The organism is Actinomyces sp. HMSC065F12 (assembly GCF_001814535.1).
Taxonomy (GTDB): Bacteria; Actinomycetota; Actinomycetes; order Actinomycetales; family Actinomycetaceae; genus Pauljensenia; species Pauljensenia radingae_A.
In genome coordinates this window covers 1-56,371 of sequence record NZ_KV816953.1, presented here as the reverse complement: position 1 = coordinate 56,371, position 56,371 = coordinate 1, and the positions used below count along the sequence as shown (strand labels likewise).

53 protein-coding genes, 1 tRNA gene and 1 other RNA gene (1 of these 55 cut by a window edge) are annotated in these 56,371 nt (G+C 60.4%); 38 read left to right on the top strand and 17 right to left on the bottom strand.

Annotated features, from left to right (window positions below):
- From HMPREF2975_RS02670 to HMPREF2975_RS02650, 5 genes are all read right to left on the bottom strand, one after another.
- Positions 1-880, bottom strand: the start of a protein-coding gene (locus HMPREF2975_RS02670) for an ABC-F family ATP-binding cassette domain-containing protein (protein WP_070725585.1). It extends 890 nt beyond the left edge of the window; only the first 880 of its 1,770 coding nucleotides appear in the window; its start codon is at positions 878-880; its stop codon lies off the left edge, out of view.
- Between the two features lie 147 nt (positions 881-1,027).
- Positions 1,028-2,731 (bottom strand): hypothetical protein, encoded by a 1,704-nt coding sequence (locus HMPREF2975_RS02665; RefSeq protein WP_141757259.1) that lies wholly within the window; start codon positions 2,729-2,731, stop codon positions 1,028-1,030.
- A complete protein-coding gene (locus HMPREF2975_RS02660; RefSeq protein WP_058236179.1) occupies positions 2,716-3,477 on the bottom strand; it encodes an ABC transporter ATP-binding protein in 762 nt (253 codons plus the stop codon). Before HMPREF2975_RS02660 ends, HMPREF2975_RS02665 begins: the two co-directional genes overlap by 16 nt.
- A 38-nt stretch (positions 3,478-3,515) precedes the next feature.
- Positions 3,516-4,022: a MarR family winged helix-turn-helix transcriptional regulator gene (locus HMPREF2975_RS02655; protein WP_070725580.1), complete on the bottom strand. Its 507-nt coding sequence runs from the start codon at positions 4,020-4,022 to the stop codon at positions 3,516-3,518.
- Positions 4,023-4,064: 42 nt separating this feature from the next.
- Positions 4,065-4,688: a TetR/AcrR family transcriptional regulator gene (locus tag HMPREF2975_RS02650; RefSeq protein WP_070725578.1), complete on the bottom strand. Its 624-nt coding sequence runs from the start codon at positions 4,686-4,688 to the stop codon at positions 4,065-4,067.
- Between the two features lie 80 nt (positions 4,689-4,768).
- On the opposite strand from HMPREF2975_RS02650, the gene HMPREF2975_RS02645 reads away from it, so the two are divergent.
- From HMPREF2975_RS02645 to deoC, 12 genes are all read left to right on the top strand, one after another.
- Positions 4,769-4,839, top strand: a tRNA-Gln gene (locus HMPREF2975_RS02645).
- A gap of 254 nt (positions 4,840-5,093) precedes the next feature.
- A complete protein-coding gene (locus HMPREF2975_RS02640; RefSeq protein WP_058236176.1) occupies positions 5,094-6,074 on the top strand; it encodes a ribose-phosphate diphosphokinase in 981 nt (326 codons plus the stop codon).
- Positions 6,075-6,235: 161 nt separating this feature from the next.
- Positions 6,236-6,868 carry a 50S ribosomal protein L25/general stress protein Ctc gene (locus HMPREF2975_RS02635; protein ID WP_058236175.1) on the top strand — a complete coding sequence of 211 codons (633 nt, stop codon included), beginning with the start codon at positions 6,236-6,238 and terminating at the stop codon, positions 6,866-6,868.
- A 70-nt stretch (positions 6,869-6,938) separates the two neighbouring features.
- Complete coding sequence (locus HMPREF2975_RS02630; RefSeq protein ID WP_058236174.1) at positions 6,939-8,000, top strand: mannose-1-phosphate guanylyltransferase; 1,062 nt, start codon at positions 6,939-6,941, stop codon at positions 7,998-8,000.
- A 113-nt stretch (positions 8,001-8,113) separates the two neighbouring features.
- Positions 8,114-9,244, top strand: a complete 1,131-nt coding sequence (locus tag HMPREF2975_RS02625) for a BMP family lipoprotein (protein WP_058236173.1) — start codon at positions 8,114-8,116, stop codon at positions 9,242-9,244.
- 105 nt (positions 9,245-9,349) lie between these two features.
- Complete coding sequence (locus tag HMPREF2975_RS02620) at positions 9,350-10,927, top strand: ABC transporter ATP-binding protein (protein WP_070725575.1); 1,578 nt, start codon at positions 9,350-9,352, stop codon at positions 10,925-10,927.
- A complete protein-coding gene (locus tag HMPREF2975_RS12210; protein ID WP_070725574.1) occupies positions 10,924-12,150 on the top strand; it encodes an ABC transporter permease in 1,227 nt (408 codons plus the stop codon). The genes HMPREF2975_RS02620 and HMPREF2975_RS12210 overlap by 4 nt, the downstream gene beginning before the upstream one ends.
- Complete coding sequence (locus HMPREF2975_RS12205) at positions 12,147-13,412, top strand: ABC transporter permease (protein WP_070725573.1); 1,266 nt, start codon at positions 12,147-12,149, stop codon at positions 13,410-13,412. The genes HMPREF2975_RS12210 and HMPREF2975_RS12205 overlap by 4 nt, the downstream gene beginning before the upstream one ends.
- Before the next feature lie 28 nt (positions 13,413-13,440).
- Positions 13,441-13,881, top strand: coding sequence for a cytidine deaminase (locus tag HMPREF2975_RS02605; RefSeq protein ID WP_227469148.1), 441 nt, complete (start codon positions 13,441-13,443; stop codon positions 13,879-13,881).
- On the top strand, positions 13,871-15,166 hold the full coding sequence (locus tag HMPREF2975_RS02600) for a thymidine phosphorylase (protein ID WP_058236168.1): 1,296 nt from the start codon (positions 13,871-13,873) through the stop codon (positions 15,164-15,166). The genes HMPREF2975_RS02605 and HMPREF2975_RS02600 overlap by 11 nt, the downstream gene beginning before the upstream one ends.
- Positions 15,163-15,711, top strand: a complete 549-nt coding sequence (locus tag HMPREF2975_RS02595; RefSeq protein WP_058236167.1) for a hypothetical protein — start codon at positions 15,163-15,165, stop codon at positions 15,709-15,711. Before HMPREF2975_RS02600 ends, HMPREF2975_RS02595 begins: the two co-directional genes overlap by 4 nt.
- Before the next feature lie 20 nt (positions 15,712-15,731).
- On the top strand, positions 15,732-16,385 hold the full coding sequence (gene deoC, locus HMPREF2975_RS02590) for a deoxyribose-phosphate aldolase (RefSeq protein ID WP_058236166.1): 654 nt from the start codon (positions 15,732-15,734) through the stop codon (positions 16,383-16,385).
- Positions 16,386-16,391: 6 nt separating this feature from the next.
- Here deoC and HMPREF2975_RS02585 read toward each other — a convergent pair whose 3' ends face one another.
- Complete coding sequence (locus HMPREF2975_RS02585; protein WP_070725567.1) at positions 16,392-18,089, bottom strand: phospho-sugar mutase; 1,698 nt, start codon at positions 18,087-18,089, stop codon at positions 16,392-16,394.
- Between the two features lie 26 nt (positions 18,090-18,115).
- Positions 18,116-18,979, bottom strand: coding sequence for a purine-nucleoside phosphorylase (locus HMPREF2975_RS02580; protein ID WP_058236164.1), 864 nt, complete (start codon positions 18,977-18,979; stop codon positions 18,116-18,118).
- A gap of 88 nt (positions 18,980-19,067) precedes the next feature.
- Between HMPREF2975_RS02580 and HMPREF2975_RS02575 the strand changes: the two genes are divergently transcribed.
- Together HMPREF2975_RS02575 and HMPREF2975_RS02570 are read left to right on the top strand one after the other, a co-directional pair.
- On the top strand, positions 19,068-19,817 hold the full coding sequence (locus HMPREF2975_RS02575; protein WP_058236163.1) for an LOG family protein: 750 nt from the start codon (positions 19,068-19,070) through the stop codon (positions 19,815-19,817).
- A gap of 125 nt (positions 19,818-19,942) precedes the next feature.
- Positions 19,943-20,107: a DUF3117 domain-containing protein gene (locus tag HMPREF2975_RS02570; protein WP_070725565.1), complete on the top strand. Its 165-nt coding sequence runs from the start codon at positions 19,943-19,945 to the stop codon at positions 20,105-20,107.
- Between the two features lie 67 nt (positions 20,108-20,174).
- Here HMPREF2975_RS02570 and HMPREF2975_RS02565 read toward each other — a convergent pair whose 3' ends face one another.
- The 4 genes from HMPREF2975_RS02565 to HMPREF2975_RS02550 form a co-directional block, all read right to left on the bottom strand.
- A complete protein-coding gene (locus tag HMPREF2975_RS02565; protein ID WP_070725563.1) occupies positions 20,175-20,828 on the bottom strand; it encodes an O-methyltransferase in 654 nt (217 codons plus the stop codon).
- 65 nt (positions 20,829-20,893) lie between these two features.
- Positions 20,894-22,039: an Mrp/NBP35 family ATP-binding protein gene (locus HMPREF2975_RS02560; RefSeq protein ID WP_058236238.1), complete on the bottom strand. Its 1,146-nt coding sequence runs from the start codon at positions 22,037-22,039 to the stop codon at positions 20,894-20,896.
- A 66-nt stretch (positions 22,040-22,105) separates the two neighbouring features.
- A complete protein-coding gene (locus HMPREF2975_RS02555; RefSeq protein WP_058236161.1) occupies positions 22,106-22,690 on the bottom strand; it encodes a DUF1003 domain-containing protein in 585 nt (194 codons plus the stop codon).
- Positions 22,683-23,990 carry a magnesium transporter MgtE N-terminal domain-containing protein gene (locus HMPREF2975_RS02550; RefSeq protein ID WP_058236160.1) on the bottom strand — a complete coding sequence of 436 codons (1,308 nt, stop codon included), beginning with the start codon at positions 23,988-23,990 and terminating at the stop codon, positions 22,683-22,685. The genes HMPREF2975_RS02555 and HMPREF2975_RS02550 overlap by 8 nt, the downstream gene beginning before the upstream one ends.
- Positions 23,991-24,085: 95 nt before the next feature.
- Here HMPREF2975_RS02550 and HMPREF2975_RS02545 point away from each other — a divergent pair, with 95 nt between their 5' ends.
- Positions 24,086-24,778, top strand: a complete 693-nt coding sequence (locus HMPREF2975_RS02545; RefSeq protein ID WP_058236159.1) for a YflT domain-containing protein — start codon at positions 24,086-24,088, stop codon at positions 24,776-24,778.
- A 28-nt stretch (positions 24,779-24,806) separates the two neighbouring features.
- Here HMPREF2975_RS02545 and HMPREF2975_RS02540 read toward each other — a convergent pair whose 3' ends face one another.
- Positions 24,807-26,357 carry an aminopeptidase P family protein gene (locus HMPREF2975_RS02540; RefSeq protein WP_070725561.1) on the bottom strand — a complete coding sequence of 517 codons (1,551 nt, stop codon included), beginning with the start codon at positions 26,355-26,357 and terminating at the stop codon, positions 24,807-24,809.
- Positions 26,358-26,442: 85 nt separating this feature from the next.
- Here HMPREF2975_RS02540 and HMPREF2975_RS02535 point away from each other — a divergent pair, with 85 nt between their 5' ends.
- Both HMPREF2975_RS02535 and HMPREF2975_RS02530 read left to right on the top strand, forming a co-directional pair.
- On the top strand, positions 26,443-27,291 hold the full coding sequence (locus HMPREF2975_RS02535) for a PHP domain-containing protein (protein ID WP_058236157.1): 849 nt from the start codon (positions 26,443-26,445) through the stop codon (positions 27,289-27,291).
- Positions 27,288-27,923, top strand: a complete 636-nt coding sequence (locus HMPREF2975_RS02530; RefSeq protein ID WP_058236156.1) for a MarC family protein — start codon at positions 27,288-27,290, stop codon at positions 27,921-27,923. The genes HMPREF2975_RS02535 and HMPREF2975_RS02530 overlap by 4 nt, the downstream gene beginning before the upstream one ends.
- 22 nt (positions 27,924-27,945) lie before the next feature.
- Here the strand turns inward: HMPREF2975_RS02530 and HMPREF2975_RS02525 are convergent, their stop codons facing one another.
- Positions 27,946-29,640 (bottom strand): SWIM zinc finger family protein, encoded by a 1,695-nt coding sequence (locus HMPREF2975_RS02525; protein WP_058236155.1) that lies wholly within the window; start codon positions 29,638-29,640, stop codon positions 27,946-27,948.
- Positions 29,641-29,770: 130 nt separating this feature from the next.
- On the opposite strand from HMPREF2975_RS02525, the gene HMPREF2975_RS02520 reads away from it, so the two are divergent.
- From HMPREF2975_RS02520 to HMPREF2975_RS02505, 4 genes are all read left to right on the top strand, one after another.
- Positions 29,771-30,196 carry a GntR family transcriptional regulator gene (locus tag HMPREF2975_RS02520; RefSeq protein WP_117394354.1) on the top strand — a complete coding sequence of 142 codons (426 nt, stop codon included), beginning with the start codon at positions 29,771-29,773 and terminating at the stop codon, positions 30,194-30,196.
- Complete coding sequence (locus HMPREF2975_RS02515; protein WP_117394352.1) at positions 30,177-30,878, top strand: ABC transporter ATP-binding protein; 702 nt, start codon at positions 30,177-30,179, stop codon at positions 30,876-30,878. Before HMPREF2975_RS02520 ends, HMPREF2975_RS02515 begins: the two co-directional genes overlap by 20 nt.
- Positions 30,875-31,687, top strand: coding sequence for a hypothetical protein (locus tag HMPREF2975_RS02510; RefSeq protein ID WP_058236152.1), 813 nt, complete (start codon positions 30,875-30,877; stop codon positions 31,685-31,687). The genes HMPREF2975_RS02515 and HMPREF2975_RS02510 overlap by 4 nt, the downstream gene beginning before the upstream one ends.
- 98 nt (positions 31,688-31,785) lie before the next feature.
- A complete protein-coding gene (locus HMPREF2975_RS02505) occupies positions 31,786-32,256 on the top strand; it encodes a hypothetical protein (RefSeq protein WP_058236151.1) in 471 nt (156 codons plus the stop codon).
- 145 nt (positions 32,257-32,401) lie between these two features.
- Here HMPREF2975_RS02505 and HMPREF2975_RS02500 read toward each other — a convergent pair whose 3' ends face one another.
- Positions 32,402-34,198 carry a DEAD/DEAH box helicase gene (locus HMPREF2975_RS02500; protein ID WP_082628464.1) on the bottom strand — a complete coding sequence of 599 codons (1,797 nt, stop codon included), beginning with the start codon at positions 34,196-34,198 and terminating at the stop codon, positions 32,402-32,404.
- Between the two features lie 234 nt (positions 34,199-34,432).
- On the opposite strand from HMPREF2975_RS02500, the gene HMPREF2975_RS02495 reads away from it, so the two are divergent.
- The gene (locus HMPREF2975_RS02495) at positions 34,433-35,062 is read left to right on the top strand and encodes a ferritin-like fold-containing protein (protein ID WP_058236150.1); all 630 of its coding nucleotides are present in this window, start codon (positions 34,433-34,435) and stop codon (positions 35,060-35,062) included.
- 12 nt (positions 35,063-35,074) lie between these two features.
- Here the strand turns inward: HMPREF2975_RS02495 and HMPREF2975_RS02490 are convergent, their stop codons facing one another.
- Positions 35,075-35,299, bottom strand: coding sequence for a DUF3107 domain-containing protein (locus tag HMPREF2975_RS02490; RefSeq protein ID WP_058236149.1), 225 nt, complete (start codon positions 35,297-35,299; stop codon positions 35,075-35,077).
- Between the two features lie 108 nt (positions 35,300-35,407).
- On the opposite strand from HMPREF2975_RS02490, the gene HMPREF2975_RS02485 reads away from it, so the two are divergent.
- Together HMPREF2975_RS02485 and HMPREF2975_RS02480 are read left to right on the top strand one after the other, a co-directional pair.
- A complete protein-coding gene (locus tag HMPREF2975_RS02485) occupies positions 35,408-38,593 on the top strand; it encodes a PD-(D/E)XK nuclease family protein (RefSeq protein WP_058236148.1) in 3,186 nt (1,061 codons plus the stop codon).
- On the top strand, positions 38,590-41,958 hold the full coding sequence (locus HMPREF2975_RS02480) for an ATP-dependent helicase (RefSeq protein WP_058236147.1): 3,369 nt from the start codon (positions 38,590-38,592) through the stop codon (positions 41,956-41,958). Before HMPREF2975_RS02485 ends, HMPREF2975_RS02480 begins: the two co-directional genes overlap by 4 nt.
- A 19-nt stretch (positions 41,959-41,977) precedes the next feature.
- Here the strand turns inward: HMPREF2975_RS02480 and HMPREF2975_RS02475 are convergent, their stop codons facing one another.
- Positions 41,978-43,102 carry a phosphotransferase gene (locus HMPREF2975_RS02475; protein ID WP_227469144.1) on the bottom strand — a complete coding sequence of 375 codons (1,125 nt, stop codon included), beginning with the start codon at positions 43,100-43,102 and terminating at the stop codon, positions 41,978-41,980.
- A gap of 233 nt (positions 43,103-43,335) precedes the next feature.
- Here HMPREF2975_RS02475 and HMPREF2975_RS02470 point away from each other — a divergent pair, with 233 nt between their 5' ends.
- Genes HMPREF2975_RS02470 through HMPREF2975_RS02440 form a run of 7 tightly spaced genes read left to right on the top strand, consistent with a single transcriptional unit; the run spans position 43,336 to position 47,889 of the window.
- Positions 43,336-44,547, top strand: a complete 1,212-nt coding sequence (locus HMPREF2975_RS02470) for a TadA family conjugal transfer-associated ATPase (RefSeq protein ID WP_058236146.1) — start codon at positions 43,336-43,338, stop codon at positions 44,545-44,547.
- Entirely contained in the window at positions 44,544-45,404 is an 861-nt protein-coding gene (locus HMPREF2975_RS02465) for a type II secretion system F family protein (RefSeq protein ID WP_058236145.1), read from the top strand. The genes HMPREF2975_RS02470 and HMPREF2975_RS02465 overlap by 4 nt, the downstream gene beginning before the upstream one ends.
- On the top strand, positions 45,401-46,303 hold the full coding sequence (locus tag HMPREF2975_RS02460) for a type II secretion system F family protein (protein WP_070725559.1): 903 nt from the start codon (positions 45,401-45,403) through the stop codon (positions 46,301-46,303). The genes HMPREF2975_RS02465 and HMPREF2975_RS02460 overlap by 4 nt, the downstream gene beginning before the upstream one ends.
- A 55-nt stretch (positions 46,304-46,358) precedes the next feature.
- The gene (locus HMPREF2975_RS02455; RefSeq protein WP_227469142.1) at positions 46,359-46,568 is read left to right on the top strand and encodes a hypothetical protein; all 210 of its coding nucleotides are present in this window, start codon (positions 46,359-46,361) and stop codon (positions 46,566-46,568) included.
- 7 nt (positions 46,569-46,575) lie between these two features.
- Positions 46,576-47,004: a TadE family protein gene (locus HMPREF2975_RS02450; RefSeq protein WP_058236143.1), complete on the top strand. Its 429-nt coding sequence runs from the start codon at positions 46,576-46,578 to the stop codon at positions 47,002-47,004.
- Positions 47,001-47,429, top strand: coding sequence for a hypothetical protein (locus HMPREF2975_RS02445; RefSeq protein ID WP_058236142.1), 429 nt, complete (start codon positions 47,001-47,003; stop codon positions 47,427-47,429). Before HMPREF2975_RS02450 ends, HMPREF2975_RS02445 begins: the two co-directional genes overlap by 4 nt.
- On the top strand, positions 47,422-47,889 hold the full coding sequence (locus HMPREF2975_RS02440) for a hypothetical protein (RefSeq protein WP_141757258.1): 468 nt from the start codon (positions 47,422-47,424) through the stop codon (positions 47,887-47,889). Before HMPREF2975_RS02445 ends, HMPREF2975_RS02440 begins: the two co-directional genes overlap by 8 nt.
- A gap of 66 nt (positions 47,890-47,955) precedes the next feature.
- Here HMPREF2975_RS02440 and gdhA read toward each other — a convergent pair whose 3' ends face one another.
- Positions 47,956-49,317 (bottom strand): NADP-specific glutamate dehydrogenase, encoded by a 1,362-nt coding sequence (gdhA, locus tag HMPREF2975_RS02435; RefSeq protein WP_058236140.1) that lies wholly within the window; start codon positions 49,315-49,317, stop codon positions 47,956-47,958.
- Between the two features lie 378 nt (positions 49,318-49,695).
- On the opposite strand from gdhA, the gene prfB reads away from it, so the two are divergent.
- The 7 genes from prfB (at position 49,696) to xerC (ending at position 56,357) form a co-directional block, all read left to right on the top strand.
- Entirely contained in the window at positions 49,696-50,820 is a 1,125-nt protein-coding gene (prfB, locus tag HMPREF2975_RS02430) for a peptide chain release factor 2 (protein WP_070725556.1), read from the top strand.
- 115 nt (positions 50,821-50,935) lie between these two features.
- Positions 50,936-51,625, top strand: a complete 690-nt coding sequence (gene ftsE, locus HMPREF2975_RS02425; protein ID WP_058236236.1) for a cell division ATP-binding protein FtsE — start codon at positions 50,936-50,938, stop codon at positions 51,623-51,625.
- Between the two features lie 7 nt (positions 51,626-51,632).
- Positions 51,633-52,547 carry a permease-like cell division protein FtsX gene (gene ftsX / locus HMPREF2975_RS02420; protein WP_058236138.1) on the top strand — a complete coding sequence of 305 codons (915 nt, stop codon included), beginning with the start codon at positions 51,633-51,635 and terminating at the stop codon, positions 52,545-52,547.
- A 12-nt stretch (positions 52,548-52,559) separates the two neighbouring features.
- Positions 52,560-53,924: a M23 family metallopeptidase gene (locus HMPREF2975_RS02415; RefSeq protein ID WP_070725551.1), complete on the top strand. Its 1,365-nt coding sequence runs from the start codon at positions 52,560-52,562 to the stop codon at positions 53,922-53,924.
- A 63-nt stretch (positions 53,925-53,987) separates the two neighbouring features.
- Complete coding sequence (gene smpB / locus HMPREF2975_RS02410) at positions 53,988-54,515, top strand: SsrA-binding protein SmpB (protein WP_058236136.1); 528 nt, start codon at positions 53,988-53,990, stop codon at positions 54,513-54,515.
- Positions 54,516-54,640: 125 nt separating this feature from the next.
- Positions 54,641-55,017: a transfer-messenger RNA gene (gene ssrA, locus HMPREF2975_RS02405) on the top strand.
- Between the two features lie 185 nt (positions 55,018-55,202).
- A complete protein-coding gene (gene xerC, locus HMPREF2975_RS02400; protein ID WP_070725549.1) occupies positions 55,203-56,357 on the top strand; it encodes a site-specific integrase in 1,155 nt (384 codons plus the stop codon).
- Positions 56,358-56,371: the final 14 nt, after the last annotated feature.

The window sequence follows — 56,371 nt, the reverse complement described above, 5'->3', positions numbered from 1 at the left end:
CCGACACGTCCAGCAGATCCACCACCTGTTTGCCCAGGCGTGCCACAGATAGCCGCTGCAGTTCAATCGGGTTGCGCACCTGCGGTACGTCAGCGATCAGCTCATTCGCCGCTTCGATACGGAACTTCGGCTTGGACGTGCGCGCCGGCGCTCCGCGACGCAACCAGGCAAGTTCCTTGCGCATCAGGTTATGGCGCTTCGCTTCGGTCGCAGCCGCGATCCGGTCACGTTCCACACGCTGCAGGACGTACGCTGCGTATCCGCCTTCGAACGGTTCAACCGTTGTGTCATGCACCTCCCACATGCGGGTGCACACCTCATCAAGGAACCACCGATCGTGCGTCACAACGATGAGCGCACCGTCGCGCGGACTCCACCGGTACTTGAGATGGTCAGCCAGCCACGCGACCGCCTCGATGTCCAGGTGGTTCGTTGGTTCATCCAGAATCAGCACATCCCACTCGCCCACAAGCAGGCGCGCAAGATCGACGCGTCGGCGCTGTCCACCTGAAAGATCACCGACGAGGGAATCCCATGCGATATCCGAAGCCAGTCCAGAAATAATGGATCGGATATTCGCGTCGGACGCCCACTCATACTCCGGGCGATCTCCCACTAGTGCTTCTTTGACGGTGTGAGACGGATTCAGACGATCAGACTGGCTGAGGTATCCCAGGCGCAGGTCGCGACGATGAGTGACGCGACCGCTGTCAGGTGTGATCTGGCGGGTCAGTAGCCGCAAGAGTGTGGATTTGCCGTCTCCGTTGCGACCCACCACGCCTATTCGGTCGCCCTCGTCAACTCCGACGGTGACCTGATCAAGGACGACGGTCGTGGGGTATTCCATATGCAGGTTGTCTGTGCCAAGAAGATGTGCCATATCGGCACATATGGTACGTCAAAATGCGCTGGTGAGGAGACCTCAGAATCCTCATATCAATCGAGATGATGTGAGTGCGGGGTTCGAAGAGCAGGCTAAATGGCCGCTTACCTGCGTAAATGGTGGGATCGTGCGCATGGATTCCGATCAGGCCGTCTTCGCGTGGCCTGGCCAGGCCTTGATCTGCTGCAGAAGCGTCACTGCGTGGCGATCCCACATGTGACCGCCCACGATGACGCCGACGACCAGACATACCAGCGACCAGACTGGGGCAACGATGTAGCCGATCCAATCTGGCAGGATGCCGAAGAAGCCGAGTAGCAGAACGACTGAGGCCGGCAAAGACGCCACAAGAGCCGCGAGCCACTGGGCGAACTGCACCAGCATCGTGGCAGTGAAGCTGCCGGTGGATTTTGTCGATATCGGGTTCGCGCCGGGCGGAGGAACAGGGTAGAGCCAGCGTGCATGCAGGATCTGGCCTGCGCCGGCAGTCGCGCAGAACAGGAGCACCGTGGTGACTGCGAGGTAGATGAGCGAACGCCCTTGAATCCCCGCGGCGAAAGCCAGCAGTGCCATGACAACGGCGAAGAGGCTGATCGCTGAGGGTAACGCGCCCACAAGACGACCCAGACGCTCGTCGCGTCCGCGTATTCCAGCAGTGATGCTCAGCCAGTTCGCCGTTGAATCCCATGCCATCAGGGTCGCGACGACACCGCCGAAGAGCATCGCACCAAAGAGCGTGAAGAAAATGGCGAACGTGTTGCCAAAGCTGAAGTCCGAATTCGACCCCATAAACGAAATTGCGATACCCAGCACGGGCAGGACGCCGACCGCGATCAGCTGTGAGAGCAGACGCGGATCGCGGATAAACTCGTGACTGGTGCGGGCCGCCAGCGCGGCCGCTGCCCGTGGCAAACCCAGACGCAACCACGGATCGACATGCTTGAAGGAGCGCTGGTCAGCGCGCGCCGAGGGAGCAGCCTGCGTGGGATCGATCAAGTGGCGTCCCTCTGCAATCGCCTGACGGGCCTCAGCACTGACTGGCCGTGCCTTGCCATTCATGGCGAAGGGGAGTACGTACTGCCACAGCTTCCATCCTGCCCACAAAGTGACCAGTGAAATGGCCAGCCGCGCGAGGGCAACAAGGTAGTTGCCTTCATAGACGGATTGACTGATCGCGAACGGGGCGCCCATCGGTGTCCAGCCGACGATCGTACCGAGTCGGGTGACGAAAGCGGCGTTGAAGTTGTCGATTCCGGCATTGATGTACAGACCCAGAGGCGTGACGAAGAGAAACAGCGCGACCGTTGCGATGACGCCCTGTAGATCGCGCCTACGGGTGGAAGCCGTCATCTGAACGCTCATCCACGTCGTCACGGCACGTGACCACACCAGCGATATGGCAAGTGCCAGGCAGGCGCTGATCACACTGACGAGCGCCACCACCACATGGCCGGAGACAATCCAGGCGACGAAGGGAACCAGAAGAAATAACGCAGTGCCAATGCCGGCGAATCCCACGAAAGCTGCGGCAATCATGCCGATCGCGAAACGCCGTGAAGGTGCGGCGAACGGTGCGAGGCGAACCGGATCCAACGTGTTGTCAGCCGATGCCATAAGCGCAGGAGCTATCACCCATGCCAGCACAGCTAAGGCACTGATCAAAGTGAACATGACGCTGGCCAGGTCGGCGTAGCCCTCGAAGATGGAAAACACGGCTCCGACGGCAATCATTCCGACGTAGCCGGCGATGCCCAGGGCCCCCAGGATTGACAGGACGAGGAAGGCTGTCTGACGCTTCATCGAGTTCCACGTCAGCTTCGCTTTCATCCGCATTAGGAGTGCAACCATGACAGCCCTTCGTGAGTGATGCGGCCTCCGACGATCTGAGTGAAGCGCTCTTCGAGGTCACCGCCTGCAGCTACCTCGTCAGTCGTGCCGGAAATTACGACCTGACCGTGATGGATGATCGCAACGTGGCTGCACAGTTTCTGCACGGTTGACATTACGTGACTAGACAGCACAACTGTGCCGCCCTGGCGCACGAATGATTTGAGAATCTCACGGATATTGGCGGCCGAAACCGGGTCGACCGATTCGAACGGCTCGTCCAGAACCAGGACGCTGGGGGAGTGGATCAAGGATGCGCCCAACGCGATCTTCTTGGTCATGCCGGCCGAATAGTCGCCGATCATTTTGTCAGACGTTTCAGTCAGATCCAGGGCTTCGAGCAGGTCCTGGGTACGTGAGCGCGCAGTGTCAGTGTCCATCCCGCGCAGCAAGGCCACGTAGGTCAGGAAATCCGGGCCGGAGAGGCGGTCCAGCAAATGCATACCGTCAGGCATTACTCCGAGCAGTTTCTTAGCCTCGGTTGGATTGGCCCACATGTCAACGCCGTGGACGTAGGCTGTTCCTTCATCTGGACGCAACAGGCCGGTCGCCATCGTCAGGGTTGTGGTTTTGCCTGCACCGTTGGGGCCGACGATTCCATAGAACGAGCCGGCGGGAATATTCAGGCTCAGGTCGCCTACTGCGACGAGATTGCCGTACACCTTGACCAGGTGATCGAATGCGAGTGCCGGTGGTTGGTCAGTCATAAGTCCCCTCGCGGTAGTGGTCGGACGCTACTTTTAGGCTAGTACTTCGTTTCGTAAGATGCGAGGATAATTCTGAGCAGGTCAGCAAGATCGTCCTGATCGCCTCGGGAAAGCGGCGCCAGAATCTGCTTTTCACATTCGAGCAGGGAGATCAGCGCCGCATCAACGTGCTTCTTGCCGGTGGGGGTCAGGGTGACGAGGACGGCGCGCCGGTCATCCGGAGCCGGTGACCGCGTTACAAGGTGGCGACGTTCGAGGCGGTCAATACGGTTCGTCATTGTCCCGGAGGTGACGAGCAGTTCGTCCATGAGGTGCCCGGGCGTCATCGAATACGGCTTTCCGGCGCGGCGCAGGGAGGAGAGCACGTCGAATTCCCACGGGTCAAGATCGTGTTGGGCGAATGCCTCGCGCCGCTTGAGATCCAGATGGCGCGCCAGTCTGGCTACGCGCGAGAGCACAAGCATGGGGGAGGGGTCAGTGTCCGGGCGTTGACGTGCCCACCCCTCAACGATCGCATCGACCTCGTCTCGCTGCGTTTTTCTCATGACACCAAGATACTTGTTTTCGAGATACTTTCGCGAGGGGGCTCACGCAGAATGCATACGCAATGACGGATCAGTCTTGAGGTTGCGCAGCCCGTACCACACCAGGTTGACGGCGTGTGCAGCCACAACTTCCTTCGGCATGGAGCGATCTTCGAGCCACCACTGCCCGACCTGCGCGATCAAACCGACAAGCATCTGCGCATACAGCGGTGCCCACCCCGGTTCCATATTCGAGCGTTCGAACTGTTCGGCCACAAGGTATTCCACCCGCATCGCAACATCGCCGAGCACCGATGAGAAAGAACTGGATGTACGGTCGTTGGGTGTATCGCGCACAAGGACGCGGAAGCCATCCGTATTCGATTCAATGTAATCCAGCAGTGTCAGTGCGGCCGCCTCGAGGATCTCACGCGGATGCGCGGACGATTCCAGCGACGTCTGGATCGCGGAGACAAGGGACTGCACCTCACGGTCCACGATCACCGCATACAGACCTTCTTTTCCGCCAAAGTGCTCGTAGACGACCGGTTTGGAGACGCCTGCCTGCGCGGCTGCCTCCTCCATGGACGTACCGTCGAAACCTTTCTTTGCAAAGAGGGCGCGACCGACTTCAATGAGTTGCTCACGTCGCGCCACACCGCTCATCCGGACTCGTTTTTCTGCCATAGCAGTACTCTAGAACGTGTTGAGCTCCACACTTTAAGCTTCTGATTCTTCGCGCGACTGTGACATAATCGGGTGGTCTATCCGCCTTGGTGTAACGGCAGCACAGGGGTTTTTGGTGCCCTTAGTCTAGGTTCGAATCCTGGGGGCGGAGCTCAATGTACTGAGCAAAGTTGCACTATAGCAACGAAAAACGGTTTCACGTCATCCTCTCTGGGGGTCGCGTTCCCCGAAATAATCTCGTGCCTGCACGACACCGGAACAACTGCGCTAATCGATCCCGAAATAGCCTTGAGGGGCCTGTATCGAGTAAAGCACGCCACATCAACTCACGGATCAGGGGGATGAACCTATAGCATAAGAGACGCCGCATCCGTGTAGCGGCAGGTTGAAGGGGAGGACAACCGTATGAGTGGCTTGGTCGCCAGTGGTGAAAAACGACTCGTGCTTGTATCAGGACGGGCACACGTCGATCTTGCAAATCAGGTAGGTGAGCATCTGGGCTGCGGTGTCTCTGCGACCACTGCCTACGATTTTGCCAACGGAGAGATCTACGTTCGATTCAACGAATCTGTGCGTGGAGCCGACGTCTTCGTGCTGCAGTCGCACACCACCCCTATTAACAAGTGGCTGATGGAACAGCTCATCATGATTGATGCCGCCAAGCGCGCGTCAGCCAAGCGCATCACCGCTGTTTCACCGTTTTACCCCTATGCACGTCAGGATAAGAAACATCAGGGTCGTGAACCGATCTCCGCTCGCCTCGTGGCCGATCTGTACAAGACAGCCGGAGCTGACCGCGTGATGAGCGTGGATCTGCACGCCTCGCAGGAACAGGGCTTCTTCGACGGTCCTGTTGATCACCTGTGGGCCATGCCCGTGCTGGTCGACTACGTGCGCGGACGCGTGAACCTGTCGCACGCCACTGTCGTGTCGCCGGACGCCGGCCGCATTCGCGTGGCTGAGAAGTGGGCTGCGAAGATGGGGAACTGCCCGCTGGCATTCATTCACAAGACCCGTGACACCACTCGCCCCAACGTCGCGGTCGCCAACCGCGTGGTGGGTGAAGTCGACGGGCGTGACTGCGTGCTGGTTGATGACCTGATCGACACGGGCGGCACGATTGCTGAAGCGGTCAAGGTACTGTACAAGGCCGGTGCGAAGTCAGTGCTCGTGGCGGCAACGCACGGCGTCCTGTCCCACCCGGCAACCCAGCGCCTCTCTGAGTGTGGAGCAACTGAAGTGGTCGTCACTGACACGTTGCCCATCACTGGGGAGAAGCGCTTTGACAAGCTGACGATCCTGTCGATTGCGCCTCTGCTGGCTCGCGCCATTAAAGAGGTCTTCGAAGACGGATCGGTCACATCACTGTTCGACGGGGTCGCATAGAGCGCCCCTTTCGGGTTAGGCTATGTGTCGTTGCTCCGGCGAGGGCGTCGCATATCTGCGGTGCCGTGATCGACGAAGCTTTTACCTGCGGTGCGCCCGCGCGCAGAGAGAAGCCTTGTTGGTGTCGTCGGCGAAGAAACGACTGAAAAATGGAGGCTTCAATGAGTGAAAATCATCTTGATGCGCAGCTGCGCAATGACTTTGGTAAGGGTGCAGCACGCCGCGCACGTCGTGACGGCGTGATCCCCGCAGTCATGTACGGACACGGTTCCGACACGATGCATCTGGGACTGCCCTCGCACGAAACGTTTTTGATTGTGCGTTCTAACCCGAACGCAGTCGTTGAACTGTCGGTCGATGGTGAAACCTACCTGACATTAGTGAAGGACGTCCAGCGTCACCCCGTGTCACGCAACATCCTGCACGTCGACCTGCTGGCCGTGAAGGCCGGCGAAAAGGTTGATGTTGAGGTTCCGATCTCCGTCGTGGGCGAGCCGCAGGCCGGCCTGACGCACACCGTCGAAACCTTCCAGGTCATGGTGGCTGCGCCTGCTACCTCGATCCCCGAGTTCATCGAGGTCGACATCGAGGGCGCCGAGGATGGCCTGGTGATCCACGCAGGCGACCTGAAGTTGCCTGAGAACGTTGATCTGGTCACCGACGAAGAGGTTGACATTCTGTCGGTCGCCGAGATTCAGGAAAACGAAATTCCTGAACCTGAAGCAGCTGCAGAAGGCGAAGCTGAAGGCGCAGAAGCCGCTGAAGCCGCTGAGGAAGCATCTGAAGAAGAGTAAGACCCGACTCTCCGGTCATAAACCTCCGGTCGCCGTGGAGCGGCCAGAGGTTTATGCATATTCTGGAGCCATGACGACCCATATCGCCCCGACCATTCACGCGATTATTCCGGCTGGAGGCTCAGGTACACGCCTGTGGCCACTGTCGCGCCGAAACCGCCCGAAATTCCTGCTCGACCTGACGGGCAGCGGCTGCTCCATGCTGCAGGAGACAGTGACGAGGCTGACGCCTGTCTCCCGGTCCATCACGGTCGTCACCGGCGCCAGGCATCGTGACGCTGTCGCCGCCCAGCTGCACGACGAGTGCACAATCCTTGCGGAACCGGCTCCACGCAATTCGATGGCAGCGATCGGGTGGGCAGCCTACTCCATTCTCAGGCGTTTTGGGCAGGACGCGATTGTCGGCTCATTTGCAGCTGACCATGCCATCGCGCACCCCGATCAGCTGCACCAGGCGATCGGGCGGGCAGTTCAGGCAGCCCGCAGCGGTTACCTGACAACGATTGGCATTGCGCCCACCTCGCCATCGACCGCGTACGGATATATCCATCCCGGGCCTGCACTTGGGGGAGCCAGCGGCGCCTATACAGTCAGCGAATTCGTGGAAAAGCCCAACGAGTCAACCGCCCGGCGATACGTGACGGACGGCTACCTGTGGAACGCTGGAATATTCATCGTGCGGGCGGGCACACTCAGGGACGCCCTCGCCCATGAGAATCCACAGATGGACCGCGCCTTGAACGCGATCGTGGACCCTGACACCGACCCGAACGAGCGCGAAGAACTATGGGAGTCCATTGAATCGATCGCCATTGACTACGCCCTGGCCGAGCCGCTCGCCGCGCGCGGACGCGTCGCGGTGGTGCCTTCGCAGGATCTGGGGTGGACTGACGTGGGGGACTATCCCTCGCTCAACACGTTCGGCCAATCGGAGCGATCGGTCGTACGCGTTGATGCGCCGGGCACCAGCGTGCACTCGTCGACCGATCAGATGATTGCGCTGGTCGGGGTGGACAACATGACCGTCGTCGTTCAGGACGATGCGATTCTGGTGGTCAGCAATGACCGCGCTCAGGACGTATCTCATGTTGTGGAGCTGGCGCGTGAAAACGGACGTCTGGACATGATCTAGATCAAGAATCCGTAATTTTGCCCAAACGCCCTTACGATTTGCGCTATCGTTATGAGGATTCTGCAGCGACGACATGTCCACCGAGGGCATGCCATATTCGTGAGAGGAAGACTATGACGAAGAGCTTCAAACTAGGCGCTGTTGCAGCGATCGCAGCGCTCGCGCTCGCAGGATGCGGCGCAGCACCCGAAGCATCAAGCGGATCAACCGAACCGGCATCAGGAGCCGGCGGCCAGTCCGGTCAGGCAGCGGGTTCCAGTGAAGTCAAGGCCTGTATGGTCTCTGACGAAGGCGGCTTCGACGACCGCTCCTTCAACGAATCCGGTAAGGAAGGCATGGATCGCGCTGGCCAGGAACTGGGCGTGGAAGTCAAGTTCGCGGAATCAACGTCAGACGGTGACTACCAGACCAACGTTGACGCCATGATCCAGGACGGATGCACGCTGATCGTCGGCGTTGGATACAAGCTGGCTATCACCATGGCTGAGGCAGCACAGGCCAACCCGGATATCCAGTTCGCACTCGTTGACTCGCAGTTCCAGGACGCACAGCAGAACCCGATCGAACTGGAAAACGGCCGCCCGCTCATCTTCAACACGGCTGAGGCAGCGTTCCTCGCCGGATATGTTGCAGCCGGCACCACCACGAGCGGCACAGTCGCAACCTACGGCGGCATGGAAATTCCGACCGTCCAGATCTTCATGGAAGGCTTCGCCAAGGGCGTTGAGAAGTACAACGAAGACAACGGCAGCGCCATTCAGGTTCTGGGGTGGGACACCGAGAAGAAGACCGGTTCATTCGTGGGCGACTTCTCCTCAATCGATAAGGGACAGACTCTGACTGAAGGATTCATCTCTCAGGGCGCCGACATCATCATGCCGGTTGCCGGCCCAATCGGCTCAGGCACCCTGTCAGCCATCAACGCAGCACCGAACAAGAGCGAACTGAAGGCAGTGTGGGTTGACGCTGACGGTCACGAATCAGTGGGCGATCCAGCCATCTTCACGTCCGTCGTCAAGGAAATCGGAAATGCCGTGTTCGACACTGTCAAGGACGCGAAGGACGGCAACTTCTCCTCCACGCCATACATTGGCAACCTGAAGAACAAGGGCGTGGCGATGGCTCCGTTCTACGACATGGACTCCCAGGTTTCTCAGGAACTCAAGGACAAGGTCGAAGAGCTGAAGCAGCAGATTGTGGACGGATCACTGGATGTGTCCACGCAGTACGACCCGGCAAAGTGATGCGCTCTCTGTGAGCGTGTAACACCGACCGAATGATGAAGATGCCGTCGCAACCGAATATGAGGTGGCGACGGCATCTTCGTTCTTTCAGAAAAGAGTCAGCGAGTGAAACTCGAACTACGAGGCATCACTAAGGTTTTCGGGCCCCTCGTCGCCAATGATCATATTGATCTGACCGTTGAACCTGGTCAGATTCACGCCCTGCTGGGTGAAAACGGCGCAGGTAAATCAACGTTGATGAATGTGCTGTACGGCCTGTACCAACCAGATGCCGGTGAAATCCTCATCGACGGGGAACCCGTCCACTTTAAAGGCCCCGGCGACGCTGTGGCAGCCGGAATCGGCATGGTGCACCAGCACTTTATGCTCGTCCCCGTATTCACCGTTGCCGAATCCGTGGCCCTGGGTTACGAACCCACCGGCACGTTTGGAGTGATCGACGAGGTCGCCGCCGCCCGTAAGGTGACTGAAATCTCAGCCCGATTCGGATTCGACGTGAATCCGAAAGCACGAATCGAAGACCTGCCTGTGGGAGCTCAGCAGCGCGTGGAGATCATCAAGGCACTCTCGCGTGAAGCTAAAGTGCTGATCCTCGATGAGCCGACTGCCGTGCTCACCCCGCAGGAAACCGATGAACTTATTGAGATTATGCGCGGACTGAAAGAGGACGGCACATCCATCGTTTTCATCACGCATAAGCTGCGCGAAGTGCGCGCAATCGCGGACCGCATCACGGTGATCCGGCGCGGAAAAGTGGTTGGTGAAGCTGCTCCGGATTCAAGCGAGAACGAGCTGGCCTCGATGATGGTGGGCCGCGACGTGAATCTGACGGTGGAAAAAGGCCCGGCCTCACCTGGCGAGGTTGTGCTGGATGTGGACGGACTGTCGCTGGTTGATGCGGCGGGCGCAGTTGCACTCGATGATGTGACGTTGAGTATTCGCAGCGGAGAGATTCTGGCGGTGGCCGGCGTGCAGGGCAATGGTCAGACCGAACTGGCTGAATGCCTGCTCGGACTGGAAACACCGACGTCCGGGACGATGACAATGTCAGGAGCGCAGCTCTCCCCGATGAGTGTGCGCCAGCGCATCCATCACGGCATGGGGTTCGTGCCCGAGGATCGCTCGACCGACGGCATGATCGCAGGCTTCTCGATTGCCGAAAATCTCATCCTGGATATTTCGAACAGTGCGCAGTTTGGCGCAGGTCCGTCGTTAAATCCGAAGAAAGTGCGCGCCAACGCGCTCGAAAAAGTTGATGAGTACGACATTCGTGTCACCGACGTTTCTGACCCGATCTCCACTCTGTCGGGCGGCAATCAGCAAAAGGTCGTGCTGGCACGTGAAATTTCGCGCGACCTGGACCTTCTGGTGGCCTCGCAGCCGACCCGCGGCCTGGACGTCGGATCGATCGAGTTCGTCCACCGCCGCATTGTTGCTGAGCGTGACGAAGGAACCGCGGTGCTGATCATCTCCAGTGAACTGGACGAGGTTGTCGCGCTGGCTGACCGGATCGCCGTGATGTATCGCGGACGAATCGTCGGCATCGTCCCCGCCGATACACCGCGCGACGTGCTGGGACTGATGATGGCGGGTGTGCCCGCCGACGAAGCTCGCAGCCAGGCCGCTCACCATGAAACAATTCTGGGCGCTGCCGACGAGCAGGCTGAAAAGGAGGAGCAGTGAAAGAGGCACAGGAAACACCAGACGTGTCCGACCGCTCCGGTGCGCAGGCTTCCCTCATCCGACGCGTCATGTCGGGCTCCTGGCTCGTATCGGTTCTGGCCGTTGTCGTGGCACTCGTCGTCGGATCAGTGCTGATCGCCATTTCAAACCCAAACGTTCAGACAGCGGCCGGGTATTTCTTCGCACGCCCCGTCGACACGTTCGCCGCATTGTGGTCCGCAGTGGGCGACGCCTACGAGGCGATGCTGCGCGGCGCAGTCTTTGACTGGAAAGCGTCCAGCACAGCACGCATGTGGCGGCCGCTCACCGAAACCCTCACCAACTCGGTTCCCCTGATCTTTGCGGGCCTGGGTGTGGCAGTGGGATTCCGGGCAGGCCTGTTCAACATCGGTGCGCAGGGGCAGGTCGTGCTCGGTGCAATCTTCGGCAGCTACGTGGGATTCGCCTGGCACCTGCCACCCGTGATTCACTTGCTGGCAGCCATGTGCGGAGCCGCCCTCGGCGGTGCACTGTGGTCCGGAATTGCCGGCATCCTGAAAGCGAAGACCGGCGCGAACGAAGTCATCACGACGATCATGCTCAACTCGATCGCCGGTTTGCTGATCGGGTACGTCCTGACCCGGCCCTCGTTCATTGGCGAGGGGAACACGAACCCGAAATCCATGCCGGTCCTCGAAACAGCGATGTACCCCAGGCTGCTGGGAGATTCCTTCCGTGTGCACTTCGGATTCATTGCCGCTCTGGCGGCTGCACTGTTCGTGTGGTGGCTGCTGGAGCGTTCAACGATCGGGTTCGAATTCCGCGCGACGGGCCTGAATCCTGCGGCGGCACGCACAGCGGGTATCTCCGTTGAAAAAGTGACGACGTTGGTCATGATTGTTTCTGGTGCGCTGTGCGGTCTGGCTGGTTCGGCCCCGGCTCTGGGCACTGAACGCTATCTGACCACCGGCATTGCCGCATCAATCGGTTTTGACGCGATCACCGTGGCGCTGCTGGGCAAGTCACGCCCACTGGGTACGGTGCTGGCCGGATTGCTGTTCGGCGCGCTGAAAGCGGGCGGTGCGATTATGCAGACTGCGACGCAGACTCCGATCGACATTGTCCTGGTCATCCAGTCCACGATCGTGTTGTTCATTGCCGCGCCGCCACTGGTTCGCGCGATTTTCCGTTTGCCTGAACCGCTGCCGCATTCCCGTATCGCGAAGAAAGAGGTGGCAGCATGAGCACCACAGCGACTACACAGTCTGTGCAGCCCGCACTGCCGGTGAAAGTTGTTGTCTCCTACGCGCTGGCGACGGTACTAAGCGCACTGCTGGCGTTCTACTGCCACAGTTCCACGCGCTTTGCGCTGGGACGGTCCTCGGACTTCGTGGCGATCCCGGACTTCTCTGTTCCTGCACGGCCTTTCGCCATCGTGGCCACGCTGATTCTGGCAGCCCTGACAGCCGTCGCATTCATGCAGCGGCAGCGCCGCGTGAGCACTCCGCTGTGGATGCATGCAATCGTCGGCGTGCTGTTCATTCTCGTGTTCCTGACCTGGGCTGGAGCGGGGCGCGACACCGTCATCCCGATCGTCACATTGCTGGCGGGCGCACTGACCCTGTCAGTCCCATTGATTTTCGGCGCAATGGCCGGAACGGTGGGGGAGCGCTCCGGAACCATCAACATCGCCATTGAAGGTCAGCTGCTTTTCGGAGCGTTCCTCGGCGCGGTCGTCGCCTCGCTGGCCAGGAACGCATGGGTGGGCCTGATTGCCGCGCCGATCGCCGGCATGTTGGTGTCACTGCTCCTGGTGCTGTTCGGACTGAAATACCGCGTCGACCAGATCATTGTCGGTGTTGTGCTGAACGTGCTGGTATTGGGATTGACCAGCTTCTTCTACTCCACGGTGCTGAATGTGTCAGCGGAGTCGCGCGAAGCCTTTAACTCCGGTGTATCACTGCCGGTCATTTCGATTCCGATCCTGTCCAGGATCCCCCTGATCGGCCCGGTGCTGTTCCAGCAGACCATCTTGGTGTACACGATGTACGTTGTGGTTGGAGTGCTGCAGTTCATGCTGTTCCACTCACGATGGGGCCTGCGTATGCGGGCGTGCGGCGAGCACCCGCAGGCGGCCGACACAGTGGGCATCAACGTGATGAGGACACGCATCAACAATGCGATCCTGGGTGGCGCTCTGGCCGGCCTGGGCGGTGCGTTCTTCACCATCGGGCACGGCCTGGCATTCGCCAAGGACATGGCATCGGGCAACGGCTACATCGCCCTGGCCGCCATGATTCTGGGCGGCTGGACCCCGATCGGCGGAGTGGCCGCAGCACTGCTGTTCGGTTTCGCCATGAACCTGGGCTACACGCTGTCCATTATCGGATCACCCATGCCGTCACAGATCATGCTGATGATCCCCTATGTGGTGACGATTCTGGCGATTGCAGGCTTCGTGGGTCGTGTGCGCGCGCCAGCCGCAGAAGGCGTTCCCTACCCGTAAAGTAGAAATGGAACGGCAAGGGAGAACTATGGAGATCACAGACCAGACGTGGGCTGACCTTCACCAGGCAGCCGTCAGTGCCATGCAGCGAGCCTATTGCCCGTATTCGCACTATCCGGTGGGCGCGGCCGCCCTCGTCGACGATGGTCGAATCGTGTCGGGATGCAACGTTGAAAACGCCGGGTACGGTGTGACACTGTGCGCTGAATGTGGCGTGATATCTGAACTGATCAACACAGGTGGAGGGCACCTGGTCGCGTTCGCGTGCGTCAATGCCCACCAGGAGGCGACCGCTCCATGCGGACGGTGCCGACAGATCCTGTTCGAACATGGCGGCCCTGACCTGATGCTCGCCATGCCTGGCGGCCTGATGCGGATGGACGAGGTACTGCCGCGCGGCTTTGGCCCGTGGAATGTGCGTGAAGTGACAGGGGAAGGCCCTGAGAACGGAGGAAGAAATGAGCGTTGAACAGTTTGACGTTGTCGACATCATCTCAGCCAAGCGTGACGGAGGTGAGCTGGACAACCAGCAGATCGACTGGGTGATCGATGCCTACACGCGAGGCGTCGTTGCCGATGAGCAAATGTCGGCACTGGCGATGGCGATTTTCATCAACGGGATGCAGCGCCGTGAAATTGAGCGCTGGATGCAGGCCATGATGAGCTCCGGGGAACGGATGGACTTTTCCAGCCTGAGGCGCCCCACCAGTGACAAGCACTCCACCGGCGGTGTCGGTGACAAGATCACGCTGCCGCTGGCACCTCTCGTCGCGGTGTATGACGTGGCCGTGCCGCAGCTGTCCGGGCGCGGCCTGGGGCACACCGGCGGAACCCTGGACAAGATGGAATCGATCCCCGGGTGGCGCGCGAACCTGAGCAATGACGAAATCATGCACATGCTGGATACGGTTGGGGCAGTGATCTGCGCGGCAGGGTCCGGGTTGGCTCCCGCTGACCGCAAGCTGTACGCGCTGCGTGACACGACCGGAACCGTTGACTGTATTCCGCTGATCGCATCGTCGATTATGTCGAAGAAGATTGCTGAAGGCACCAGCTCACTGGTGCTGGACGTGAAGGTCGGCTCCGGTGCCTTCATGAAAGACATTGACCATGCGCGCGAACTGGCACGCACGATGGTGGACCTTGGTTCAGATGCAGGTCTGTCGATCTGTGCGCTGCTCACCGACATGTCCACGCCGCTGGGACGTACTGTCGGCAACGCGCTGGAAGTGCGTGAAGCTGTGGAGGTCCTGGCCGGTGGCGGACCCTCTGACGTGGTGGAACTGACCGTTGCTCTGGCACGCGAAATGCTGCGTCAGGCTGGACGAGGAGACGTTGACCCGGCTGAAGCGCTCGCTGATGGCCGCGCGATGGACAAGTGGCGTGAAATGGTCGCAGGCCAGGGCGGGGATCCTGACGCTGCGCTGCCGGCTGCCCAGCACACGGAAGTCATTGCTGCCGAAGCTTCCGGATATGTCACCGCGATGGATGCACTCTCGATCGGTGTGGCCTCGTGGCGCCTGGGGGCTGGCCGCGCACGCAAGGAAGATGCCGTGCAGGCGGAAGCAGGCATCGAAATCCACGCCAAACCGGGTGAGGCCGTCACGAAGGGGCAGCCGCTGTTGACGCTGCACACGCAGACACCTGAGCGAATCGAGCGGGCGCGTGAAGCCCTGTCGGGAGCCATCGCGATTGGCCCTGATCGCCGCGGCGGTGCTGACTCCGTCGTGCTGGGTCGAGTGGATCCTCAGTGAACACCGCGCGCCCTCGGCCACTTCCCGCAGTCATGCCGCATCAGGTTGACGGCACAACGTGCGGGATCGCCGCGCTTGCAGCGGTTGCCGCGCGGGCGGGCGGACCGCAGCACGCCTATCTGAATGCTCGGCGCGATGCTGTTGACCGGATCCAGGTTGCGCTGCACGCTCAGGCCGCGCGGGTGGGGATCCCGTGGCCGCAGGCCTTAGGCACCTCGCCGTGGGCACTGGCTTCACTGGCATCAAGCGCGGTAGGAGTGCATTACGGCTGGACGCCATGGGAATGCGGGGGTGTTGACCGGGTTCAACGGGCAGTCAACAGCGGAATCGATGCGTTCGTCTACGTGGGGGCGCACCGCCTCATCCCTCGGCACGTCATCGCCGTGCTCGCAGCGGAATCCACTGACTCGCAGTGGGTGGTTTTCGAGCCATCCAGCGGGAAAGTCATCACTACTTCTCCCAGCGTGTTCACACAGGCTCGCGCTGGGCACCCTCGGCAAGAATTTGGAAACTGGACGCTGCCCAGCCTTGTGGTAGCGCCCTGACCTACTGAAAAGGAGACACCATGACCACTCGATCCGACGTCGCACAGATGATCGACCACACATTGCTCAAACCGGAATCAACGGACCAGGACGTGCGCGCGCTGATTGCACAGGCTCAGGAACTGGGCACCTACTCCGTGTGCGTGTCACCGTCGATGCTGCCCATCGACGCCCCTGAAGGACTCCACGTGGCGTGCGTGTGCGGATTCCCTTCCGGCGCGCACAAGGCCGAGGTGAAAGCCGCTGAAGCTGCTCAAGCCGTTCGTGACGGTGCTGACGAGATTGACATGGTTGTGAACCTTGCGCTGGTTAAGCAGGCAGACTGGGATGGTGTGCGCGCCGACATTGCGGCCGTGCGTGCAGCATGCCCCGACTCGGTTTTGAAAGTCATCATCGAATCAGCCGTCCTGACCGATGAGGAAATCGTGGAGACCTGCAAGCAGGCAGAAGCTGCCGGAGCGGACTTCGTCAAGACGTCCACCGGTTTCCACCCCTCAGGTGGTGCCTCGGTCCACGCCGTTGAACTCATGCGTCAGACCGTGGGGGACCGCCTGGGAGTCAAGGCATCGGGCGGAATTCGCGACGCTCAGAGCGCGCTTGCCATGATCGAAGCAGGCGCATCCCGGCTTGGCCTGTCCTCCTCGGCGGCCGTGCTGGACGGCCTGGACGACTAGGTTGCGCTACACGCCGAGCGCTGCGCGCAGGTCAGTTTTGACCCGCTCGAGGCGCTCGGCGGCTTGTGTTCGGGCCGCGTCCACATTCCCATCCGAAACAGGGATCACAACCTCGCAGTAGCACTTCAACTTCGGCTCAGTGCCCGAGGGGCGAGCCACCACGCGGTCATCGGATTCGGTGCGGAAAATAAGCGCATCCGTACCGGGCAGATCGAGCTGCTCAGAGCCGTTCGTCAGGTCTGTTGTCTCGATGACGGGGGAGCCGGCCAGCGAATCCACACCGCGCTCGCGCAGATTCGCCATACCGGTCGTAATTGTGGCCAGGTCATCGACACGGATAGTCAGGGGAGAGGTCGCATACAGGCCGAACTCGCAGGCCAGCTCATCGAGAACTGCCCGAAGAGAAGAGCCGTCAGCCTTGCGTTCTGCTGCAAAGCGCGCCAACTGCAGGCACGCTGAAATGCCGTCCTTGTCGCGCACATACCCCGGATCGACGCAGTATCCCAAAGCTTCTTCATAGCCGAAGACCAGGTTCGGTACGCGGGAAATCCACTTGAAACCGGTCAGTGTGACACGGTGTGTCACGCCGTGCGTCTGCGCGATGCGCGACAGCAGACGTGAGGACACAATCGAGTTGGCAACGGTCGGGTTGCCCTCGCCGCCACGTGCCTGCGTGACTGCCCGCAGTCCCAGCAGTGCGCCTACCTGATCTCCGGTCAACTGCCTCCAGCCACCCTCGATGGAGGGATCGGGAAGCGCGGCGCTGCAGCGGTCAGCATCTGGATCGTTCGCCAGGATGATGTCGGCATTAACGTCGCGCGCCAGCTGCATCGCCAGGTCCAGTGCCCCCGGCTCTTCAGGATTGGGGAAACGCACGGTCGGGAAATCCGGATCAGGATCCTGCTGCTGGGCAACGACGTGAACATCGGAAAAGCCGCGCCGGCGCAGTGCTTCACTCATCGTTGCTCCGCCCACACCGTGCATGGAGGTCACGACGATGCGTAGCTGCGCATTTTCTGGCCCGCCCGTCACCAGTGAGGTGACTCGATCCAGATAGGCTTCCACGATTGAGTCGTCGAGTTCATGCCAGCCTGACTGGGCGCGCGGAACGTCACGAACAGAGGTGACGGCCTGGATCGCCTCGAAAATTTCCGCATCGAAAGGCGGGACGATCTGAGAGCCCTGACCAGAATCTGTGACCACGCGCCCACCCAGGTAGACCTTGTAGCCGTTATCTTCGGCCGGGTTGTGCGAGGCCGTCACCATCACTGCCGCATCGGCTTCCAGGTGGCGCAATGCGAACGCTGTCAGGGGCGTGGGCATGGCGAGCGGCAGGACGTAGGCAGTGCCGCCGGCTGCGGTAGCAACCCCCGCCGTATCGAGGGCGAACTGGCGCGACCCATATCGGGCATCGCAGCCGATGACGATCGAAAAGTCAGGGCCCGCATGGCGCTTGAGAACCTCCATGAGGCCGGCTGCAGCGCGAATGACGACAGCGCGGTTCATTCTGTTCGGCCCGCCTCCGAGATGGCCGCGCAGCCCGGCTGTTCCGAATTCGAGGAGGCCCCTGAAACGGTCGGCCAGTTCAATGCGCGCATCCTCGCTAGTGGCGGACTGCTCAAGCAGATCCGTCAGCTCGCGTGCGGTCGCCTCGTCAGGATCGTCGTCAATCCACCGGCGAACAGCTTCAACGTCGATATCCATGTGTGTCACTGTCAGTCCTTCCGCTATCACTCAGCATCAGTTGCGATTGCCTGAACGATATCAGCCAAGAGGCGCGCAATTCTGGGAGCGGCCTCCTGACCGGCTGCGATCACCTCGGCATGCGAGAGGGGTTCAGGTGAGATTCCTGCTGCCAGATTCGTCATGAGTGAGATGCCGAGGATCTCCATGCCGGCTTCGCGCGCCGCTATCGCCTCGAGCGTGGTGGACATGCCCACCAGGTCGCCGCCCAGGATCCCTGCCATCTTCACTTCGGCGGGGGTTTCATAGTGTGGGCCGGGGAACTGGACATACACGCCTTCAGGCAAGGTCGGGTCAATCGTGTGAGCGACAGTGCGCAGACGCTGCGAATACAGGTCGGTCAGGTCGACAAATGTAGCGCCCTCCAGCGGGGAAGCGCCGGTGAGATTGATATGGTCGCGGATCAGAACCGCCTGGCCGGGGCTCCACTGTGGGTTCAGCCCTCCACACCCGTTGGTCAGGACGACGGTGCGAGCTCCTGCGGCCGCTGCCGTCCTCATCCCGTGGGCAACCGCTCGCACTCCTTTGCCTTCGTAGTAGTGCGTTCGTGAACCCAGGACGAGGGCGACTGTGTCAGATCCGTGCACCCGAATTGAGCGCATGACGGGAACGTGGCCAGCCACTGCGGGAGCAAAGAAGCCCGGCACTTCTGCTGCAGGGATTTCGCTGATTGTTTCACCGATCAGGTCGGCTGCTCCGCCCCATCCTGATCCCAGCACGAGCGCAATGTCGTGGTGGTCGATGCCGGAGCGGCGCGCAATGGTGTCCGCTGCGTGCCGCGCAAGTTCACCAGGTGTGGGGTCGGCAGAGTCGTCGCAGGTGCCGTGAGTGTGAACGTCAGATCGGGTCATGAGGATAACGCTACAACGAGGACCTATTATTTTTCTGTAAACAATCGGGCAACGTCGCTGACATGCCGATCACACCAAGGAGAGGTTGATGGAAAGTCAGGAAAACCATCCCCACAAACGCACCTATATGCGCGGCCCCGTTATGCTGCGAGGAAACCAGATACCGAAGGAAACCTCGGAAACGCGCTTGCTGCGGCCACAGAAAGACACTGACTGGGTGCATGAAGACCCGTGGCGCGTGCTGAGGATCCAGGCGGAGTTCGTTGAAGGGTTCGGAGCGCTGAGCGAGCTGGGGCCGGCTGTGTCGGTCTTCGGTTCGGCACGCACGCAGGAAGACGATCCGTATTGGGAATACGCGCAGATGATTGGCCGACTGCTGGTCGAATCGGGATATGCCGTCATCACCGGCGGTGGTCCGGGGGCGATGGCGGCGGCGAACAAAGGTGCTTTTGAAGCGGGCGGGGCTTCCGTCGGCCTGGGCATTGAGCTGCCGATGGAGCAGGCAATGAACCAGTGGGTGAACATGGGGATCAACTTCCGCTACTTCTTCGCCCGTAAGACCATGTTCGTGAAGTATTCGTGTGGATTCATCGTCATGCCCGGTGGTTTTGGCACGATGGATGAACTGTTCGAAGCGGTCACGCTGGTGCAGACCGGCAAGGTCCAGGCATTTCCGTTGGTCTTGATCGGGTCAGACTACTGGGGTGGGCTGGTCGAGTGGGTACGTTCCACAATGGTGACTCACGGTGCGATTTCGCCCGGTGACCCGGACCTGTTCACGCTCGTTGACGATCCGCGTGAAGCTGTCGCCATCATTCGTGAACGCACGAAAGAGTGATTTTTCAGCGTAATTTCGCCTGTGCGCATCCCATTTTGCGGCAGTCACGGTAGAATGGATGTGTCCACTGCCAAGCGCAGATTGCGTGTCGGCAGCAGTGAAAACCATACCAAGGAGCGTGAGACATGGCAGCCATGAAACCTCGGACTGGTGACGGTCCCCTCGAGGCCACCAAAGAAGGGCGCGGCATTGTGATGCGTATTCCCAGTGAAGGTGGCGGGCGGCTGGTCATCGAGCTCACGCCTGAGGAGGCGAAAGACCTCTCCGAGGCACTGTCACAGGCTGTGTGACGTGTAGCTGGACCAAGGGGTCTCATCGTGCGGCAGACGCATGGTGAGACCCTTCGTTTATGTCCGGTCAGGCTTTGACAGCAACCAGGACGCCGTCACCGACCGGAAGCAGCGAGGTGACGAAATCCTCCGTTTCACCCATCACGCGAATCACTTCACGCATGACAACGGTTTCCTCGTCACGGCGGGCCGGATCTGCGACTCGGTCATGCCACAATGCGTGTACCACCACCGCTGTGCCGCCTGGGCGGAGGATGCGCAGCGCATGGTCGAGGTATTCGGGCGTTTCCTTCACGTCAGCGTCAATGACGATCATGTCGTAGGCACCGGCTGCCATGCGGGGCAGTACATCAAGCGCCCTGCCAGAGATCAGGCGTGTGTGGCCGGAACCCCGGCCGGCCGATTCAAATGCGCGGCGGGCATGACGATGGAATTCAGGTTCCACGTCAATTGTGGTGAGCACACCGTTGGTCGGAATCCCCTCAAGCATCCACAGGCCTGACACACCTGCACCCGTGCCGATTTCCAGGACAGCTTTCGCTCCGGTGCACGAGGCAAGCATCCGCAGCGTTGCGCCGACACCTGTTGAAATAGGCTCAGCTCCCAGCTCGATGGCAACGTCGCGCGCGCGCCGAATGGTCTCAGATTCGCTGACGTATTCTTCTGAAAAAACCCAGGTTTGCGCTTTATCTGATGTCACGACGTCCTCCCACACCCACATGAATCATTCACGTTGTCCTCAAGCCTACCTTGATTGAACGGCGGCTGGTGATTTCACGTGCCGCGCTATCCGAGGCGCCCTCCCTGTGCAGGTGTCACGTTCAGGTGCATTCCGGCCAGTCCGCGCTTGCGCTGTCCCAGCAGCGCGCCCACCGTTTTCAAGACGGTTGCTGCGTCACCTTCGCCACTCAGGACGATGGGGGAGCCGGAGTCGCCGCCCTCGCGCAAGTGAATGTCGAGCGGAATCTGGGCCAGGAGCGGCACGTCGTATCCGAGTTGTGCACTCAGGCGTGCCGATACGGATTCGCCGCCGCCGGTGCCGAACACTTCGAGGCGCGACCCGTCCGGCTGGACCAGGTAGGACATGTTCTCGATGACGCCGAGGACGTGCTGCTGGGTCTGCGCTGCGATGGAGCCGGCACGTTCCGCAACCTCTGCCGCCGCAACCTGCGGAGTGGTGACGACCAGGATTTCAGAGGTTGGCAGCAGTTGTGCGATGGAGATTGCCACATCACCGGTGCCGGGAGGCATATCGATGAGCAGAACGTCCAGGTCACCCCAGAATACGTCCGCGAGGAACTGCTGGAGTGCGCGGTGTAGCATCGGTCCGCGCCACACGACAGCCTGGCCGTCCGGAACAAACATGCCGATTGAGACAACCTTGACGCCGCCGGCACCGATCGGCGGAATGATCATGCCGTCCAGAACCTGCGGCTCATGAACCACGCCCATCATGCGCGGAATGGAGAAGCCATAAATGTCAGCGTCGAGGACGCCAACTTTCAGGCCGGCGGACGCCATTGCTCCGGCCAGGTTCGCCGTCATGGACGACTTGCCAACCCCGCCCTTGCCGGATGTGACCGCAATGATGCGGGTGAGTGAATCGGGCTTGTTGAAGAGGATCTCGCGTTCGGCCTTCCCGCCGTTGAGCTTTTCACGTAAAGCTTTCTTTTGCTCGTCATTCATGACGCCCATCGTGACCTCGACGGTTTCGATACCGTCAACGGCACCCACCGCAGCCTTGATGTCGCGCGTGATCGTCTCGTGGAGGGGACAGCCCGCAGTGGTCAGCAGGACACCGATATGAGCGGTGGTCCCGTCGATACGGACCTCGTCAATCATGTTGAGGTCGGTGACCGGGCGGTGCAGTTCCGGATCCATCACCGTTTCAAGAGCGGAGTGGACAGCGTGTTCAATGGACGTTTCAGACATGTAATCCATCGTACTTGGCCGACACAAACTCGCCAGGTGGGTCACGCCACACGGGGACGGATAATGCTAGGCGTCCTTCTGCCCAGCCAGTTCGGCGCGGACCTGTTGGGTCACTTCCTGGCGGACTTCGTCCTCCAGTTCGGCGCGGATCCGGGCGCGTAGGGACGCCTCGTCGGTTCCGTTGCCTTCCTGGAGTTCGTCGAGCATGTCACGAAGTTCGGAGCGTACGAAGTCGCGGGTGGCCATATCCTGCAGGCTCAAACGCAAACCGGCGATCTCGCGCGTGAGGTATTCCGTGTCCGTCAGGTTGCGTTCGGCGCGCTGCCGGTCCTGCTCGGCCTGTACGCGGTCACGATCGTCCTGACGGTTCTGCGCCAGCAGGATCAGAGGTGCCGAGTACGATGCCTGCAGTGACAGCATCAGCGTCAGTGCGGTGAAACCAAGTTCTGCCTTGTCGAATTGGAGCCTGTCGGGCGCCAGAGTGTTCCAGCCGATCCACAGGGCGACGAACACCGTCAGATAGACGATGAACTGCGGGGTGCCGGAAAAACGCGCGAGGCGTTCGGCTGCGCGCCCCATTCCTTCCGATTCGAGGTTGATGCGCGGGAGCCTGCGGCGGCGGTCAGCGGGTGTGTCCAAACGGTCAGCCATCGATGCTCCTTGCCATCAACTTGTCGGTCACGTCATCATCAAAGTCACGCCAGTCGGTCGGCAGCAACGCGTCCAGGACGTCATCAACGGAGACAGCGCCCAGAAGAACGTCGTCCTCGTCGGTGACGGGCACCAGAGACAGGTTGTACGTTGCCATCAGACGAGTGACTGTCGCGATGTGAACGGTGGGGGAGACGGCCTCAATGTCATCATCGAGGATCGTTCCCAGCAGTGTTTGGGGTGGTTCACGCAGCGCGCGCTGGATGTGCACAACCCCCAGGAACGAGCCGGTCGGTGTTTCCTGGGGTGGGCGCGTGACACACACGATGGATGCCAGCGATGCGGGCAGGTCAGTGCGCCGCACAGCGGCCAGCATCTGCGCCACGGTTGCGTCAGGGCCGAGGATGACGGGCTCGGTGGTCATCAGCGAGCCGGCCGTTGATTCGGCATAGGTCAGCAGCCTTCGCACGTCCTGTGCTTCTTCGGGACCCATCCGAGCCAGCAGGGATTGCGCAATCGGATCAGGCAGCTCAGAGATCAGGTCGGCCGCGTCGTCAGGCTGCATTTCGTCGAGGATGTCGGCGGCGCGTCCAGTCTCCAATGCGGACACGATTTGCACGCGGTCATCATCACCGAGTTCTTCGAGCACGTCGGCCAGTCGGTGTTCAGGCAGTTCCTGAGCGACCGCGAGCTGGCGGTCAGCGGGCAGGTCATGCAGGAAGTCCGCCAGGTCAGCTGCCTTCATGTCCTCGGTGTATTGGATGAGTGCGGTGGCGGTCTGGTCGGAGTCGGCAATGAAGAGTCCGGTGGTTTGTGGAATATCGACGGTCAGGGTTTCGCCTCCGCGGCGGAATCCCAATGTGTTGAGGCGCTGACGCTGGACGTGCAGTTTGGTGAGCACCCAGTCACGAGGGCGACGCTGCTCCATCGCCACGTCGAGGATTTTAGCTTCGCCGCTGCCATCGTTCATTGTGATGATGCGATCGAAGAGCTGGGAAATGACGAGTGCTTCAGCTGGCCGCTGATTGAAGCGGCGCAGATTCAGCAGGCCCGTGATGATAACAGCTCCGGATTCGATGGAGGTGACGCGAGTGAAAGGCAGGAAGATCCTGCGACGCGGTCCGACCTCGATGACGAAGCCGATGACGTTCGCCGGGGTCTTGAGTCGCATGGCCACGACGACGTCATGGATGGTGCCAACTTTTTCACCCAACGGGTCAAAAACGCCTGTGCCGGCAAGCTTGGCGACGAAGATGCGGCGACGTCCGGGCGTCACGGTGGTTGGAGCAGCAGTATTCACACAATCAGTCTAGGCTGAATTCATACGCGTCAGGTGATGTGAGGTTTCACGAGGCGCAGGAAAACTTTATGGTGTGATGTGAAAGAGGATTAAAAATGGCACGCCGCCACGGTTCGGCGCTCCTTGCGCCAACAATGCCATCCGGTACAGAGGTTGGCTCATACAAGACCTATATGGAAGCGTCAGATGCGGTTGACTATCTGAGTGATCAGGGATTCGATGTTCAGTTCATCACGATTGTCGGCACGGACCTGCACATGGTGGAGCGTGTGACCGGCAAGCTGACGACCGGGAAGGTCGCTGCGTCGGGCGCTGCGTCGGGCGCATTGTGGGGCGCGTTCATTGGACTGCTGATGTCCTTTTCACTCCAAAGCAACATGTTGCCGTTCATGCTGCTGTCGCTGGGTGGTGGCGCACTGATCGGTGTCATCATGTCGGTGCTGTTCTACGCGCTGACAGGGTCGCGTCGAGATTTCACGTCGCATTCACAGACCGTAGCCTCACGCTACGCGGTGCTGGCAGCGGCGCAGATTGAAGAGGCCTACAAGTTGCTGCAAAATACGCGTGGCAACCTGATCCAGCCGATCCGTCAGCGCAGGCAGCGCCCGGAACCGACTGGTCCGACTGAGTACGGCTCACGTGCTGATGAACAGCCACGTTTCGGTGTACGCCTGGAAGAAGGACAGCGCGAGCAAGACCAGGAACAGGCGGACGAGGCTCCACGGAATGAATCGGTCGACCCGTGGGCGGCGCCCAGCAAAGAAGGCGGGGACACCGCTCAGCAGTAGCCCCCGCCTTCGTGCGAACGGTCAGCGGTTACTTGCCGCTGGCCTGCACCTCGGCAATCCACGCTTCGACATCGTCGATGGTGCGGGGAATGTCCTCGGAAATGCGGGTCACTGAACCATCAGCGTTGACCTGCACGTCATCTTCAATACGCACGCCGATTCCGCGCAGCTCCTCGGGAACAGCGAGGTCGTCGGCACGGAAGTACAGTCCCGGCTCAATGGTGAAGGTCATACCTGGCTCCAGCAGCGCATCCTGATACAGCTCGCGACGAGCCTGCGCGCAGTCATGCACGTCGAGACCCAGGTGGTGAGACGTGCCGTGCGGCATCCACCGGCGGTGCTGCTGGCCTTCACTGGACAGTGACTCCTTCGCGCTGACCGGCAGAATGCCCCACTGCTCGAGGCGATCCGCCAGTACCTCCATCGCCGCGTCATGAATATCGCGGAAACGGGTGTTCGGTTGCCCTGCACGCTTCAAGGCTGCTTCACACGCATCGAGCACAGCCTGGTAGACCTTCTTCTGCGGTTCGGTGAAGATGCCGTTGACAGGCAGTGTCCGGGTGATGTCGGCGGTGTAGAGGGAGTCGACTTCGATGCCGGCGTCGACCAGAACCAGGTCGCCCTCGCGAACGGGACCGTCATTGTCAATCCAGTGCAGAGTGTTTGCGTGATTACCGGAAGCGGCGATTGTTTCATAGCCCAGGCCGTTGCCCTCCTCGCGGGCGACAGCACCGAATGCACCTTCAATGACGCGCTCCCCACGGCGGTGTCCGACGGCGCGAGGCAGGCTGCGGATAATGTCATCAAAACCCTGTTTGGTGACCTCAACCGCGTGGCGCAGTTCCGACAGCTCGTATTCATCCTTCTTGAGGCGGATCTCAGACAGATGCTCCTGGAGCTTCTCATCATCGGGCAGTGCGTCCCCGCCGACGGGTAGCCCCGCCTGCTGGCGCACCTCGTTAACCATTGCTTCCACGTTCGCGTCAACGCCGGGCACGATGCGCAGCTGAACCTGGCCGGCATCTTTAGCCAGCGCGTCGCGCAGCGTGTCGATATGCGCGCACCTGAGGCCGGTCATTGCTTCCATCTCAGCGATCGACGGGCGTGCTCCCACCCAGAATTCGCCGTAGCGTGAATCAGCGTAGAACTCCTCTGAGGATCGTGAGGCGCGCGGCTTGAAGTACAGGACAGCTTCATGGGTAGCGCCCGACGCGTCACCCTCGTCAATGGGGTCGAGGACGAGGACGGTGTCAGGCTCTTTTTCCCCACCCAGGCCGGACAGGTGCGCGAACGCTGAATGCGGGCGGAAACGGTAGTCGCAGTCATTGGAACGTACCTTGTAGGTGCCGGCTGGAATAACCAGGCGCTGTCCGGCAAAGGGTGCCCCGGCAAGTTGGTGCCGGGCTGCCAGGTAGTCCGCTGCTCCGCCTTGTTCGGGCAGGTCACTGGGACGAGGACCCCAGTTCGAGCCGATGAAAGCGCGGAACGCCTCTGAGGTGGGACGGCGCGAGCGCGTATTGCCGCGGTCAGCCATCGTTTGATCAGTTGATTGTTCAGTTTCGGTTTCGTTCTCACTCATGCTTCTATGTTCTCACTTTCAGCGATCAATGCTGCGCTGAGCCCTCCAGTTTTCCTTAGCGCGCGTGTGCCGATACGGTACATACATGATCCGCATTGACCCGCATACTCACTCGGCCTGCTCGGATGGGACGGACACTCCCGCTCAACTCATGATGGCTGCATCCCGCGTGGGCCTGGACGTGGTGGGGCTGACTGATCACGACACGACCGCCGGGTGGGAGGACGCGGCGGCGATGGTGGAGCGCACCGGGGTGGCGCTCATGCGTGGCATTGAAATGTCCACAGCGTCGAACGGGATCAGTGCTCACGTGCTGGCGTACATGCCTGACCCCTCGTTCCCTGAGCTGGTTGAGACGATGCGGCGCTCGCGGGAATCGCGCGAGGAACGGGCACGCAAGATTGTGCAGAACCTGTCGGCAGACTTTCCGATCACGTGGGACGCTGTCGTTGCGCAGACGCGGGGCGAGAACGTGCCGGTGGGGCGCCCTCACATTGCTGACGCATTGGTCGAGGCAGGTGTGTTCCCTGATCGCGGGGCTGCATTTGACGGAGCCCTGCATCCCTCGTTGAAGTACTACGTGCACTACTGGGCTCCTGACCCGGTTGATACCGTTCGTCTGATTCGTCGCGCGGGCGGTGTCCCCGTTCTGGCACATCCGAGGGCGAGGGCGAGGCAGCGAATCCTGAGCGAAGACGTCATTGCTGACATGGCAGAAGCCGGTTTATTCGGTCTGGAACGTGACCACCGCGACCACGACGCTGCTGCTCGTGAGGAAGTGGAGCGCATCGCGGATCGGCTGGGACTGCATGTGACAGGATCGTCGGACTATCACGGCCACGGAAAGCCGAACCAGCTTGGAGAAAATCTGACATCAGAGTATGTTTATCGGGCAGTGGAAGAACAAGCCAGCCTGGAGGTCGTACGCCCGTGAACGTCGCTGAGATCCTCAATATCGGTTTGCTCGCCACGACGTTTACGAAGCTGTTTGTCATCATGGACCCGATTGGGACGGTCCCGGTGTTTTTGTCGCTCACGGGGCGCTATTCGGTGGCCGACAAGAGGCGCGCCGCAGTGCAGGCCACGGTCACCTCGCTGGGTGTGATCCTGCTGTTCGCTGCGATCGGACAGTACATTTTGCAGTTCCTGGAGATTTCCACTGAATCGCTGCAACTGTCGGGCGGTTTCCTGTTGTTCCTGGTGGCGATGGAGTTGCTGACGGAAAAAGACCAAGACGAACCTGACACCGGGGATCACAATGTCAACGTCGCGCTGGTTCCGCTGGGCACGCCCCTCCTGGCCGGTCCGGGCGCAATCGTTGCCGTCATGGTGGCGGTGACGAATTCCGGTAAGACGATCTCCGGGTGGGTGGCAGTTGCCCTGGCTGTCGTGCTGATGCACGTGGTGATTTGGCTGACGATGCGTTTTTCCGTTGAGCTGGCCAAATTCCTGGGCCAGGGTGGCATCATGATCCTGACGAAGATCGCCGGTTTGCTGCTGGCGGCGATTGCCACACAGATGGTGATGACAGCGATCTTCACTTTTGTGCGTCATGCGGGGTTGTAGCAACGCTCTGTTTGAGCACCGATCAGTCGTCATCTTCGTCCTCGTCGTCTTCAGCGCAAACTGATTGCAGCATCTCGTCGGTGCCGTAGTAATACTGCAACTGCTGGGAGAGCATCTGCATGACTGGCTGATCGGGGTGGTCGTGCTGCCACTGGCGGGCGTACGTACACAGTAGTTTCAATACCGGCTGAGGCGAGTCATCCTCCAAGCTCCACTTGTCCCGTTCAATGCGCTCAACTGCCAGACGGATTGCCTCGCAAGGACGCGGCTGGTCCTTGCTTAGAGCCAGCATCATCCACCGCTCGTTGACGCCCCAGCGATTCGCATAGTCCCACGCCCGTTCCCTGTCACCTTCAGCCAGCGCAAGGTCAATGGGTATGTCTGCGTCCGTCCAGGGCTGCTGCGCAATCCACTCGATGACTTGTTGGAGGACACGGGAGCGCTTATGCGCTTGTTCGCCGCATGTAAGCAAAAGATTCTGGAACCCGACACTTGGCGTCGAGGTGAAAGCGGTTCGTGCGATGGCAAGTGCGGTGCGTATGCGTTTGGCTGCCAGGCAGCACAGCACCGCCTCGCGAAGGGGAATGAGGAACGGCGAGTAACCTTGGGTCGCGTCGGTGCTGATGGCGTGTGCCTGATGGGCGCGCGCCACGACGTCAGCGGCCAGATCCGGCCGGTCGATGGCCTGTAGATCGTTAAAGAACATGCTGTAAGCGAAGCGATCGCCCTGCGTCGCGCACATGCGCAGCAGGGGAATGTCATCCTGGCACAGTGCCAAGTCGCGTAAGAGAGAGTTCTCGGCGCTTTCGACCTGGATTTTCTCATGTCTGCATTCGATCAGGTAGTCGCGATAGGCAGCCGTCGCTTCCTCGCCCAGGATAGGGATGATGTCTCTAGCTGAGGCTTCCCGCCATTCGTAATTCTCGACGAAATAGTGGGCTGTTTTACGGCCGGCTTCCTTTTCGAGCATCGTGGCCATCCATATCCAGACCAGCATCACTTCGAAAATCGTCTGCAGGTGATCGGCCCATTCACGAGCGTCGTCGTGTGGATCGTCGAAGACCAGTCGTTTGAAATCGGCAAGTGCGTTGTGGCAGATCTGTTCCAGCCCGTCGGTTAATCCAACGGTGATCAGCATCTTCATCTGCAGACCGAGTGACACTATCTCGTGTCTGTTTGCAGCGAGGTCGACCCAGGAGGGTTTCCCGTAGCAGAGAAAGATCCGGCTATACGTCTGCTGTACGAGCGCCGCAGACTGCTCGGGGGACCCAAAATTGAAACTCCACGCTGTGGCGAAGAGCTGGCCGACAGGAGGAAGTGCGGCCGCCATTTTGGAGTAATGCTGGAGGAGTTGCTGGTCGACTGATTGGATAAGCTTTTCGGCCAGCTCTGACGTGTCAAGGAGTTCTCGAGGCAGTGAAGGCGTTCCAGAATCTACTGGTTGGCCGTGTTCGAGTAGAACCAGAGCAAGCGCGCATTGATGTTTGCAGAAGTGTCCGGCCTTGCCATGCGGGCAGCTGCACGCCCCATCCAGGGGTCCGTCATCTTCCCACAGCAGATCAACGTCGTACAGTGAGGTGCCTCGTACAGAGGCGTTGGCCCCGTGCTCTTCTATATGTACATCCATCACGAAAGGCATATAGGGGCGTGCACGGTCGAAAACCTTATCGCCTGCGCGGGCCCGAATATCCTCAACGCTGAAGGGGAACTCATCCATAACCGAAGTATGACAGCACCCGTGTGCATCTGGAGCCTGTCGGATTTCAGAGATCGACTATTGCCACCCCCATCCAAACTGTGTTACTGTATTAATACAGTGATACAGATGGAGGGAGGGAGACATGCAAATGAGCGGAGATTCTCGGCCAATCTGGATCCAACTGGTCGAAGAGTTTACGCAGCGTATTGTTTCCGGCCAGTGGAAGCCCGGAGAAAAAGTACCGAGCGTCAGAGAACTGGCCGCAGAATTCACCGTCAATCCGAACACCGTCCAACGAGCACTCACCCGTGCTGACGAGGACGGCCTGACACAATCGAATCGCACTGCCGGACGCTTTGTGACAGACGACCAGGACGTGATCAAGCAGCATCGCGACTACCTTGCACACCAGATAACAGCTGAATTCATCGCACAGATGAAAGCACTTGGATGTGACAAGAACACGATCACTGAGCTGATCAATTCCCAGTGGAATACGTATGGACCTGACACAGTCGCCCTCGGCAATGAACAGAAACACGCAAAGGATCCTCATGACAACGCACGCAATTGAGGTTGCGCACCTGACGAAAAAATACGGACAATGGCCGGCGCTCAACGATATATCTTTCGCCATTGAGCCCGGGCAGATCGTTGGCCTGATGGGGGACAACGGGTCTGGGAAAACGACACTTCTGAAAATCCTGGCAGGAATACTGTCCGGTTACGAGGGGAACGTCGCCATCCACGGCCATGCGCCCGGCCCGCAGTCCAAAGCCATCACCTCCTACCTGCCGGACGAATCGGCGCTGCCAACCAGCCTGACAGCCGATGAGGCGATCAGCATGTACGCCGACTTCTTCGACGACTTCGACCGCGCTCAGGCTTCTGAGATGATCGATTTCTTCGAACTGCCACACAACAAACGCTTCCGAGAGATGTCAAAAGGTATGCGCGAAAAGGCGCAAGTGGCACTCACCATGTCCAGACGGGCAAAAGTCCACCTGCTCGATGAGCCGATATCAGGGGTTGACCCGGCGGCGCGCGACATTATTATGCGCGGCGTGCTCACAGGTTTTGACCCCGACGCCCTCATGATCCTGTCCACACACCTGATCCGCGACATCGAGCCGATCATTGACTACGCAATCTTCATGCGCCAGGGGAAGATCCTGCTGGCGGGACACGTTGATGATCTGCGAGAAGAACACGGCACGGACCTCGACACTCTGTTTAGAAAGGTGTATGCACGATGATCTGGACAATTATCCGCTATGACGCGAAAGCAACGTGGCGCCAGCTGTGCGTCATGCCTGTCGTGGCAGCATTGCTGCTGGGCACAGCAATCGGCGCAGATGCGCTGAAAATTCCAGTGTTGAAGCAAACTTCCCTGGTACTCGCAGTGGTGGCAATCGGCGGGCTGCTTGCAGTGCAGGCGCTGATATGCATCCTCAACTACTGGACATCAATGTATGGGCGACAGGGCTCATTCACGCAGACCATTCCGGTGCGCACATCAACACTTTTGAGTGGAAAACTCCTGTACGCACTTATCGTCGGCGTGCTGTCACTGATCGTGACCGCCGTGTTCACGCTGCTTGCCGTCCTGTATTACGTCGGCGCCGAACCTGCGCGCTACGTCATTGACCAGATTCTTCAGCAGGCGTGGACCAATGCGGTCATACTGGTAATCGCAAGCGTGCTCCTCCAGTTAGTCTGCTCACTGGTGATCGTATGGTCGGTGATCACAATCAGTTCTGACGAAAAGCTCTGGTCGCTCAGATGGGGCGCACCGGTCCTCGGCCTGTTCTGCACATACGTTGTTTATGAAGTCGGAGCCGCGCTGTTCATGCTGTTCATTCCGATCGGAGTGCGTATGGAAGATCCCGGGGCAGGTGACATCGTCATGGAAGGAATGTGGCCCAGCTTCGTCAAACTGGTGCAGTATGACGTAGCATCGCCTGAGGTGTTGGGGCTTGGATACGTCCTGTGGGCGGTTGTTCTGGCAGTGGTGCTGCTTGTCCTCGCGCGGCGTCACGCGGATCGGCGCACATCCGTTCGGTAGTGGATTGCCAGGCAGCCCGCCTCCCTCGTCTGCTTGTCGAGGGAGGCGGGCCTGTGAGAAAGTATGAAGGTCAGTGTAGCGTGGATGTGGAGGTACCAATGTCGGACCCGGTGCGACCTGTTGGTGGCCAGGTGGAGCCGAATCGTCGGCCAGGGACGGTGTGGGCGCTGCTCATCCTCACGTTGATCTATTGCATCTTCAGCACTGTCAGAGCTATCAAGGACGCCCTCACAGCGTGGCCGCAGATGACAGACAATGGTGAGGATCTCACGATGGTTGCAGTGGTTATCGACCTTGTCATTATCGGCCTGAGTGTCCTGCTGCTGCTCGGTGCACTCCTCGTCACCATGCGAATGGCCCGGATCCTGATGCTGGTTGCAGGGATCATGACGATCGGATGGGAGCTGCTGTCCGTTTTCAGCTACGCCGTTTTGCTGCAGGAGTATCACCTTGGTCGATGGGCGATCAAACTGGGCCAGCTTGGAATCGTGATTGTCATCGTAGTGCTGACGCTGGTTCCACCCACGGCGCGCTGGTTTGCAGCCAGGTTCCCGCAGCGCAGGATATAGGCGTTCGAGGGTGGATGCGCGCCCTCGCCATGCCTGAGAAAGGGATGGTCCAGCCAGTCCCGCTAAGACAACTCTGACACAGATGCCCAAGGCCGATTCGTCAGCCTTGGGCATCTGTATGCGTGAAACTTCAGGTGGTGCCGACTTACTCAGCAGCCTCGGAACCACTGGAACGGCGGCGTACACGGCGGCGAGTGCCCTGAGTGCCCTCACCCTTGGCAGATCCAGAGTCGCTCTTGCGGCGACGCACACGCGTACGTTGACGACGCGGTGTCTCCTCAGATCCACCGTCCTGCGACGCTGCGCCCTTACGGCGGCCAGAGGAGCGACGCCCACCACCTCGACGCCCGGATCCTCGACCCGAACCACGCCCTGATCCGCGTCTCGGACCGTGATGCCCGCGACCGGTTTCTCCCAAATCCTCCACCTTTTCGGCTTGCAGACCCGCGCGCGTGCGCTGTGAACGCGGCAAACGGTCGGTGACATCGGTCGGGATATCCAAATCCGTGTACAAGTGATCCGACGTGTGGTACGTCTCAAGGGGGTCTGGCACGCCCAGCCCCAACGCTTTCGAGATCAGTGACCAGCGCGGCACATCATCCCAGTCCACGAACGTGACAGCGGTGCCGGATGCGCCTGCACGGCCGGTGCGTCCAATGCGATGCAGGTAGATTTTCTCGTCTTCAGGGCACTGGTAGTTGACCACATGTGTCACGTCGTCAACGTCGATGCCGCGTGCCGCCACGTCGGTGGCCACCAGCACGTCGATCTTGCCGTTACGGAATGCCCGCATTGCCCGCTCGCGCGCACCCTGACCCAGGTCACCGTGCAGCGAACCAACAGCAAAACCGCGATGCGTCAGATCCTCGCCCAGGCGCGCTGCCGTCCTCTTGGTGCGGCAGAAAATAATGGTGCGGCCTCGCCCTCGTGCCTGCAGAATACGGCTGATGACTTCCACCTTGTTCATCGCGTGCACGCGGTAAATGACCTGCTTGACTGTGCGCACCGTGGCGCCCTGATCCTCCGGATCCTGCGCACGGATGTGGGTCGGCTGGGACATGAAGCGGCGAGCCAGCGCCACTACCGGGCCAGGCATCGTCGCTGAGAACAGCATCGTGTGGCGCGTAGCCGGAACGCGTGCCAGCAAAGTTTCCACATCGGGCAAAAAGCCCAGATCCAGCATCTCGTCGGCTTCGTCAAGGACCACTGTCTTCACGCCGTTGAGCTTGAGCACGCGCCGCTTGAGCAGGTCGATCAGACGACCGGGAGTTCCCACAACGACGTCAGTGCCGCGTTCCAGCGAATCGATCTGCGGCTCGAACGCTACGCCACCATAAATCTCCGTGATGCGCACACCCAGTTTCGATCCGGCGACGCGCAGATCACCCGCCACCTGCTTGGACAGCTCGCGCGTGGGGAGCACAACCAGTGCCTGCGGGCAGTCAGGATTAAGCAGATCCGCATACGCCGGGCTCGCGGGCGCCACCAGCTCCTGAAGCAGTGGGATCCCAAAACCCAGCGTCTTGCCGGTACCGGTTTTCGCCTGGCCGATGATGTCATGCCCGTCCAGCGCCACCGGCAAGGTGAGTGCCTGAATCGGGAACGGGTGGGTAATGGAACGCTCCTCCAACGCCTGCACGATCGGCTCGCACACGCCGAAATCTGCGAATGAGCGTTCATCGAGGTGCGACGTGGAGCCGTCCTCGTCAGTGATGTCCGGGACTGCTTCGCCGGCGTGAGCGTCGAATGTTCCGTCGGCAATGTCACCCAGGCGCACCACCCCGGCTGAGTAGGTCACTGACGAGGGTGACTCGTCCTGAGGCTGCGCTTCGTTATCTGTCAAGGAATCAGTCACGATCCTGCTATCTCCATCTTCGGGACGTTGCCCGAGGTCAGGTGTGAATGCGATGCACTCACACACGAGGGGAAGCCGATCGCGCATTATCACTGGGCACATACACGCCTCATGTCGGGCGCCGTTGAATGTGCACGGACGCGGCAAAGATTTCACCAAGGTGAAAGCTCCGCGGTTCAGTCGGTATCTGACGGTGTCGTGTTGAGTCAAAGCGACCGGTCAACCGTATGTTCGTCTCCATGATATCCGTGTCGGCCGTATGAATGTGCAGGCGGTGAGGGTTATCACGTCCCACGGCTGTGATCGCGCTAGGCTGGAGCCATGCAACGTGTCTACGAAACTCCTTCACACGCCACCAGTGAAGCGCTCGGTTTTTTCGCGTACGGCGCGCTGGCGGCCATGACCCGTCTGGCCAAGGACGGTGACCAGGCGCCCACCATCGACGCCCATATCGCTCACATGGAAATGGCGGATCGCGCGTTCCAGTTCTTCACACAGATGGGAGTCTGGGCGCGTCACCGCGGGCTGGATCTGGCCGAGCTTGCCGACGAGTATTCAGGCATGTTTGACGACATTGACATGCGCACCCGGCCCAGTCAGTGGTGGGAACGCTCCGTCAAAACATACGTCACGCTGGGTATCCTGAGTGATCTGATGCGCGAAGTCGCCGTGTGCCACAAGCTGTTTGATGACGTGTCGGAGTCGTGGGATCTGGGTCAGGGCGCGTGGGTGGAAGAACACCTCGCGCCGCTGACTGCGCAGGACGGGCAGCTGGCCGCACGGTTGTCCTTGTGGGCCAGGCGCGTGGCGGGCGAGGTGCTCGGTCTGGCTCGTGCCACGCTGTTCACGCATCCGAATCTGGCGAAAGACGGCGACACGGCTGATGCCATTTCCGCCGAGGTCACCCGGCGTCACGGTGAGCGCATGGAGCGCATTAACCTCAAGCCCTGAGGTGGTTCATCTCTAGCTGACGGCGAAGCCCACTCGGCGAGGCTGTTCTGAGGCGATCGACACGTATGCCAGGGATGCTGCCGGTACGATGATGCGCTGTCCCCGACGGTCAGACAGGTCGAGGGCGGTCGAGTCTGCGGCTGTCTGCTTGACGAGGGCGACCAGGTCTTCCTCGTCCATGTCCACGTCAAGTTGAAGTTCGCGGGCAGCGCCTTGCACTCCGATTGCTATTTTCATGTGAAACTCCCTTTCGAGCCGGCCATATCCTGGTTCTCACCCTAGCAACGCTGCACCTCACGTACCGGATCGAACGCAAATGCACGTGCAGGATGTCACTATTAGGACATGGACATCACCACGACTCCGATTATCGCGCGTGAACAGCCAGTTCACGTTGCTGTTCCTCAGCTGGATCAGTATCAACGCGCAGTATGCGATGCGGTTGCCGCCGGGCAGCATGCTGTGGTGCGCTCCATGCCTGGATCGGGGCGGACGACGTGCGCACTGGCTGTTGTCCAACAGGCTGTGAACAGGTCAGACAACGTGATGATGCTCGTGCCGGATCGCAACCGGGCGGACTGGCTTCAACCCCGTGTGGAAGCGCTCGCACCGCACACTGTTCGCCCCGTGCGAACGCCGGCCGGCTGCGCCTATCAGGTTGTCTCCACGTGGCGCACCGTGCGCGCGGATCCACTCGGTCCCGTTCAACTGGTCACCGGAGCGGCAGAAGATCAACTCATAGCGGACCTGATGACGCGTCCCGGCATTAACTGGCCGGAATTCCTGCCTGAACAGATGCGTGACATGGCGGCCTTCCGCATGGAAGTACGCAACCTTTTCGCTCGCGCCGGTGAAGCAGGTATCAGCGGTGAGGAACTGGAACGAATTGGACGTGAGCGCGGTGCAGACGAGTGGGTGGCGTGCGGGCAGCTTCTGCAGGTGTACGAGGGGGGCCCCGACTTCGCTGTGGAAACGCGCGGCACAATGCTGGCTGACATGTCGCGCATACAGCGTGTGGCGGCTCAGGTGATCGATGGGTGGGATCGTGATGCCGCGCGCGTGGGGGTGAGCGCAGATGCGCCCATACCTGATGTGATCGTGGTGGATGATCTGCAGGACTGCACTCCCTCAACCGTCGAACTGCTCAGCGCGTGTGCGCGCAGTGGCACCAGGATCGTGGCATTTGCCGCTCCCGATGTTGCCGTGGCGTCCTACCGTGGAGGCGAACCCCACCTGGATGCGCGCCTGTCGCGCCGCCTGGGCGTTCCCCTGATGCAGCTGGGTGCCAACCGCCGCGGCACACCCGTACTGCGTCACATGGTCTACGACGCAGTTGAACGAATCGGCGTGCAGGCCTCGGCTGCGCACCGATTGGCAGAAGCTCAGGCATTGGGCGTGTCGGATGGGCAGGCAGACGATACGCCGGCGACAGGTGATGTGCATCTGCACGTCGTCGCAACCGATGCTCAGATGGGGGCGCAGTGCGCGCGGGCCGTGCGCCATGCTTTTCTGCATGAGGGGATGGACTGGACGGACCAGGTCATCATCGCGCGCTCCAGCAGCATCGTTGAACAGGTCAGGCGTCAGCTGATGCAAGGCTCAGTCCCCGTTGCTGGTGGTCAGCGCGCCTTCACATTCTCCGCAGAGCCAGCAACCCGGATTCTGCTTGAGCTGATCTGTGCCGATCCGGAAGATCCGGAGGATTTGCTCACGCACCTGATCGACTCGCCCTACATCCAGGTCGATCCTCTTGACGTGTCGCGAGTTCTGCGAGCGCTGAACCGGCAGTGCCGGGACGAAGGTGCAGGCAGTGCAGATGATGGCGACGACACTGATGCCCGCGTCCAGGAGGTGAGCATCGCTGATCTCATCGCTTCGCCGCAGATCCTCAACACGCTCAGTGATGACGACGACGCAGCGCAGGAGGCCGTGTCGCGCATCAGGGGTGAACTGCTCACAGCTCACCTGATGTGGAAAGCGGCCCAAGATGCCGCACAACTGACACCCGGCGTGGCACTGTGGCGCCTGTGGAACAGCAGCAGCGAACTGGGTGAGGAGCACTCAGTGGCGACCCGATGGCGCAATGGCGCCATTGCTGGAGGCACGGATGCCGCATGGTACGACGATCAGCTCGACGCGGTCCTGGCACTGTTCAAAGTTGCCGATGTCTACGAGCAGCGTGAGCCAGGCGCACGGGCAGGAGCTTTCGCGCAGCAGCTGCTCGGTGATGACGTACCAACCGATACGATCGCGCAGGCAGGGATTCGTCCTCGGGGAATCGAAGTACTGACACCGGCAGCCGCGATGGGGCGCGAATGGAAGCTCGTGCACATCGTGGGCGTGCAGGACGGTCAGTGGCCCAACATGACGGTGCGTGACCGAGTGCTGCGTTCCGACCTGATCGGGCAGGCTGACCCTGATCCCTCCACGCGGTTGGCGCGCCACCAGATCATGGAAGATGAACGCCGTCTGTTCGCCGCCGCTTTGTCCAGAGCTACGCGACGCGTGCAGGTTTATGCCGTGCTGAATGAGGACGAAGCTCCCTCGTCGTTCGTGGACCTGATTGCGCGATACAGTCACGCACCGCGCACCGAAGATGGAGACTGGATCGTTGAACGCGTACCTGCGCCCCTGAACATGGCTGGTCACGTCGCGCACCTGCGCCATCTTGCAGCTCAGGGTGGAAAAGAAAGCGAACAGGCCATTGAACTGCTTGCGGTGCTGGCACGCAGCGGTGTCAGCTATGCGAACCCGCGCTACTGGATGGGGACAGGCGGGGTGACGACCTCTGAGGTTACCGGCTCGAAAACGGTGCGCCTGTCACCCTCGAAAATCCAGGACATCCGCGATTGCCCGCTCAAATGGTTCTTCACGTCGATCGGCGCTGACCAGGCGCCGGGTGCCGCCCAGGAATTGGGCTCCCTCATCCATGCCATTGCTCAGCGTCACCCGCATGGACCACTCGATGTCATGATGAGCGAGTTGCGCGCCGCATATGACCTGCTGGACTTCGATGCGAACACACTGGCAGGACGCCAGCAGATCGCGCAGGCTGAACACATCATCGAGAACCTTGCCGCATATATGGAGGGAGTGCCCGGTCCGGTAGAGGTCGAACAATCCATTCACGCCACTATCGGTGATGTCATCGTGAGCGGGCGCATTGACCGGATTGAGCATGTGGACGGGAAGATACGCGTGGCGGACCTGAAAACAGGCAAGAGTGCCGTATCAAAGACCGCGGCTCAGGAACATCCTCAGCTCGCGTCCTACCAGGTGGCGCTGACAGTCGCAGGATATGAAATGACTGGAGCCCGCCTGGTGTACCTCGGAAAGAAAAACGTCGCGACGCGCGAACAGTCAGCAATGGACTCCGAACAGTTCACTCAATGGTGCGACCAGATGAAGCAGTGGGGACAGATGGCGCGCGGCCCACACTATCCGGCAACACCGTCAGAAGATGCATGCCGTTTTTGCCGTTTCGCTCAGAGTTGCCCTGCCAAAGATGGAGGACGGAGGACACTGCCATGACAACGCAGACGCTGACCCATCCTGAGATGACAGCCCGACGAATCGCGGAACTGACGGGCCTGCCGGTTCCCACCGCCGAACAACAACGCGTCATTGAAGCTGACATGGAGCCGCTCCTCGTTGTTGCCGGCGCTGGGTCAGGCAAGACCGAGACCATGTCGATGCGAGTGCTGCACATGGTCGCCGCGCGAGGACTATCCCCCGACCAGATCCTCGGATTGACCTTCTCACGCAAAGCAGCCGCTGAACTCGGTCAGCGGCTTCGAGCGCGCCTGAGCACACTGAGCCAGCACTGCGACGGCATCATCACCACTGAGGATCCGGTATGTATGACATACCACTCCTTCGCACAGCAAATCGTCCACGACCACGGGATGCGTCTGGGTATCGACCCGAACCAGCGTCTGATCGGACAGGCAGGCGCAGTCCAGATGATGACCGACATCGTTGAGATGTGGCCACACGATCTGGGAAGCGACAAGAGCGTATCCAGCCTTGTGGACAGCGCACTGGGTCTTGCCGGCCAAATCGCTGAACACGCAATGAGCATTGATGAGATGCGCGTATTCCTCGACGAATTCGGAACGGCGCTGCGGGAAATTGGCAAGCCGACCGGCGTACTCAAGAGCATGGTGGACACCAACGACCTGCGGCTGCGCCTCCTTGACCTGATCGACGCCTTCTCTGAACGCAAACGCAGTGAACGAGTCGTCGACTTTTCCGACCTGCTGATCTTGGCCAACCGGCTCGCCCACAGCGCGCCCGCTGTGCGCGACCAATTGAGAGCCGACTATCACGCCGTGTTTCTGGACGAATTTCAGGACACCTCCGTCATCCAGATGAAGTTTCTGGCGGCACTGTTCCACGATCACCCAGTGACAGCGGTAGGGGATCCCAACCAGTCCATCTACTCGTGGCGTGGTGCCTCAGCCGGATCGCTGAAATCATTCCTGGACCGCTTCTGTTCGGATACGCCTCACGTCGAGCAAACACAGTACCTCTCGACAGCGTTCCGAAACGACCGCATGATTCTCGATGTCGCCAACCACGTGTCCAGGCCGCTGCGTGAGGATTCCGACATACCGCAGCTCAAAACGCTCGAACAAACACTGACTGCTGACTTGGAGCGCGCGCGACGCGAAGCGGCTCCCGTTGCTGAACAGCAGCGCCTCGAACAGGCGGTTCAGGCTGCGCGCGAGCGCGCCCATGACGGAGTTGTGGACGTCGCCTTCGAGACCAGCACCCAAGACCAGGCCGAAACAGCGGCCCGCTTCCTCGTGAAGCACCGCCAGCGCCGAGGCTCCAGATGGTCAAGCGCGGCGGTGCTGTGCAGGCGAACCTCCGATTTTATTGCAGTGGAAAAAACACTTCGAGCACATGACATTCCTACCCAGGTAATTGGTTTAGGAGGACTGCTTCAACAACCTGCGGTCGCAGATGTGCGGGCAGCATTGCGATTGAGTGTTGACGTGAGCGATTCGCCTGCAGCACTGCGGCTGGTGACGAACCTCGACCTGGGAGCCTCGGATCTGCAGGTGCTCGGCAAGTGGGCCAGGGCACGAAATACGCGTACGCCGGGAGACCATCCCCTGACCTACCTTCTCGACGCTCTCGATACGCCTCCGCCCGTGCACTGGCGCGGCGATGATGCTTCTCCTGCGATCTCTGCAGCAGCAGTGGCGCGCGTCGAGGTCCTGTCCAGCAAACTGCGTGCCATCCGTGAATGGTCCGGGCATCCGGTGACAGATCAGGTGGAACGTGCCATCTCGATACTGGGAGTGGCAACCGATGCTATTGCCGACCCCATGCCCAACGACGGACGCGAAGCGCTGGATACGTTCGTGGATGTGGCCCGAAACTTTGAGAAAGATGCCCCTGATCCGTCGATGCGCGCATTCCTTGCGTGGCTGGATGTGGCCGAACAGGAAGAACGTGGCCTTGCCGGGCCGCACACCGACCCGGATCCCGATGCGGTGCAGATTCTCACCATCCACGGGGCGAAAGGTCTGGAATGGGACAGTGTGGTTGTCTACGGACTGGGGGATGGGATTTTCCCTTCTCACCGCTCGAACTCAGTGACGTGGCGCGATGACCCGCCCGGAGCGAGCGGATGGTTGGAGCGAAGCAGCGAGATTCCCTACCCGTTGCGAGGCGATGCCGACTACCTACCGGCCTTGACGATCGGTGAAGGGGAGGGGCGAACACCTCAGTCAGCGTTCAACAACTGGATTTCGCAGACCTATCGGCCTGAAATGGGCTGCCAGACGGAGCGCGAAGAGCGCCGTCTCGCATACGTCGCATTGACCAGGGCACGCCATCACATGCTGCTGACCGGTGCATGGGTGGCATCGTCAGCGAAATTGCACTTTCCCTCGCGCTATCTGATGGAACCACTTGAAGCTGGGCTGACGGCTGCTGACCCTGAACGTGCGATCGCGCCTCAACCTGAACCTGAAGAAGTCGCACAGCTCCTGGCCGCGCAAGACTCACCGCTCTTTCCGGCACCTCCTGACGTATCGCGCCAACGCATGACGCAGGTGGCTCACGCAGTGCAGGATGCGATGACACGGCATAGCGGTGAGGCGACCGATGGTGACACGCATCTGGCGCGCACCCCGCACCCGCTGGCCGCCGATACGCGCGTCCTTCTCGACGAGCATCTGCTGCGCAAACACGACGATGCGCTTGTTGTGCCACTGAGCCGCATTCCGGCAACCTCGGTGACACGACTGCTGAGCAGTCCAGATGAGTATGCGCGCGACTTGCGTCGGCCCATACCGCGCGAACCCAGCGACGCCGCGACCCTGGGGACACTGTTCCACTCATGGGTCGAACGCCAGCTGCGCATGGTCTCAGGTGAACTGTGGGATGAGCACATTCCCGGCGAAGAGACGCTTAGCTCGGCGCAACACAGGCGCTTTGACGCAATGAAAGGCATTTTCAACACCCTCCCCATTGTCAATACAGGAAAGCCGATCGCGGTAGAAGAACCCTTTTCGGTGCGGATCGGCTCCTTGAGTATTCCCGGCCGCTTCGACGCTGTGTTCGAAGATGCCGACGGCCGGACAGTGATCATCGACTGGAAAACAGGTCGCGCCCCGACGCGCAATCCAAGCGGAGCGCTCACCGCGCAGGCGCATCTGACTCAGTTGCGCCTCTACACCGCCGCATGGGCGCAGCGAAGCGGAACAGACCCGGACGACATTCATGCCCGCATCGTCTACCTGGGTGGTAATCCTTCCGTTCCAGCAGATCAGCGCATGTATTCCAGGGAAGCTCTGGACGCAATCGTGCGCGAATATGACTCACCGATCAACGACCTGGAAACCGCGTTGCAGGCAGTGTTCACGCAGTCGCCAGCATAGAGCGCGCCTGCGCGTCGCTTCAGGAAAACTGTGGGGGAGTGCGAGTCGGATCACCATCGGCATGCCGGTCAATGACGGACTCCACCTCGTCCATCGACACCGGCTCCGTCACGTTCTCAGGCGAAGCAGTCCAGGTTGGCGCGACGGGCTCTGCGGCAGGCTCAGGTTCATCCGCGGGGGCATTCTCATCCTTGGGTTCAGGCGCGAGCTCATGCTCCGTCAGCAGGTCATCGCCCACGTCGAGCGACACATCCGTCAACATCTGCGACGCGTCGCGAACGATCTCCTTGTCCTCGGCATGAAGCCCGTGAGACAGCCAGCGCACGATTGCCAATTCAGACAGCAACTGAGCGCGCGTCACCAGGTGCAAGTCCGTCGCCATCCTCGTCATCGAATACGACGACTGGAACGTTTCAAGGAAACCATCAGACGCCTGAGACAAAATCCACGCCACGTCGATCGCCGGATCACCCACGTGCGCAGAGGAAAAACCACTGATGGACAGCACGATCCCATCTGCGACCTTCACCGACTGCACATGCAGATCGCCGTGAACAGGGCACGGGCGGAAACGCCACAAAGCGTCATCATCTAAGGCAGCTCGCCAGCGGCGCACAAGATTCGCAGGAACCGTCACAGCTGCCAATACTTCCTGGAGGACAGCACGGTGGCGGTCACGGCACTCAGAGGCCGAATACTGCGGAACATTCACATCCGAATACGTTGAGACAGGCAGGTTATGCAAGCTGGCGATTGATCGGGCCAGCGAGGCCGGCAAAATACCCGACTGATCGAAGTCCTCATCACCCATGAAACGGCCCGCAAGATCCTGATGCACCATCACCGACACGCCCTCGCGGGTGCGGGCAATACCAGCAGGACGCGGCACATCAAAACCGACCTCACCCGTATCGTGAGCAGACGCCAGACGGGCAAGGACCGCCCACTGTGCCCTCAAATCCACACCGCCCACATCTTCATGCGGACACACCACGGTCCAGCGGTTCCCCTGATCATCGACAATGCCGGTCATGGAGACAACCTCGTCACTGAATTGAGGCTCACGTAAAGCCGCAACAGAAAGGCCGGGTACCGCCGCGGTCGCCAACGCAGCCAATTCAAGAGGTGTTCGTGGTGTACTCACCCTCTTACGGTACATGGCCTGTCCACACTTCGAGCCGCTTCATTAATGGTGTTTCACGCCCCGTTTGGGAAAAACTGCAGGTCACTGGCGCACCGAACGCTCACCGGTACCCAAACCCCCACCCGAAGTTATCCACAGTTCAGTAGAAAGGGTTCCCATCAGGATGCTACTTTGCTACGTTCGGTGACAGTAATCACAAGGACAGCCCACTGCAACGCGAAAGGAACGGCACGATGGCGAGCACGCCCGATACAGCCACACAGCTGCGCAGCGCACTCGCATCCCGCGGCATCGACCCTTTCGCGCACACCCAACGCGCCCGGCAGCTGGCCGAGGAAACCGTCACGCAGATGCTCGGGCCGCTCACCCCCGACGAAATCCACGAGCACACAGAAAACCTGTTGGCCGAGGTTATCGGCTTTGGCCCCCTCCAGCGGTATCTGGACGATCCAGAGGTTGAAGAAGTGTGGATCAACGACCCCTCGCGCATCTTCATCGCGCGAAACGGCCAACCCGAGCTGACCACATTGATCCTGTCCGACCAGCAGGTGCGAGACCTCGTGGAACGAATGCTGCACCATTCGGGCCGGCGCCTTGACCTGTCAGCACCCTTCGTGGATGCAATGCTGGCCGGCGGGGAACGCCTGCACGTCGTGATCCCTCCCGTGACCGGCCAGCACTGGTCAGTCAACATTCGCAAACACATTCAACGTGCCCGCTCGCTGCGCGACCTCGTCAATGTGGCCATGCTGCCCGAGTATGTTGCTGAATTCCTTTCCGCCGCCGTGGACAGTGGCTTATCCATCGTCGTGTCGGGCGCCACCCAGGCAGGAAAGACAACACTCCTGCGCGCACTATGCGGAGAAATCCCGGGCGCGCGCCGCGTCATCAGTTGTGAAGAAGTTTTCGAACTCGCATTGCCGGCTCGCGACTGCATTGCGATGCAGACACGCCCCAGCTCGATGGAAGGCACAGGCGAAATCACGCTGCGTGACCTGGTGCGTGAATCACTGCGAATGCGCCCCGAAACGCTCATCGTCGGAGAGGTGCGCGGTCCAGAAGCGCTCGACCTGCTGCTCGCACTCAACGCGGGTGTTCCAGGAATGGCGACCGTGCATGCCAACTCGGCCCGCGAAGCACTGTCGAAACTGTCCATGCTCCCCTTGCTCGCCGGCGAAAACGTCACCCCTCAGTTCGTTGTCCCCACGCTTGCGCACAGCGTTGACATCGTGTGCCACGTTGAACGCAACCACGACGGCACACGCGTTGTGTCCGAGGTGCTCGCCGTGCCCGGACGAGTCGAGGAGATGCGCATCGAATCAGCAGATCTGTGGTGCTATGACGGTGCCACGTGGGTGCGAGGCCGAGGCGCACTTGACGCGCATGAACGCTTCGCTCTGGCCCACCATGATCTGAGTGCCCTGCTGACGGGTGGGCCGTCATGAGCGCCACATTGATCGGAATCGTCCTGGGGATCGGTGTGGACTGCATCCTCCTGGCCTTCGTCGGCACACCTCAATTGCCGAGGTGGTCACCGAACTGGTGGCAGGCGTGGAACGACATCCTGATCAGGTCCGGAATTTCCTCCCTGACCCGCAGCACGCACGTCCTGGTCACGCTGGCGATCATGAGTGGTGTCTTCCTGGGCGTGCTGGCCTACACACGCACATGGACCGTGGCCATCGTGGTCGCACTGATGATCGCACCCGTTCCCACCATGGTGATCGTGGGTCGCGCTGCGCGCGTGACCAGGCAGACTCGAGCGGCGTGGCCCGATGTGGTGGATCAACTGGTGGCAGGTATCCGATCGGGTGCTTCCCTGCCCGAACTGCTCATCGACTGCGGTGAGCGCGGACCGCGAATCTTGCGTCCCTATTTCCTCACGTTCAGTACGGAGTACCGCGCTGACGGCAGATTCGACCATGCGCTGACGGGACTGAAAAACCGGCTCGCCGATCCGGTGGCAGACCGCATTATCGAAGCGTTACGCCTGGCACGCGATGTCGGCGGATCAGACCTGGCGGTCCTGCTGCGAGACCTGGGAGTCATGCTGCGTGAAGATGCACGCATCCGCGGAGAACTCGAAGCGCGCCAGTCATGGACAGTTAACGCAGCCAGGCTGGGAGTGGCAGCCCCGTGGATCGTGCTGGTGTTGATCTCCGCACAGGCCCAGGCCGCCAGCGCGTTTTCCACTCCACAAGGCGTGGTGATCCTCAGTGTGGGGGCACTGGTCTCGGTCGTCGCGTACTTCGTGATGAAGCAGATCGGCAAACTGGAAACGGAACGGCGGACCCTGCGATGAATGGGATGACGTGGGCGGCTGTCGCGATAGGGATGACTCTGGGTATTGGAATATGGCAGCTGGCGATTGCCATCCGTGCCCGCAACAATCTGCTCGCCGTGCGCGTGTGGAGCCAGCGCTCGGACACCACGTGGCCTTCCGATATGCCGGGCAGTCGGGTACGTTCACTGGCGGCGCAGTGGCTCGCACGCGTAATGGACGCAATTGGCTCCACATCCACCAGCGTTGTTCGCCGCCTGGAACTGCTCGGCTCGGGCAGGGAGCTCGCCACTTTTCGCCTGCACCAGTTCATTGCGGCAACCTGCTTGATGCTCCTGGCCGCAGTTGCGATCATCCCGCTGATTCACCGCACCCCCGCAGGAATCATGTCACTCATATGTGCTCTGGCGGTGGGTGCATTGACGGGGGCCGCACTGTGGGACCAGCTCCTGAGTGTGCAGGCCAGGCGTCGACAGCGTCAACTGGACAGTAGTGTCCCTGACGCCTCTGAGCTGCTCGCACTGGCAATCGGTGCCGGTGAATCGGTGCCGGCAGCCTTGTCGCGTGTGGCGGGAATCTCCCAGTCGCACTTGGCCCGCGAACTGAACCACACGGTCACTCAGATACGGATGGGCCGTGCCACCACGCGGGCACTGACCGACCTTGCCGCCCGCAATGATTCACCCAACTTGTCACGACTGTGTCAGACCCTTGTTACCGCCATCGAACGCGGAGCGCCACTGGCTCAGACCCTGCACGACCAGGCGCGCGACATTCGCGAAGTAACTCGGCAACGACTCATGGAACAAGGTGGCAGGAAAGAGATCGCCATGCTGTTCCCGATCGTCTTCCTGATCCTGCCCATCACTGTCCTGTTCGCACTGTACCCCGGGCTGCTTGCCCTCCAGATCGGACCGTGACATGCATATCCCAATACCACACCACCACCGCACCGACAGAAAAGAGAGAAACCCGATGCACACCTTCTTCCTATGGATCGCAACACTGACAGACAGGTTCATCCACCTGCCGACACAGCCTGACGAGGGAGACCGCGGCGACGTACCCGGATGGGTCCTCATCACGCTCATGACCGTCGCCCTCGTCATCGGAATATGGGCGATCGCCGGTCCGCAACTGCAAAACATGCTGGAACAGGCATTGTCTTCCGTCAACTTCGGGTAAGGCCACCATGACAACGCAGGAGCGGACGCATTGGAGCGAAGAAGGCTCAGAGGTGGTTGCACACGCCATGATGCAGGCACTGGTCGTCATCGTCTTCCTGATCCTCCTGCAAACCGCGTTCGCCCTGCACACCCGTAACCTGGCGATCTCTGCCGCCAGTGAGGGAGCACGCCGAGGAGCCCTGGTCGGCGCGGTCGACGCAGATGCCATCCAGCGAACCGGCGACCTGCTCGATGATTCTTTGGGGCAGGGACGCCCCCGTGACATTTCGACATCCCACCACCAGTGGCAGGGGCAGGACGCCCTCGTCGTGACAGTACGTACAACGATGCCTGTGTTCCTCACGTGGGGCCCACCCAACTGGCTCACCGTGCACGGACGCTCACTGGTGGAAGACGGTGAGCCGACCGCCCAGGCAGAAGGAACCGAACCGTGAGGGACACCAGGGCCGCGCGAGACATACGTGAAGACGGGAACGCCATCGTCGAATTCATCATGATGATGGTCGTGCTGGTCATCCCCGCGCTGTACATCGTTGTCACCCTTGCATCAGTGCAGGCGGCGGCGTTCGCAAGTGAATCATCCTCCCGTGAAGCCGCACGGCTTCTGTCGGCGGATCCGCAGCGCACTGAATTTGCATCACAGCAGGCGCACATCATCTTCGCAGATTTTGGGCTGCCCGCTCCAGAATCAGTCACGACGCGCTGCGACCCGTCATGTTCCACCAGCGGCGCCCTTCTGACGGTCACGGTCTCCACAACTGTTCCGCTGCCCTTGATCCCATCGTGGATCGGCGCTCGCGGAGTTTTCCCCGTCTCCTCGACGACGCAGGCAGTCATCGAGGGGGTGCGCATTGAATAGGAACCGATACCGGAGTGCTGCGCATCAGCCGCACAGTGAGGACGGCCGGATCACTGTTTTGCTCATCGGGCTGGTCACAGTGGCGTTGCTGGCCGTAGCAGTCGGCGTGGTTGTCACGTCCGTTCACCTTCAACAACGTGCGCTCCTGAGCTGCGCTGATCGAATCTCTGCAGCAGGCGCAGCAGTACTGTCTGCGGAGAACTACTACGGCGAAGGTGGCGCCGAACTCGCAGCGCCATCTGAAAGCGGGGCGAGGCAGGAAGCCTTCAGAACCCTGGAGCGCCTGTTAACGACCACGTGCGCAGTGGGGCAGGGCGTAGACATAACGGATCTGACGGTCGGAGAAAACGTCATTCAGGTCACTGTGCGCACTCAGGCCACATTGCCGTTGCTGCCGCCCGTTCTGCAAGGCGTTGCCGCGCCCACCATGACGCAGTCCTCATCGGCGCGCACCGTCTGAACATTCAGGCGCCGCAGCAGTGTGAGATCCGCTGCGGCGCCTGTCAGATTACTCGTGATGAGTCAATCAGATGACACCCATCGCCAGCATGGCGTCAGCCACCTTCAGGTAGCCAGCCAGGTTCGCGCCAGTCTGGTAATCAGCTTCCGCGCCGTACTCATTGGCAGCACTCAAGCAGTTGTCATGAATGGTCGCCATGATCTCGTGGAGACGGTTGTCGGCATGCTCAAAGGTCCATGGATGACGAGCAGCGTTCTGCTCCATCTCCAGAGCTGAGGTCGCCACGCCACCAGCGTTCGATGCCTTTCCAGGAGCAAACAGGACACGGTTATCGTGGAACAGGTCGGTCGCCTCCGGAGTGGTCGGCATGTTCGCACCCTCAGCAACAAGATGCACACCGTTGTCAATGAGCTGGCGTGCGTTCGCCTCGTCCAGTTCATTTTGCGTCGCGCACGGAAGTGCCACATCACAGGCAACCTCCCACGGCTTTGCACCTTCAACGAACTTTGCGGAAGGACGCCGATCGGCGTACTCCTTGATGCGGCCGCGCTCGACCTCTTTGATCTGTTGGAGCAGTTCGAAGTCGATGCCGTCCTCGTCCAGCACGTAACCGGACGAATCGGAAGCGGTTACCACGTGAGCGCCGAGCTGTTGTGCCTTCTGGATGGCGTACAGTGCGACGTTTCCGGAACCGGACACAGTCACGCACTTGGAGTCGAGGGATTCGCCCTGCGCCTTGAGCATCTCGTCGGTGAAGTACACCAGGCCGTAACCCGTTGCCTCGGTGCGCACCTCGGAGCCTCCCCAGGTGATGCCCTTGCCGGTCAGCACACCCGCGTCGTAACGGTTCGTGATGCGCTTGTACTGTCCGAACAGGTAGCCGATTTCGCGCCCGCCCACACCGATGTCGCCCGCGGGGACGTCGGTGTTTTCACCGATGTGGCGGTACAGCTCAGTCATGAAGGACTGGCAGAAACGCATGATCTCGCCGTCTGACTTGCCCTTGGGGTCGAAGTCGGAACCGCCCTTGCCGCCGCCGATTCCCAGGCCGGTCAGGGAGTTCTTGAAGATCTGTTCGAAGCCGAGGAACTTGATGATCGACAGGTTGACGGAGGGGTGGAAACGCAGGCCACCCTTGTAGGGGCCAAGCGCCGAGTTGAACTCAACGCGGTAGCCGCGATTGACGCGCACGTTGTTGTCATCATCTACCCACGGAACGCGGAACATGATCTGGCGTTCAGGTTCGCACAGACGCGTGATGATGGAGTAACGGTCATCGTCAGGACGGCTGCCTTCGAGGCGTCCCAGTGACAGGAACACTTCGTAGACGGCTTGCAGGAACTCCGGTTCTGACGGGTTGCGCTCCTGGAGCGCGTGGAACTGTGACTGCAGGGAATCGCTTAAGCGAGAAAGATCTAAATCGGTCATGGAAAAATTGTGGCAGACGCGGAAGACTTTGCCGACTACCTTTCCATTATTTGGTTATTTTTACTTCAAGGTATTCCCATATCGGTGCCGAGGGTCCACAATAAGGACGTCTTTTACCCCTGAGGTGCCGTGCGTGTGGGTAGGGGTTTTCTTATGCGATGAACGAGGGAGTCGCGCGCCAACATGCGGTTTTCCAGTCGCCATTGAAAAATCGAGCGGCCTCCTGCCACGCGCCGCAAAGTAAAGAAGTGGTCAAATAAACGTTGGTGTGACATGAAACGTTGAGGCATCGCACGGTCGGCCGCTTATCGGCGGTGGGTCAGATGTATAACAGCAGGGGAGTCCTGATCGCTGCCCTCGATCGTTTACAGTGGGAGGGTGACCATCGAGTTTTCTGAAGAAATACCAGCACTGCGCACCACTATGGAGAATATTCTGGCTGTCTCCCAGCCGGATAAGCTGCGATCCACGATTGCTGACTTGTCCAGGCAGGCGGCCGCACCTGACCTGTGGGATGACGTGGAACATGCGCAGGAAGTGACCACTGCACTGTCGCATGCGCAAAATGAACTCGAACGCCTCACCACCATGGAAGAGCGTATTGACGACCTCGAAGCGATGGTGGAGCTGGCAGGTGAAGATTCCGATGAGTCGGGCGATCTGCTGGATGAAGCGGAAAATGATCTGCAGGCAATCCGTGATGACCTGTCATCGTTGGAAATCCGCACATTGCTGGATGGTGAATACGACGAGCGCAACGCCGTGGTCACCATTCGTTCAGGTGCCGGCGGTGTGGATGCCGCCGACTTTGCCGAAATCCTCATGCGGATGTACCTGCGCTGGGCGGAGCGCCACGGCTATCCCACTAAAGTGATGGATACCTCGTACGCGGAAGAAGCCGGAATTAAGTCCGCTACCTTCGAGGTGCAGGCACCCTACGCGTATGGCACCTTGTCAGTGGAGGCCGGTACGCACCGTCTCGTGCGCATCAGCCCGTTCGACAATCAGGGCCGACGCCAGACATCTTTTGCCGCCGTCGAGGTGATCCCGCTGATTGAGTCAACGGACCACATTGATATTCCTGAGTCGGATCTGAAAGTTGACGTCTTCCGCTCGTCGGGGCCTGGTGGCCAGTCCGTGAACACGACGGATTCGGCTGTCCGTATGACCCACTTGCCGACCGGCATTGTTGTGTCGATGCAGGATGAGAAGTCTCAGATCCAGAACCGCGCGGCAGCCCTGCGTGTGTTGCAGTCACGTCTGCTGGTGTTGCGTCACGAGGAAGAGCAGGCCAAGAAGAAGGAACTGGCTGGCGACGTGAAAGCCTCGTGGGGTGACCAGATGCGCTCCTATGTCCTGCAGCCCTATCAGATGGTCAAGGATCTGCGCACCGAGTTCGAATCAGGGAACCCGCAGGACGTGTTCGACGGCGGTATTGACGATTTCATTAACGCAGGGATTCGCTGGCGCAAGAACCAGCAGAACGAAGCTGAATCGGCCTGATGTGAGGTGGTGACGCGCGCAGAATGCGCGCGTCCGCGTGTCGCACGCCGGCCATGAGGGCGAATGCCCATAGTCTGACAATGATCTGTTGTCTGATGAAAACGGCGTTCTGTTCATGATTCGATTTGACCACGTCACCATGGTGTACAAGCCGGGTGCGCGCCCCGCCCTCGACGATGTGTCCCTTGAGGTTGAGCGCGAAGAATTTGTCTTCCTGGTGGGCAAATCAGGTTCCGGCAAATCGACGTTCCTGCAGCTGGTGATGCGAGAAAATATCGCCACTTCGGGGCATGTGTGGGTTTTGGGGCACGATGTTGGTGAACTGACACGCTGGGCCGTGCCGAAACTGCGCCGCCAGATTGGAACGGTCTTCCAGGACTTCCGGCTGCTCGAATCAAAGACCGTGTATGAGAACGTCGCCCTGGCCATGCAGGTCATCGGAAAACCCAAGCACGCGATCCAGACGGCTGTACCGGACGTGCTGGAACTGGTGGGACTGTCGGGTAAGGAAAAACGCCTGCCTCACGAACTGTCCGGCGGTGAGGAACAGCGCGTGGCGATCGCGCGCGCAATGGTGAATCGGCCGTCCCTGTTGCTGGCTGACGAGCCGACCGGCAACCTTGACCCGGATACGTCGCTGGGCATCATGCGCCTGCTTGACCGCATTAACCGCAACGGCACCACTGTTGTGATGGCCACGCACGACGCCGACATCGTCAACCAGATGCGTAAACGCGTCATCGAGCTTCAGGACGGCACAGTGGTGCGCGATCAGTCCCGTGGTGTCTACGGAGCAGCAAGGTGATCGAGGGATGAAACTACGCTTTATCTTTTCCGAGGTCGGCAAAGGCCTGACCCGTAATCGCGCGATGTCGGTGGCCGTCATCATCGTCACCTTCGTGTCACTGCTGTTCGTCGGCGTGGCCGGCCTGGCGCAGATGCAGGTCAACCGCATGAAGTCCGACTGGTACGACAAGATCGAAGTGTCGATCTACATGTGCGCACAGGGCGATGAGATCCCCTCGTGTAACGCCGAGGAAGCCACCGGCGACCAGATTGACGCGGTGCGTACCAAGCTGACGTCCGGTGAGCTGGCCCCACTGATCAAGGACGTGTACGAAGAATCGAAGGAAGAAGCGTTCGAGAACTTCCAGAAAATCATGGGGGAGAACCCGATTACGCAGTGGACCACGGTGGACATGATGCCGATTTCGTTCCGCGTGCGCCTGGTTGACCCTCAGCAGTATTCGATCATCAAGGAAGAATTCTCCGGCACTCCCGGCGTGGCGCAGGTCAAGGATCAGCGCGAAATTGTGGAGCCGCTCTTCTCCGTGATCGACAAAGCCAAGCTGATGTCACTGGGGCTGGCCGGCGTCATGATTGTGGCGGCAATCTTGCTGATCACAACGACGATCCGCCTGTCCGCGATGAGCAGGGAACGTGAGACGTCGATTATGCGACTTGTCGGTGCGTCCTCGCTGTTCATTCAGGCTCCCTTCATGATCGAGGGTGCTCTGGCCGCTCTGACTGGCGCGCTGCTCGCTGTTGGGTCGCTCTTCCTGGGTGTGAAGTTCGTGATCGGCGGGTGGATCGCTCCGGCGTTCAAGTGGACAAGCTTTGTCGGCATGCGCGAAGTGTGGATTATGACTCCGGTGCTGGTTGTGGCAGCGCTGCTGCTGGCGGTAGTCGCGTCGGCGTTCTCGCTGGCAAAGTATACGAAGGTTTAAAGCGAGGGTGCGATGAGTCAGGTTCGTCAGGTTCGAGGGCGCCGCCGCCGTGCCGCCCTCGCTGTGGGAACAACGGTTGCGTTTATCAGTGCTCTAGGCATCGCCGGCCGCGCTGATGGCGACGCGTTGGCAGCCCCAGCGCAGGCCGCGCCATCACCTGCAGTGCTGATGCCCGCAGCTGACGGTGATGATGATCGCGACTCGGTGGCTCGCAAGCAGGCGGACTCGGCTCAGCATATTGATGAGCTGACCAGTCAGCTTGAGGGAATTGATTCGTCACTGGCGCAGGTGTATGTGGATCTGGAACGTCTCAACGGTCAGATCCCGGGGGCTGAAGCTCAGTTGAAGTCAGCGCAGCAGGCGTTCGAGGCGGCTGACCGCCAGCACCAGTTGGCGCTTGACCAGCTCGACAGTGCTGAAGCTGAGCAGAGCCGTATCGCTCGGGAAATTGATGAAGCTGAAAAGCAGCAAGACGAAGCCAACCAGGCGATCGGTGCCCTCGCCCGTGAAATGTATCGCGGCGACATGTCCAGCCCAGAACTGCTGGCTCTGACCTCGCAGGGGACGGGAGAAATCGGGGATCGTGCAGCTGCAGCTGACACGTTGATGCGTTCGCACACCCGTGCGCTCAATGAGGCTCTGGCGTTGAAGGCTCGCCAGGAAAACCAGGCGCAGCGTCAGGAAGCTGTCACGGAGCGGATCGCAAACCTTGAACAGACAGCACGCCAGGCATCCGAGCAGGCGCGCACCTCCAAGGAAGAAGCCGATAAACATCTGAGCGAATTGACGGCGATGAAGTCGGATCGCGATCAGAAGAAGAAAGAATGGGAGAGCCAGAAGAAGACGGCTCAGAGCCAGTTGACCAAGTGGCAGGAAGAATTTGACGCGATGAGTGCCAAACTTGCTGAGATCGATGCCGCTAACCGCGCCGCAGCAGCTCAGCAGGCAGCCACGTCAGGCAACTTCGCGCCTGCTGGATCCATGTTCACCTCTCCGCTGCATATTCCGCTGCAGATCACTTCTCCCTTTGGGTGGCGTCACCACCCGATTCTGGGTGTGGACAGGTATCACAACGGAACTGACTTTGCTGCTCCGTGTGGTTCTCCCCAGTATCCGATTGCTCCGGGGACGGTGGTGGCTGCTCAGCAGGAGACGGCCGGCGGCAACGTGCTGTACATCAACCACGGCATGATTAACGGTCATTCGTGGGTTTCTGCGCACGTGCACCTGTCGAGTTTCGCTGTGCCGGTGGGTGCTCACGTGGACCGTTCGACCGTTGTGGGATATACCGGTGCGACGGGGTATGCGACCGGATGTCACCTGCACCTGTCGTTGATGCAGGACGGTGTGGACGTTGATCCGACCGATTTCCTGTAGAATGGGTGGCTGCTGATTGAGCGGTGCTGGAGGGTACCCTCGTCAATCCTGGGAGGAGGGGACATGCCGAAGGACTGGAAGAAACCGAAACTGAGCGAGGCGCAGAAGCGCAAGGAAGATTCTGACGCGAAGAAGATGATTGCACGCAACAAGAAGGCGCTGCATGACTATTCGATAGATGAGTCGTTTGAGGCCGGTCTTGTCCTGTCCGGGACCGAGGTCAAGGCGCTGCGGATGGGACGCGCGTCGTTGGTTGATGCGTGGGTGGAAGCGCGCGATGGGGAAGCGTGGCTCTATCAGGCGAATATTCCCATGTATTCGCAGGGTTCCTGGAACAATCACACGCCGACCCGTAAGCGCAAGCTCCTGCTGCATCGTGATGAGATTGCACGTCTGGAACAGCGCAGCCAGGCCAAAGGTATGACGATTGTGCCGTTGGAACTGTATTTTGTGCGCGGGCGCGTCAAGGTTGAGATTGCGCTTGCCCAGGGCAAGCAGGAGTGGGACAAGCGTCAGGCGTTGCGCGAGGCTCAGGATAAGCGTGAAGCTGAGCGTGCGATGCGGCGCTACGTGAAGCAGGCTCGTCACTGACGAGGGTGGCCGGCCTTGCTGGTTTCAACTGGCTATTGAAAGTGTACCGACTGCTCGCTATACTGAAACGTCCGGCGCTGGTGAAGCTGCGAAAGCGGCGCGGCGACGGGTTTGTGAATTACATAGGGGATGATCGGTTTCGACGGTGGTCGTCAATCGAGGGGAAGCGGGTCGAGGACGCATGCTCATCTCGTCAACGATGCGTGCAAACCAATAGGTGCCGAACAGAATCGCACCGACTACGTTCTCGCCGCCTGATATTGCGGCTTGAGAGCCTTTAGTCCGTCAGCCCGGGTGATGCTCCCAGCCCGGATCCTGGCGTCGTTTAGGGAGCCACTGGATGGGCGCCTTGTCAGTGGGCGGTCGTCAACACTTAGCTGACTAAGCTTGCCTCATCTGGTTTGTCAGTAGAGGCGGGTCGAAAATCTTTTGGCAAACTGCACCCGGAGAAGACCTCGGGGGCGGCTGTCGGACGGGGGTTCGATTCCCCCCATCTCCACTATTGCCCCGCTGCCTCGTTGAGGTGGCGGGGTTTTTCGTTGCTCTGGTGCGGTTTTCTCGCATTCGTCGAAATGTCTGTGAGGTACTGCGGTGACTGTGGGGTACACTCGTGTGGGGCACGTGGAGGGCACGCCTCTGGGGCACACCAGAACTTGTGCCCCACATATAGAAACGAGGGCACGACGCATGGCTGGCAAACGGGGATTCGGCACAATACGCAAACTCGAATCAGGCCGATACCAAGCTCGCTACCGCGCGCCTGACGGCCAGCGGCACAACGCGCCGATCACTTTTGAGCGCAAGCGCCAGGCAGAACAATGGCTAGCCACAGTGCAGGCCAGTATCGCTACCGGCACGTGGCAGAGCGAGGAAGAGCAGAAGCAGGAACGCGTGTCACGGCTGGAGGCTGAGCAGGCCGCAGCGTTGACGTTCACCGACTGGTCGGAGCGCTGGCTCGCGTCGTTGGAGAGTATTGGCAGGGCTGAAAAGACTATCCAGACATACACGTACAGGGTCAGGCAGCTCAGGGAGGTGTTCGGGAGTACTCCCATAGTGCTCATCACGCCCGGTGACGTGCAGGACTGGTACAACCAGAGCATGAAGGAGCGCGGCCAGGGCGTGACGCGGCCCTTGTATATGACACTCTCGTCGTGCCTGGGAGCAGCAGTCAAGGCCGGTAAACTCGCCTCGTCGCCGTGCCGCGTGCAGGGTGGGCAGCAGCACAAGCCAGTCGCAGACCCACAGCGTCAAGTGGCAACACCAGCAGAGGTGCTGGCGTGCGCTGACGCGATGCCACCAAACCTGAGGCTGACTGTCCTGCTGGCTGCGTGGTGCGCATTACGTGAGGGTGAGATTATCGGGCTCAGGCGCAAAGACTTCACGCTGACCGGCTCGCCGGTGGTGCGTGTGGAGCGGCAAATACAGTACCTTGCGGGTCGTGGCCCTGTGGTGGTGCCTCCGAAGAGCGAGACCGGCAGGCGCACAATCAGCATCCCCGCGTCACTCGTGCCGGTCATACAGGCGCACCTGGACGAGTGGGCAGCAGTAGGGGCTGGCGGGCTGGTGTTTCACCGTGAGGGCGACATGTCGATGCCAGTGCATCCGAACACGCTCAGGGCAGCGTGGAACCGCGCGCGAGAGAAAGCGGGGATCCCGTGGTTTAAGTTCCACGACCTGCGGCATACCGGACTGACGGTGTATGCGCAGCAGGGAGCCACATTAGCTGAGCTGCTGTATCGTGGCGGGCATTCGGATGTCGAGGTGGCGTTGAGATATCAGCATGCGACGGTGGAGAGGGATAGGGCTTTGACTGGTCTGATGGACACCCACATAATAGTGTGATGTAGTTCACACTG

What these genes read in the sequence shown, in the direction of transcription:
- HMPREF2975_RS02665 (WP_141757259.1), bottom strand. Translation starts at nt 2,731, where the DNA reads ATGGTTGCACTCCTAATGCGGATGAAAGCGAAGCTGACGTGGAACTCG.
- HMPREF2975_RS02660 (WP_058236179.1), bottom strand. Translation starts at nt 3,477, where the DNA reads ATGACTGACCAACCACCGGCACTCGCATTCGATCACCTGGTCAAGGTG.
- HMPREF2975_RS02655 (WP_070725580.1), bottom strand. Translation starts at nt 4,022, where the DNA reads ATGAGAAAAACGCAGCGAGACGAGGTCGATGCGATCGTTGAGGGGTGG.
- HMPREF2975_RS02650 (WP_070725578.1), bottom strand. Translation starts at nt 4,688, where the DNA reads ATGGCAGAAAAACGAGTCCGGATGAGCGGTGTGGCGCGACGTGAGCAA.
- HMPREF2975_RS02640 (WP_058236176.1), top strand. Translation starts at nt 5,094, where the DNA reads ATGAGTGGCTTGGTCGCCAGTGGTGAAAAACGACTCGTGCTTGTATCA.
- HMPREF2975_RS02635 (WP_058236175.1), top strand. Translation starts at nt 6,236, where the DNA reads ATGAGTGAAAATCATCTTGATGCGCAGCTGCGCAATGACTTTGGTAAG.
- HMPREF2975_RS02630 (WP_058236174.1), top strand. Translation starts at nt 6,939, where the DNA reads ATGACGACCCATATCGCCCCGACCATTCACGCGATTATTCCGGCTGGA.
- HMPREF2975_RS02625 (WP_058236173.1), top strand. Translation starts at nt 8,114, where the DNA reads ATGACGAAGAGCTTCAAACTAGGCGCTGTTGCAGCGATCGCAGCGCTC.
- HMPREF2975_RS12205 (WP_070725573.1), top strand. Translation starts at nt 12,147, where the DNA reads ATGAGCACCACAGCGACTACACAGTCTGTGCAGCCCGCACTGCCGGTG.
- HMPREF2975_RS02605 (WP_227469148.1), top strand. Translation starts at nt 13,441, where the DNA reads ATGGAGATCACAGACCAGACGTGGGCTGACCTTCACCAGGCAGCCGTC.
- HMPREF2975_RS02600 (WP_058236168.1), top strand. Translation starts at nt 13,871, where the DNA reads ATGAGCGTTGAACAGTTTGACGTTGTCGACATCATCTCAGCCAAGCGT.
- deoC (WP_058236166.1), top strand. Translation starts at nt 15,732, where the DNA reads ATGACCACTCGATCCGACGTCGCACAGATGATCGACCACACATTGCTC.
- HMPREF2975_RS02585 (WP_070725567.1), bottom strand. Translation starts at nt 18,089, where the DNA reads ATGGATATCGACGTTGAAGCTGTTCGCCGGTGGATTGACGACGATCCT.
- HMPREF2975_RS02580 (WP_058236164.1), bottom strand. Translation starts at nt 18,979, where the DNA reads ATGACCCGATCTGACGTTCACACTCACGGCACCTGCGACGACTCTGCC.
- HMPREF2975_RS02575 (WP_058236163.1), top strand. Translation starts at nt 19,068, where the DNA reads ATGGAAAGTCAGGAAAACCATCCCCACAAACGCACCTATATGCGCGGC.
- HMPREF2975_RS02570 (WP_070725565.1), top strand. Translation starts at nt 19,943, where the DNA reads ATGGCAGCCATGAAACCTCGGACTGGTGACGGTCCCCTCGAGGCCACC.
- HMPREF2975_RS02565 (WP_070725563.1), bottom strand. Translation starts at nt 20,828, where the DNA reads ATGTGGGTGTGGGAGGACGTCGTGACATCAGATAAAGCGCAAACCTGG.
- HMPREF2975_RS02560 (WP_058236238.1), bottom strand. Translation starts at nt 22,039, where the DNA reads ATGTCTGAAACGTCCATTGAACACGCTGTCCACTCCGCTCTTGAAACG.
- HMPREF2975_RS02555 (WP_058236161.1), bottom strand. Translation starts at nt 22,690, where the DNA reads ATGGCTGACCGTTTGGACACACCCGCTGACCGCCGCCGCAGGCTCCCG.
- HMPREF2975_RS02545 (WP_058236159.1), top strand. Translation starts at nt 24,086, where the DNA reads ATGGCACGCCGCCACGGTTCGGCGCTCCTTGCGCCAACAATGCCATCC.
- HMPREF2975_RS02540 (WP_070725561.1), bottom strand. Translation starts at nt 26,357, where the DNA reads ATGAGTGAGAACGAAACCGAAACTGAACAATCAACTGATCAAACGATG.
- HMPREF2975_RS02535 (WP_058236157.1), top strand. Translation starts at nt 26,443, where the DNA reads ATGATCCGCATTGACCCGCATACTCACTCGGCCTGCTCGGATGGGACG.
- HMPREF2975_RS02525 (WP_058236155.1), bottom strand. Translation starts at nt 29,640, where the DNA reads ATGGATGAGTTCCCCTTCAGCGTTGAGGATATTCGGGCCCGCGCAGGC.
- HMPREF2975_RS02520 (WP_117394354.1), top strand. Translation starts at nt 29,771, where the DNA reads ATGAGCGGAGATTCTCGGCCAATCTGGATCCAACTGGTCGAAGAGTTT.
- HMPREF2975_RS02515 (WP_117394352.1), top strand. Translation starts at nt 30,177, where the DNA reads ATGACAACGCACGCAATTGAGGTTGCGCACCTGACGAAAAAATACGGA.
- HMPREF2975_RS02510 (WP_058236152.1), top strand. Translation starts at nt 30,875, where the DNA reads ATGATCTGGACAATTATCCGCTATGACGCGAAAGCAACGTGGCGCCAG.
- HMPREF2975_RS02505 (WP_058236151.1), top strand. Translation starts at nt 31,786, where the DNA reads ATGTCGGACCCGGTGCGACCTGTTGGTGGCCAGGTGGAGCCGAATCGT.
- HMPREF2975_RS02500 (WP_082628464.1), bottom strand. Translation starts at nt 34,198, where the DNA reads ATGCGCGATCGGCTTCCCCTCGTGTGTGAGTGCATCGCATTCACACCT.
- HMPREF2975_RS02495 (WP_058236150.1), top strand. Translation starts at nt 34,433, where the DNA reads ATGCAACGTGTCTACGAAACTCCTTCACACGCCACCAGTGAAGCGCTC.
- HMPREF2975_RS02490 (WP_058236149.1), bottom strand. Translation starts at nt 35,299, where the DNA reads ATGAAAATAGCAATCGGAGTGCAAGGCGCTGCCCGCGAACTTCAACTT.
- HMPREF2975_RS02485 (WP_058236148.1), top strand. Translation starts at nt 35,408, where the DNA reads ATGGACATCACCACGACTCCGATTATCGCGCGTGAACAGCCAGTTCAC.
- HMPREF2975_RS02480 (WP_058236147.1), top strand. Translation starts at nt 38,590, where the DNA reads ATGACAACGCAGACGCTGACCCATCCTGAGATGACAGCCCGACGAATC.
- HMPREF2975_RS02470 (WP_058236146.1), top strand. Translation starts at nt 43,336, where the DNA reads ATGGCGAGCACGCCCGATACAGCCACACAGCTGCGCAGCGCACTCGCA.
- HMPREF2975_RS02465 (WP_058236145.1), top strand. Translation starts at nt 44,544, where the DNA reads ATGAGCGCCACATTGATCGGAATCGTCCTGGGGATCGGTGTGGACTGC.
- HMPREF2975_RS02460 (WP_070725559.1), top strand. Translation starts at nt 45,401, where the DNA reads ATGAATGGGATGACGTGGGCGGCTGTCGCGATAGGGATGACTCTGGGT.
- HMPREF2975_RS02455 (WP_227469142.1), top strand. Translation starts at nt 46,359, where the DNA reads ATGCACACCTTCTTCCTATGGATCGCAACACTGACAGACAGGTTCATC.
- HMPREF2975_RS02450 (WP_058236143.1), top strand. Translation starts at nt 46,576, where the DNA reads ATGACAACGCAGGAGCGGACGCATTGGAGCGAAGAAGGCTCAGAGGTG.
- gdhA (WP_058236140.1), bottom strand. Translation starts at nt 49,317, where the DNA reads ATGACCGATTTAGATCTTTCTCGCTTAAGCGATTCCCTGCAGTCACAG.
- ftsE (WP_058236236.1), top strand. Translation starts at nt 50,936, where the DNA reads ATGATTCGATTTGACCACGTCACCATGGTGTACAAGCCGGGTGCGCGC.
- ftsX (WP_058236138.1), top strand. Translation starts at nt 51,633, where the DNA reads ATGAAACTACGCTTTATCTTTTCCGAGGTCGGCAAAGGCCTGACCCGT.
- HMPREF2975_RS02415 (WP_070725551.1), top strand. Translation starts at nt 52,560, where the DNA reads ATGAGTCAGGTTCGTCAGGTTCGAGGGCGCCGCCGCCGTGCCGCCCTC.
- smpB (WP_058236136.1), top strand. Translation starts at nt 53,988, where the DNA reads ATGCCGAAGGACTGGAAGAAACCGAAACTGAGCGAGGCGCAGAAGCGC.
- xerC (WP_070725549.1), top strand. Translation starts at nt 55,203, where the DNA reads ATGGCTGGCAAACGGGGATTCGGCACAATACGCAAACTCGAATCAGGC.